The sequence below is a fragment of the Azospirillum brasilense genome, from assembly GCF_001315015.1.
Lineage (GTDB): Bacteria > Pseudomonadota > Alphaproteobacteria > Azospirillales > Azospirillaceae > Azospirillum > Azospirillum brasilense.
The window spans coordinates 265,344-321,539 of record NZ_CP012916.1 but is presented as its reverse complement, the minus strand read 5'-3'; the positions used below and the strand labels follow the sequence as shown (position 1 = coordinate 321,539).

Sequence of the window (56,196 nt, the reverse complement as noted above, 5' to 3'; positions counted from 1 at the left end):
TCCGTGCGCTGGCCGAGCATTTCAAGGAACGTGGGCGCAGCTTCATGGACCTGTCGGTCCTGCACGACAACGCCAACGCCATCGCGCTCTACGAGAAGCTGGGCTTCCGGCGGGTGCCGGTCTTCGCGCTGAAGACCAAGAACCCGATCAACGAGAAGCTGTTCGCCGGCCCGGCCGTGGAGGCCAGCCTCAACCCCTACGCCATGATCATCATCAACGAGGCCCGGCGCCGCGGCATCGGGGTGGAGGTGGTGGACGCGGAGTCCAACCTGTTCCGCCTCAGCTTCGGCGGGCGCAGCATCCTGTGCCGCGAAAGCCTCAGCGAGCTGACCTCGGCGGTGGCCCTGTTCCGCTGCGACGACAAGGCGGTGACCCGGCGCACGCTGCTGCGGGCCGGCCTGTCGGTGCCCGACCAGATGACCGCCGACGGCATGGACGACAACGCCGCCTTCCTGGAGCGCCACGGCAGCGTCGTGGTGAAGCCCGCCCGCGGCGAGCAGGGCCAGGGCATCACGGTGGACGTGCGCGACGCGGAGACGCTGTCCTGGGCGGTGTCCAAGGCGAAGAAGATCTGCGACACGGTCCTGCTGGAGCAGTTCGTGCAGGGCCAGGACGTGCGCATCCTGGTCATCGACTACCGCGTGGTCGCGGCCGCGGTGCGCCGCCCGGCGGAGATCGTCGGCACCGGCGAGCGGACGATCGCGCAGCTGATCGAGGCGCAGAGCCGCCGCCGCGCCGCCGCCACCGGCGGGGAAAGCCGCATTCCGATGGACGAGGAGACGGAACGTTGCGTGCGCGACGCCGGTTTCTCCATGGACTCGGTCCTTCCGGAGGGGCAGACGCTGGCCGTTCGCAAGACGGCCAACCTGCACACGGGCGGCACGCTGCACGACATCACCGACCGCCTGCACCACCGCGTGGTGGAGGCGGCGGTGGAGGCGGCGCGCGCGCTCGACATTCCGGTGGTCGGCCTGGATCTGCTGATCCCCGACCTGCTGGGGTCCGACTACGCGATCATCGAGGCGAACGAGCGGCCCGGTCTTGCCAACCACGAACCGCAGCCGACCGCCGAACGCTTCCTCGATCTTCTCTTCCCCTACTCCGCGGTCGATCCGCGGGCGTGACCGTTCAGGAGGTGGTATGGAGCAGGCAGCCTTGACGCGGACCGGAATCGTCCGTCCGGTCATCGACATGGACTATCTGACGGGCCTTCTCCGCCGCCTGCTGGAGATCCCGAGCCCGACCGGATACACCGACCAGATCGTGCATTTCTGCGGCGACGAGCTGCACCGTCTGGGCATCCCCTTCGAGCTGACCCGGCGCGGCGCGATCCGCGCCGATCTGGCGGGGCGGCAGTACAGCCCCGACCGCGCCGTGGTCGCCCATCTCGACACGCTGGGCGCCCAGGTGAAGATGCTGAAAGCCAACGGCCGGTTGGAGGTCGTGCCCATCGGCACCTGGTCGGCGCGCTTCGCCGAGGGGGCGCGCTGCACCGTCTACACCGACAAGGGCAGCTACCGCGGCACCATCCTGCCGCTGAAGGCGTCCGGCCACACCTTCAACGAGGAGATCGACACCCAGCCGGTGGCCTGGACCAATCTGGAGATCCGGGTGGACGCCCGCTGCGAAACCCTGGCGGAATTGCAGTTCCACGGCTTCAACGTCGGCGACTTCGTGGCCATCGACCCGCAGGCCGAGTTCGACGCCAGCGGCTTCATCAACTCCCGCCATCTCGACGACAAGGCGGGTGTGGCGGTGATCTTCGCCGCCGCCAAGGCGGTGCTGGACGCCAAGCTGCCGCTGCCGGTGGACTGCCACCTGCTGCTGACCATCTCCGAGGAGGTCGGCTCCGGCGCTTCCTCGGTCCTGCACAAGGACGTGGCGGAGATGGTGACCATCGACAACGGCACCACCGCCATGGGCCAGAACAGCCGCGAGTTCGGCGTGACCGTCGCCATGGCCGACAGCACCGGCCCCTTCGACTATCACCTGACGCACAAGCTGCTGTCGCTGTGTCAGCAGCATGAGATCGAGCACCAGCGCGACGTCTTCCGCTATTACCGCTGCGACAGCGCCGCCGCCATCGAGGCCGGCAACGACATCCGCACGGCGCTGGTCTGCTTCGGCATCGACAGCTCCCACGGCTACGAGCGCATCCACACGGACTCGCTGCGCTCTCTGGCCGAGTTGATCGCGCTCTACATGCAGAGCGACGTGGCGATTCCGCGCGACCGCGTCGGCATGGGCCCGATGGGCGCCTTCCCCTGGCAACCCACAACACCGGCGAAGGTCGAGGAATGACCCCATTCCTTCTCCCCTCCGCTCACGCGCAATCGACGTTTGCGCTGACGCGACAGGCGGACCTTCGGTCCGCCGAAAGCGGGGAGAAAGTCAGGATGAGGGGGCGCCGAAGGCGATCCGCGTCGCTGATCGATGGTTTTCCTCCGCCCTGCCGGGCGTAAATCCCCCTCACCCAAACCCTCTCCCCAGGGGGGAGAGGGCTTCACACCGCAAATCTCCTCACTCCCCCGCCGCCAATTCCGGCCGGGGCGGCCCCACGGGGTCGAGCGGGGTGACCGTCGGCGTCGTCTGTGGCAGCGGGCGGAAGCTGGCCTGCGCCTCGGCGGGCGGCGGCGGACGCATGCGCGTGCGCCACAGTCCGTAGAGCGTCGCCGAGCCCGCCCCCGCCGCGATGAAGCCGAACAGCGCCTCTGGTCCCGCGAAACCCATGGCGGCCGAGGCCAGCGGCGGGCCGATAATCGCCCCCACCGAGTTGGCGAGGATCAGTCCGCCGCTGACCGACACCACGTTGTTCGGCCCGGCATGGTCGTTGGTATGGGCGGCGCAGACCGGGTAGAGCGTGAAGGCCAGCCCGCCGAAGAACGGCGCCACCAGCAGCAGCGTTTCCTGCCGGCCGCTGCCGTCCGCCAGGATCATGCCGACACTCACCAGAGCCAGCGCCGCCGACAGGCCGATGATGACGGCGCGCCGGTCGAAGCGGTCGGACAGCCGCCCCAGCGGCCATTGCAGCGCCACCCCGCCCAGGATCAGGGTGCTCATGAACAGCGCCGTCCCCGACACCCCGAAGCCGGAGGCCGCGCCGAACACCGGGGCGAGGCCGTAGATGGAGCCGGTCACCGTCCCGCTGATGAAGACGCCGACCACGCCCAGCGGCGACGCCTTGTACAATCGCCGCAATCCGTAGGACTCGACGTTGGGCAAGGTCGGCGGTGTGGTGCGGGTCAGCGCCACCGGCACCAGGGCGAGCGTCAGCAGGATGGCGATCAGCATGAAGATGCGCACGCCCGCCGCGTCGTCCAGCTGCAACAGCTGCTGGCCCACCGCCGAGGCGGCGTAGAGCGTGACCATGTAGAGCGACAGGATCTGCCCGCGAGTCTCGTTGTTGGCGGTGCCGTTCAGCCAGCTCTCGATGCAGATGTAGAGGCCGGCCATGCAGAAGCCCTCGGCCAGCCGCAGCACGGTCCACAGCGGCACCGCGGCGAACAGGGCGTGCGACAGCGCCGCCGCCGACAGGACGGAGGCGAAGGCGGCGAAGGCGCGGATGTGGCCGACCCGCGTGATGACGCGGTGGGCGAACAGCGAGCCGCCGGTCAGCCCGGTGTAGAAGGCCGCGGTGATCAGGCCCACCGCGACCGCGCCAGATTCCGTGCCGGCCAGCCGCAGGCCGATGAGCGTGCTGAGCGCCCCGTTGCCCAGCATCAGGAATGCGACCCCGAGCAGGAGCGAAAGTACCGACCGTGCAACCTGCGGCATGTGTCCGACCACCCGTTCCTTTCATGAAAAACCGGCGCCGCAGCCCGGAGGCCACGGCGCCGGCCCTTGGATGGCACCCGCCGGATGGCGAATCAACCCTTGTAATTCGCGGATTCGGTGGCGTCCCAGCCATTCCACAGAAATGCAGAAGAGGTACCGCTGGGGGAGCAGCGATACCTCTTCCGGTTGAGCGCTTGATCGTCTCCGAGCGGCTTGCCCGGTGTCCGGCTATTCCGCCGGGGTGGCGATCAGCGTCTCAGGCAGGGTGTCCTTGCGGATGCGCAGGAGTTCCTTCCACTTCTTGAGGGCGGCGATCAGGATCACGAAGCCAAGCGACAGCATGATGATCGAGATGCCGGCGTTGAAGACGTTGTAGCCCTTGGCCAGCGGGTTCAGATAGACGTTGGTGATCATCCAGTAGCCGGCGTAGTTCACCGTCACGAACAGGTAGGCCAGCGGGACGAGGCAGGTCAGCATGTAGACCCGTTTCTGGCCCAGCCGCAGGATGATCGTGGCGCCGATGATCAGGCCGACCGAGGCCATGAGCTGGTTCGACACCCCGAACAGCGCCCACACCGAGTTGATGTCGCCCGACGTCAGCAGGTAGCCCCAGGCCACGCAGGCCAGCACGCTCGCGGCGATCGAACCGGGCACCCAGTCGAGACGCTTCAGCGGGGCATAGAGGTCGCCGCCCAGATCCTGGATCAGATAGCGGGCCACGCGGGTGCCGCTGTCCACCGCGGTCAGGATGAAGACCGCCTCGAACATCACGACGAACTGGAAGAAGTAGGAGGCCAGCGTGCCGAACCACGGGATGCGGGTGAAGATTTCCGTCATGCCGACGGCCAGGGTCACAGCGCCGCCGGTGCGGCCGTAGAGGTCGAGGCCGATTTCCTGGCTGAGCCGCGGCAGATCGACGACCTGCATGTTGAGGGCCTGGAAGGCGGCGGGCGAGGAGTTGATGGCGAAATAGTCGGCCGGGTGCAGGGAGGTGGCGGCGATCAGCGCCATGACGCCGACCACGCATTCGGCCAGCATGCCGCCGAAGGCCACGGTGCGGATGTCGCTCCATTTGTCGATCAGCTTCGGCGTGGTGCCCGAGCCGATGAAGGCGTGGAAGCCGGAGATGGCGCCGCAGGCGATGGTGATCGAGATGAACGGCCACACCGGGCCGGCCAGCACCGGGCCGCCGCCATGGATGAAGTCGGTGAGCGCGGGGAAGCGGATTTCCGGGTTGATGAAGACGACGCCGACGACGAGCGCGCCGAACACGCCGATCTTCATGAAGCTCGACAGGTAGCCGCGCGGAGTCAGCAGCATCCACACCGGCAGCGCCGTGGCGAAGAAGGCGTAGATCGGCAGGATCAGCGCGACCGTCTCGGCGTGCAGCGTCAGCCAGCTGCCCAGCACCGTGCCCTGGATGTAGGGGCCGGCGAAGACGGAGGCGGCGATGGCGGCGATGCCGACCTGGGTGGCGCCCTTGGACGAGCCGGTGATCTTCTCGTAGAGGCCCAGCGCCACGGCGATCGGGATCGTCATGAAGACCGCGAAGGCGCCCCAGGCGTTGCGCTCCAGCGCATGGACGACGACCATCGACAGGCCGGCCATGGTGATGGTGATGATGAACAGCATCGCCAGACCGGTGCACCAGCCGGCGACCGGGCCGAGTTCGGCCTTCGCGACCTCCGACAGGGACTGGCCCTTGTGCTTCATCGAGGCGAACAGCACGACCGTGTCGTGCACCGCGCCGCCGATGACGCAGCCGATCAGCAGCCACAGGAAGCTCGGCAGATAGCCGAACTGCGCGGCCAGCACGGGGCCGACCAGCGGGCCGGCGGCGGCGATCGCCGCGAAATGCTGGCCGGCGTTCACCCACTTCTTGGTGGGAACATAGTTTCGCCCGTCGGCCAGGATGTGGGACGGCGTCACCTCGGAATCATCGGCACGGAGCACCTTGCGCACAAAGAACACGCCGTAGAAGCGGTAGCAGAGGGCGAGGATGCAGAGTGTCGCGATCACAAATGTTAGGGCGTGATCCATGACAGCTCTCCTTGGAAGGAACTGCCGTCACGGTAGGCCGGGTTTCATCCTCCGTGTGGTGCCCTCCCCGGAGCGGCGCCATGGCGTGGCGAGCGGTCGGAAAGCGGGGGTGAGCGGTGGGGGCTGTCTTCCTAACCCTCTCCCCTCCGGGGAGAGGGTGGCCCGAAGGGCCGGTGAGGGGGTTGCGCATGGCGGTATGTCCGGCGCAAGCGCAACCCCCTCACCCTAACCCTCTCCCCAGAGGGGAGAGGGAACTTTTATGATTCACCCGATGCCCAGCCGCTCCTTCAGCGGGCCGAGGAAGCGGCGGCTGACCGGGATGCTCTGGCCGCCCAGCGTCTGGATTTCCGCCAGACCGTTGTCGATCAGGCGGATTTCCCGGATACGGTCGGGGTTGACCAGATATTGCCGGTGGCAGCGCACCAGCGGCGTGCGCTCCTGCAAGGTCAGCAGGGTCAACTCGGTGAAGCGCTCCTCGCCGTCGGCGCCGACGACGAAGACGCCGCTCGCCTTGGAGGCCACGCATTCCACCTCGTCCAGCTTCAGCAGGGAGATGCGGTTGTGGCCGGTGCAGGGGATCAGCCGCAGCGGGGCGGCGTCCTTCAGAACGGCGAGGTCCTGCGGCGCCCACTCGCGGCGCAGCCGTTGCAGCGTCTTGGCCAGCCGGGCCGGGTCCGCCGGCTTCAGCAGATAGTCGAAGGCGTGCTCCTCGAAGGCCTGGACGGCGTATTCGTCGTGGGCGGTCAGGAAGACGATGCGGGGCATCCGCTCCGGGTCGAGCATGCTCAGCATCTCCAGCCCGCTGACCCGCGGCATCTGGATGTCGAGGAAGACCACGTCGGGCGGCTGGCGGTTGATGGCGCCGATGGCCTCGATGGCGTTGGCGCATTCCCCGGCGACCTGAAGGTCGGGGAACTCCTCCAGAAGGCGCCGCAGTTCCTCGCGGGCCAGCGGCTCGTCGTCCACGATCAGGACGGTCATCATGGCGCGGTCTCCGCAACGGCAGGAATGTCCAGGGGAAGGCGCAGGGTGATGCGGGTGAAGACGTCCGCCTCGCAGGCGACGTCCACACCATAGCCGTTGCCAAAGCGGTTGCGGACGCGGCGGTCCACGATGGACATGCCCAGCCCGTCGCCACCCGCCTTCTCCTCGTAGAGGCCGGCGTTGTCCTCCACCGACAGCCGCAGGACCCCGCCCTCCCGCCGCGCCGCGATGCGGACATGGCCGGGGCCGAGGAGCTGCGAGGTGCCGTGCTTGATGGCGTTCTCGACCAACGGCTGGAGCAGGAAGGCCGGCAGCCGGGCGTGGCGCAGCGCGTCGGGCACGTCGATCTCCACCGACAGGCGCCCGGTGAAGCGCGCCAGCTCGATCTGGAGATAGGCGCTGACATGCTCCACCTCGTCGGCCACCGTGGCCTCCTGGCTGGGGCGCTTCAGGTTCTTGCGGAAGAAGACGGACAGGCTCTGCACGAGCTGGCGCGCCCGCTCCGGGTCGTTGCGGATGACCGCGGAGATGGTGTTCAGCGCGTTGAACAGGAAATGCGGGTTCACCTGCGCATGCAGCAGCTTGATCTCCGACTGGGCGAGCAGCGCCTTCTGCTGCTCGTAGCGCCCGGCGAGAATCTGGCTGGACAGCAGCCGGGCGATGCCCTCCCCCAGCGTGCGGTTGATGGTGGAGAACAGCTTGGTCTTCGGCTCGTACAGCTTCACGGTGCCGATCACCCGGTCGTCCTCTCCGACCAGCGGGATCACCAGCGAGGCGCCCAGCCGGCAGTTCGGGTGGATCGAGCATTTGTAGGAGACCAGATTGCCGTCGGCGTAAAGCACCTGGTTGTTGGCGATGGCCTGGTAGGTCTGGGGCGAGGTGATCGGTGTGCCCGGCAGATGGTGGTCGTCGCCGACGCCGATGAAGGCGAGCAGTTTCTCACGGTCGGTGATGGCGACGGCGCCGACGCCCGTCTCCTCGTAAATGATGCGGGCGACCCGCATGCTGTTCTCTTCGTTGAAGCCCTGGCGCAGCACGCCGTCGGCCCGCGCGGCGATCTTCAGCGCCTTGGCGGAGAAGGCGCTCGACTGCTTGTCGATCAAGGCGCGGCGGTCCATCAGGATGCGCATGAACAGCCCCGCCCCCAGCGTGTTGGCGACGATCATCGGCAGCGCCACCACCTCGACCAGATGGACCGCCGCCGGGAAGGGCTTGGCCACCAGCAGGATGATCAGCATCTGGGCGATTTCCGCCACGAGGGTGACGGCGCCGACGCGCAGCGGGTCGAACAGCGGCTCGATGCGGCCCTGGCGGACGAAGTGGCGGTGCACCAGACCGCCGATCAACCCCTCCGTCACCGTGGAGATGGCGCAGGCCACCGCCGACATGCCGCCCAGCGAGTAGCGGTGCAGCCCGCCGGTGAAGCCGACCGCCAGCCCCACCGACGGCCCGCCCAGGATGCCGCTCAGCACGGCCCCAATGGCGCGGGTGTTGGCGATGGAATCGTCGATCTGCAACCCGAAATAGGTCCCCATGACGCAGAACATGGAGAAGATGACGTAGCAGGCCAGCTTGTGCGGCCAGCGCACGGTGAGGTGCATCACCGGCAGGAACAGCGGCGTCCGGCTCAGCATGTAGGCGATGACCAGATACACGCACATCTGCTGGAGCAGCAGGAAGACGAGGCTGAGATGCTCGACGGTCATGGGGGCGGGCACGGGCAACGGGCGGCGGGATTGCCGGCCCGCAGGCTACCCCCGCCCGCCATGCCGCGGTATGATTCCAATCAATGGATGCGGCCGGAGTCCCCGGACCGCTTCGATGGGGCCTCAGGCAGCCAGCGCGGGGGCCTGCTGCACCGTGGCCGGCATGGTGCCGGTGTTGTTGGCGGGCGGCAGGCGCAGACGGCTCGCCAGCCCTTCCAAGGAGTCGTGCAGGCGGCGGCAGGGGGTGCCGTCCTCCCCCGGCTCGTAGATGCCGACGAAGGGCGCGCCCGGCTGGTTGGGGTCGAGATGCAGCTCGACGATGTGGGTGCGCGACGTGCAGCCGCGGACCAGCGGATCGGCGGGGATCACCGTCCAGCCGCGCCGCAGGCAGCGCTCGGCCAGCCCTTCCAGATAGAGCGAGGCGGACGGAACGCGCTTCAGCGCCTTCAACTCGGCGATGAGCTGGCGGACGTTGTCCACCTGCTCCAGGAACAGGCCGGCGGCGTGATGCGTGTCGCGGATCACGAGTTTCAGCATGGGTTGGAACCTCCTCTGTGCGCACGGCTCCGTCACCCGCGAAGGCACATCGGCGGCCTTCGCGGCGCCACGCCCGTTGGGCGGAAACCTGCGCGTTGTGCGTTTGGGTGGGAAGCGTCGGACGGGACGCGGTTCCGTTATTCGACCACGCCCAGATCCGTCGCGGTCAAATCGGGGTCGGGCCGTTCGGCCACCGTCACAGGCGGTTCGGACGCCGGTTTACGGTCGGGATAAAGCGCGGCCACCATCCGCTCCAACCGGTGCCGCAGCGAGCGGTTAGGCTGGTCGGAGGGCCGGGCTTCGACGCGCACGTTCACCACGCCGTCCTCGATCATGCCCAGTTCGCCGGCGGCCTTCCGGGACAGATCGATCACCCGCCCCTTCACGTAGGGGCCGCGGTCGTTGATCACGACCTCGACGCTGCGCCCGTTGTCGGCGTTGGTCACCGTCACCCGGCTGCCCAGGGGAAGCCGGCGGGACGCGGCGGTCAGCCGGTTCTGGCTGAATCGCTCCCCCGACGCCGTGGTCCGGCCGTGGAAGAAATCGGCGTAGTAGGACGCCTTCCCCTTGTGAACATAAACCGGTTCGATATCCGAAACGACCGGCGCTGCGTTTTCTTCAAAATCGGCAACCTGCAGCATTGAGTCCTGCGGCACTGGCGGGACGGAGGCAATCTGTGCACCAGTCGAGCAAGCCCCAACAGAAACAGCACAGATGGCGAGCGCAACACAGCCATACCGCACTCTTTTTCTCCCCCGTTGTTGTTCTGCGGCAACGGTCGCGGAATCTCTCGATCCTGTCAATCCGCCAATCCATACCTATGCTGTGACAGGATTGCGTCTTAATATTCTTTAACGATTTTACTTTGATCTTATCATGACAGGTGCGAGCCGGTTCATGCGTTTCATTTGCGGCGATTGAATTCTTATCCATTCTGGAAATCCCGCCAGACATCTTCAGCGTATAACCCGGCGTCACCGCCGGCCCGCGAATGCATGGAAGGAATTTCCCGGAACCTTCACAGGATACTGAAAATACGTTGGAAATTTTCCATTTCCCAACGCTGATGATGCCGTCTGATCCATTGAATGCGGACAAACGCCTCGTCATAAATATTGACTGATTGAAAGACGAGCTCCGATCGTTTTCACCAAACATCATCGAAATTCGGAACGAATTTAGCGAAACACCGGTCCACCCAAACGGAGTGCGCGGACATGAGTGAGTTTCGGATTCCCGGCCCTGGCGAAAATGGGGACGGGCTCGGCGATGATCGATCATCCCTCAATGATGTTTCGGGCTTCGATGACGTTCCAGGCCCGGCGATGGAAAAGGCCGGCTGGACGACGGGCGGCGTCGGCGACCCGCTGTTCGTCCGGGCGTTCGACAGCGGGCGCCGCTGGGGGGCACCGCCGGACGGTGCCGCGACGGCGCCCTACAGCCTGACCTACGGCTGGGTCGTGGATGCCGGCATCCGCTACGTGCCCGGCTTCCGCCCCCTCAACGACAGCCAGAAGGCCATGGCGGTGCAGGCGATGGGGGAGTGGAGCGCCGTCGCCAACCTTGCCTTCGTGGAAACGGCGGCGCCGATGACCGCCAACCTGCAATTCCACATGAGCCAGCTCGACGCCTTCGGCGCCTCCGGCATGGCCTACTACCCCAACCCGGCGGGTTCCTACATCTACCTTGACCCCGAATCGGCCGGTTACCGCACCTATGTGCACGAGATCGGCCACGCGCTGGGCCTGAAGCATCCCGGCGACTACAACGGCACGGGCAGCGGCACCCCGCCCTTCCTGCCGCCGGCCGAGGACAACCGAACCAACACGGTTATGTCCTATTACGGCGTCTGGCCCGGCGGGCTGGGCGTCTATGACGTCGCCGCGATCCAGCGCCTCTATGGCCCCAACCCCACCGTGCGCACCGGCGACGACCTGTATCTCCTGACGCCGGGTGCACCGGGGCGCTACCTCTGGGATGGCGGTGGCAACGACACCCTGTCCGCGGTGGGGTCGGATGTTCCCGTCACCATCGACCTGACGGGCGGCTGGGGATGGTTTTCCGCGCAGGCCCCGTCGATCCTGGCCCAGAACCAGTTTTTCGTCGGCTACGGCACCCGCATCGAGACCGTCATCGGAGGGACGGCGGGCGACCGGGTGACCGGCTCGGCCTTCGCCGACACGCTGATGGGCGCCGCCGGGGACGACACGCTGGCCGGCGGTGCGGGAAACGATCTTCTCGACGGCGGACCCGGCGGCGACACGGCGCTGTACGACTTCCCTTCCGCCAACGTCTTCGTGACCGTCGATCCGTTGGGAAGCGGAACGGATCTGACGGTCACAGGGGCCGGTGGCACCGACCGGCTCCGCGGCATCGAACGGCTGGTTTTTGCCGACCGCACGGTTACCCGGCAGGAGGCCGCGGCCGCCCTGCCCCGCGCCGCGCCGGACCAGCGCGCCATCGTTCAGGATGGCACCCTGAGTTACGAGGTGCGAATGGCCGCCTATTCCGGCCCGGTCGCCGGCCTGAAAAACCAATTCCTGGGAACGGCCGCCGGGGAGGCGGTCGTCGGCAGCGATCAGGGCGATTTCATGAATCTGCTCGACGGGAACGATGCCGCGCAGGGCGGCGGCGGAGACGATGTGCTGGACGGCGGCTCGGGCTCCAACTTCCTGACCGGCGGACCCGGCACGGACACCTTCAACGTCGATGGACGGGGCGAAGGCGTCACATGGTCCACCATCACCGATCTGCAACCGGCGGAATGGGCCGTGGCCTGGGGCTGGACGGACACCCTCTCCAAACTGAGCTGGGAGGATATGGCGGGCGCCGCCGGCTATCAGGGGGCCACCGCGCGAATCGACCTGGATGGCAATGGCGGCACCGACCTCAGCCTGACCTTCAGCGGACAGACCCCCGGCGGGTTGCTCGCCATGCCCGGACAGGTGGGGACCGACAGCTATCTTGCCTTCCGGATCGGCTGACCGCATTCCACCGTTCGAAAAAACGGCCGGATCGACTGCCGTGCAGCGCCGATCCTGGCGCATCCTCAGCGCAATCACCGAAACACGGAACGAGGAGGGCCCCACGACCATGAAGCAGGTGATGTTCGTCGAACTCGGCATGGGCGCCGATCTGCATGGGCAGGACGTAACCAAGGCCGCGGTGCGCGCCGTGCGCAACGCCATCGAGCGCAACTCCATGCCCGGCATGCGCGCGCTGGTCGATGGCGACACCAGCCGGATGCAGGTCCGCGTCCACCTCGCCGTCCCCGCGGACGCCGACCGCCTGGACCTGGAGGCTGTGCGGGCCGTCTTCCCCTACGGGCAGGTGTCGTTCAACGTGGTGTCCGGCGGCATGCTGGCGCCCAGCGGCATCTTCCTGGCCGACAAGAACGACCGCAACGAGATGATCTACATCGTCAACGCCGCGGTGGAAGTCGGGGTGTAAGGTTCGGCGTCTTGGCCGGATGCGGTTGCCCCCGCCCCTTTTTCGTGCCAGCGTCGGGGCATGAAGCGCGCTCTTCGAACCACCCTGATCGCCGTCGGCATCCTCGCCGGCGGCCTCGTCACCCTGACCGTGGGGGTGGTGGCCGCCCTGCCGGTGATCGCCGACCACATCCCCCTGGAACTGTCCCGAGTCGTGATGAGCGACGGGCGGCGGCAGGTGGAGATGCAGGGCATGGTCCATGTCGCCAAGCCGGATTTCTACAGCGGGATCGCCCGCCACATCGCACAGCGGCGGCAAGAAGGTTGGCTGGTCTTCTACGAGGAGGTCCGTCCCGACGATTCCTCCAACCCCGCCGGGGTGGCCGACGTGCTGCGCCGGCTGGGGGCGGACTGGAACCCGGACAGCAAGCAGCATCCCTACGAGATGATGGCGAGCCTGCTCGGCGACGGGCTGGTGCTTCAGGACAACCGCGCCCTGATCGGCCCGCCGGGACCGGACGCCCGCAACGTCGACGTCACCCTGTCGCAACTGCTGGCCGCCCTGCCCCCCGGCGATCCGGACGAGGCCGATCCGGAAACCATCGATCTGGCGCAGCTCCGGAACGAGTACGACACGCTGCCGGGCTGGGTGCAGCGGCGCGTCCAGGCCGCCATCCGCATCATGCTGGCGACCACCGCGTCGGGCTCCATGGTGCGCGACGCCCTGCCGCCCGCGCTGACCACCCTGCGCGAGGATAAGGTGGTGGCGGCCATCAAGGCCGAACCGGACCGCAACATCCTGATCCTCTACGGGCAGGTGCACATCGGGCATATCCAGACCATGCTGAAGGATGCCGACGCCCGGTGGCGGACGGTCTCCTTAAAGGCGATCCAGGCCTTCTGAACCGAGCGGGTCACCCGATGCGGATCACCAGATTTTGCGGGCCAGCTCCTCGCCGCGGGCGGTGAGTTCCTCGAAGCGGCGGCGGGCCACATCCTCGACGTTCCAGTCGCCGGGAGCGACGACGGCTTCGGCGGCGTCCGGACGGTCCGGCGCGCTGGGACGGTCGCCCGCCTCCCCGTGGAGACCGTAGATTTGGCCGTCACGCGCCTCGATCACGGCGTAGCAGCCGCCCCGCTCGACGAGCCGGAAACTGCCATGTTCCGATACGGTACGGACCTTGGGCATCGCAATCTTCCCTTGCGGTTCACATGTCACGCCGTGAACAACCGGCGTGCCGCCCATTTGTCGCATGGCAGCAATATAGCACTTTATGGGTGCAAATGAGAGTCGTTCGCACTATACAGGAAGGAAGTCAGCCGCAAAGAAGTTCGAACCGCCAATGTTCACAGCGCTTCACACCCGTTCCATCGCCGCGATGGCCGCCGCCGGCACCTTCCTGTCGAGCGGAGTTGGCTGGGCGCAGGGCACCCCCGCAACCAACGGCGGCGCTCCCGCGGCACCGGCCTCCACGGCAGCGCCCATGACGGCGCCTGTGACGGCGCCCGCCGCCGACGCTCTGGCCGCCCCGGACGCTGCGGCGGGAGCGGTCGAGCATCTGACCGCCGCGACGGCGACGCTGCCGCACGACCTGTCCCCCTGGGGCATGTTCATGGCGGCGAGCCCGGTGGTGCAGGCGGTGATGATCGGGTTGGCGCTGGCCTCGGTGGCGACCTGGACCATCTTCCTCGCCAAGTCGGTGGAGCTGTCGAAGGCCAAGCGCAAGGCGCGGGCCTCCCTGGCGGCGCTGGAGCAGGCGCGCTCGCTGACCCAGGCGGCCGAGAGCATCGGCTTCGAAAAGACCCCGGCCACCGCCTTCCTGCGCGCCGTGATCGCCGAGGCGCACCAGTCCGCCGACGCCCCCTCGCAAGAGGGTCTGAAGGAGCGCGCAGCCTCCCGCCTGGAGCGGATCGAGGCGGCGGAGGGGCGGCGTATGATGCGCGGCACCGGCATCCTCGCCAGCATCGGCTCCACGGCTCCCTTCGTCGGGCTGTTCGGCACGGTGTGGGGCATCATGGTCAGCTTCATCGGCATCGCCAAGTCGCAGACGACCAACCTCGCCGTGGTGGCGCCGGGCATCGCCGAAGCGCTGCTGGCGACGGCCATCGGCCTCGTCGCGGCCATCCCGGCGGTGGTGATCTACAACGGCTTCGCCCGCTCCATCGGCGGTTACCGCGCCCAGCTCGGCGACTCGTCGGCGGCGGTGCTGCGGCTGCTGAGCCGCGACATGGACCGCCGCGCCCTGCCGCGCGCCGTGTCCAAGGCGGCGGAGTAAGGCCATGGCGGCGCGTCTGGACGACGGCGACGATCTCACCGAGTCGCACGACATCAACGTCACGCCCTTCATCGACGTGATGCTCGTGCTGCTCATCATCTTCATGGTGGCGGCCCCGCTGGCGACGGTGGACGTGCCGGTGGACCTGCCGGCCTCGACCGCCCAGCCGCAGCCGCGGCCCGACAAGCCGCTGTTCCTGACCATCCAGGCGGACAACAGCCTGTCGGTGGGCGACACGCCGGTGGCGCGGGAAGCCCTGGCGGCGGCGCTGGACGGGGTGACGAACGGCGACAAGGGCGCGCGCGTCTTCTTGCGTGCCGACCGCAGCGTGGATTACGGCGCGCTGACCGAGGTGATGAACGCGTTGCGCGCCGCCGGCTATCTGAAGATCGCTCTGGTCGGGCTGGAAGGCGCGTCCGCGAAATGAGCGTGGCGACCTTCGATCCCAACGACCTTCCGGACGGCGAGGAGCGCACGGCACCTGCCCTGGCGCGCTGGGGCGGCAGTCTGGTGGTCGTGCTGGGCGCCCATGCGCTCATCGCGCTCGCCGCGCTGTCCTGGCATGTCGCGATGGAGGAAGCTCCGGCCGCGCCGCCTGCGGTGATGCTCGACCTACCGCCGATACCGGAAACGCCGGCCGCCGAGCCGCCGCCGACGCTGGAATCGATGCTTCCCGAACCGGAGCTGCCGCCCGAGCCCGTGATCGAGCCCGAACCGGAACCCGAGCCCATTCCCGAGATCGCCCCGGAGCCGCCCCCGCCCGTGCCGGCGGAGGTCGCCCTGCCGGAACCGCCGCCCAAGCCGAAGCCCAAGCCCAAGGAAGAGCCCAAGCCGAAGCCCAAGGCCGAACCGCCGAAGCCGCGTCCGCAGCCGCAGGCCCAGCCCAAGCCGGTGACCGAGGCCCCGGCCAACGCCGCCCCCGCCGCCGCCCCGCCCTCGGGCGCTCCGGCCCAGGCCGCGCCGGTGGTGCGCAACAGCAACGCATTGCCCACATGGCACGGCGCCGTGCTCGGCCATCTGGAACGTTACAAGCGCTACCCCCGCATCGCCCAGATGCGGCGCCAGCAGGGCGTTCCGCAGGTCCACATCACGCTCGACCGGCAAGGCCGCGTGCTGGCAGTACGGCTGCACAAGGGCTCTGGCTTCGAGGCGCTGGACGAGGAGACGATCGCCCTGGTCGAGCGCGCCTCCCCGCTCCCGGCCCCGCCGCCAGATGTGGCGCAGGACCGCATGGAGCTGGTGGTGCCGGTGCAGTACTTCCTGCGCTGAATTTGACCGCTCACGCATCGGTCACCTGGATGCGCATCACGGTATGTGCATCCACAGGCGCATGAGTTCCGGAACCGTGCGGATGTCGAGTTTGCTGAGAATGTTCGCCCGGTGGGTCTCCACCGTGCGAACGCCGATCCCGAGGCGGATCGCGATGGCTTTGTTGGCGCAACCCTCCACCATCAGCGCCGCGACATCCCGTTCGCGGGGGCTGAGCAGGGCCAGCTTCGCCAGGGCGGACTCCGCGGCGGAACGGTCCCGGCGCTGGTGGGCGTCGCGCTGCAAGGCCTCGTGGACGCGGCGCAGGAAGACGCCGTCGTCGAACGGCTTCTCCAGGAAATCGACCGCTCCGGACCGGAAGGCGGTGACGGCGGAACTCACCTCGCCATGGGCGGTGATGATGATGACCGGCAGGCCGCAGCCGCGCCGGGACAGCTCCTCCTGAAGCTCCAGCCCATCCATGAAGGGCATACGGAGGTCGGCCACCACGCAACCCGGCTGCTCCGGGCTGTAGCGGTGCAGGAACTCCAACGCGTTGACGAAGGTGCGCACGGACAGGCCGGCCACCTCGACCAGAACGGAGAGCGCGTCGCGGACCGCCTCGTCGTCGTCGATGATGAAGACGGTCGGTTCGCCGGTGGAGGTTTTATCGGTCTGGGTCATGGGACGGCCGGGTGTCTGAACGGGCTGCGGGCAGAAAGACCTGGAAAACGGAACCGGTCGGACCGGTGCGGCCGAGCCACAGCCTGCCGCCGTGGCTTTCGACGATCGAGCGGCAGATGGGCAGGCCGAGCCCCATGCCCGCCGGCTTCGTGGTGGCGAACGGCGAGTAGAGATGCTCAATCATGCCCGCTGACACGCCGGGACCGCTGTCCTCGACCTCGAAGGTCAGGCCGTCCGGCGGCGTGGCTTGGACACGCAGGACGACCTCGCGCAGCGGGCTGTCGGCCGCGGCGATGGCCTCGATGCTGTTGTGCACGAGGTTGAGGAGAACCTGCTCGATCTGGATGCGGTCGCACAGCACGAGGGGAAGCGGCTCGGCCATGTCCACCCGAAGCTGGACCCGGTTGTAGGCCGCGTCCCCGCGCACCAGGGTCAGCGTCTCGCGCAGGATCTCGCTGGCCGGTTCCGGCGCCAGTTGAAGCGACCCTTTGCTGAGGAAGGTGCGCAGCCCGCGGATGACCTCGCCTGCGCGTTCCGCCTGGATCACCGCCTTGTCGATGAGGTCGTGGGCGCGCGGCGGCGTGTCGTCGCCCTCCAGCAGGCGCTGGGCGGCCCGCGCGTAGCTGATGGCGGCCAGCAGCGGCTGGTTCAGCTCGTGGGCCAGGGCGGACGCCATCTCTCCAGTCACCGTGAGGCGGGAGAGATGGGCCAACTCGGCCTGGTGTTCGCGCAGCCGGGCCTCGACCTCGCGCCGCTCGCTGACGAGAGCGCCGAGGAACAGGGCGGTGATGGCCAGGGCCAGCATCAGCGTCTGGTGATAGACCACCGCGCCCAGGGGAAGGCCGATCGCCTGCAGCCCGGCGATCAAGCCGCTCTGGATGGCCAGGGCCGCCAGGACTGCGCCCGGCAGGCCGTGCGACACCGCCACCCAGACGAGGGGCAGGAACAGGACGTAGAACAGATTGAACTGACCGTCGCCGATGGGCAGGAAGACCAGCAGCAGGGCCGCGGCGATGGCGGCCGTCTGGGCGGCGGTGGGCGTGTTCGGCATGCTCCAGGCGGGCGTCTGGTCCGGCCGGTGCAGGAGGAGGACGAAGGGCGTGACCACGGCGATGCCGATGGCGTCGCCCAACCAGTATTGGAAGGCCAGCGTCGGCAGGTCGGCGGCGGGCAAGGCGCCGTCCAGGACGAACACGCCGACGAAGACGGGCGCCACGACGGCGGCGCTGAGGAAGGTGACGCCGACCAGCCAGCCGACATCGCGCACCCGGTTCAACGCCAGACCGATCCCCACCCGGTGGCGCAACACATGGGCTGCGGCCCCGTAGCCGGCGACGATGGCGAGATTCGAGAGCAGCAGCGAGGCGATCGAGGCGGGATGCCCCCGAACCACCAGATCGGCGAGGATCAGCGTGGCGTAGACCATCGGCAAGCCGCGCGCGCCGGTCCACAGCAGAAGCGCCATGTAGAGCCCGGCCGGCGGGTTCCACGGCGTGATGTTGAGGCTCGGGCGCGGGTGGATGAAGGTCAGCCAGTCGATGGGCAGATAGGCCGCCAGGAAGGCAAGGGACAGCAGGACCATGTCCCGGCCGGTCAGGATGGCCGGCGCTCCCGATGCACGGCTGGCGGATGGAAAAGGCATCTCAAAACAGTCTTTCGGGCTGCAAGGGCGGAACGGCGCGGGTGGACGAGGCACGGACTATACACGTCCCCCCGGCCCGTTCGCCCATCGCATGGACGCCCATGCGGTGGACGGGGAGCCCGGCGGGCCCCCGTCCCCGCGACGCACGGATCAGCCGACGAAGAACGGCTGCGTTCCGTGCGCGGCGATGGCGTTCGACAGCCGCTCCAGCGCGTGGGCGTAGGCCGCCGTGCGCATCGGGATGCGTCTGGCCGTGCCCATGTCCCAGACCCGGCGGCCCTCGGTCTCCATGATCACGCGAAGGCGCTCGTGAATCTCGTCGAGGCCCCAATAGTAGCCCTGGCGGTTCTGCACCCACTCGAAGTAGGACACCGTCACGCCGCCGGCGTTCGCCAGGATGTCGGGCAGGACGATGACGCCGGACTCGTTCAGGATGCGGTCGGCGTCCGGCGTGATCGGGCCGTTGGCGAGTTCCAGGACGACGCGGGCCTTGATGAGTCCGGCGTTGCCCTTGTGGATCTGATCCTCCAGCGCCGCGGGGACAAGGATCTCGCAATCGGTGCCCAGCAGCTCGTCGCTGGTCACCGCACGGGCGCCGTTTGCGGTGTAGGCGGTCACCGAGCCGCCGCGCTCCTTGGCCGTCTGCACGGCCTGCGGGTCCAGCCCGTCCTCGCAGACGATGGCGCCGCGGGAATCGGACAGGCCGACGATGCGGTAGCCGTCCGCGTGCAGCAGGCGGGCGATGTGGAAGCCGGCGTTGCCGTAACCCTGGATCACCACCCGGCGGGCCGATCCGGACAGGCGCAGATCCTCTTCCAGATGCTTGATGAGGTAGTAGCCGCCGCGCGCGGTCGCGTCGTCGCGCCCGAGCGAACCGCCGAGCGGCAGCGGCTTGCCGGTGATGACCGCCGGGCTCGGCTGGCGGACGATGGAGCTGTACTCGTCGGCCATCCACCCCATGATCATGGAGTTGGTGTAGACGTCCGGCGCCGGGATGTCGCGGTCGGGTCCGATCATGCCGGCGAAGGCCTGGACATAGGCCCGCGACAGACGCTCCAGCTCCGACTTGGACAGGCTGTGCGGATCGACCTTCACTGCGCCCTTGCCCCCGCCATAGGGCAGGTTCATCACCGCGCACTTGAAGGTCATCCAGAAGGCCAGCGTGGTCACTTCCTCCACGTTGGAACTCGGGTGGAAGCGGATGCCGCCCTTGGTCGGGCCGCGCGTGTCGTCGTAGCGGCACCGCCACGCCGGGAAGGAGCGCCGCGAACCGTCGTCCATGCGCACGGACAGGCGGACGCTCAGCGTCTCCTTGGCATATTTCAGTTTCTCGAGAACCTCGGAATCCACCTCGACGTGCTTGGCGGCTTCATCCAGGCGGCTCAGCGCCCCCGAAAGCAGATCGTCCATTCCTTTTCCCCATGGTTTCGGTCAGGAGCACCGAAGGTTGGCCGCATCTCCTTCCCGGAAGGTTCTGCTCACTTCCCCTTAGGCATATGACGGCCTTTTCTACTGGGGAATAACCCGGATCAAAATATCCGTATTACTACGGAAATCCCGTAACACGCTGCAAAACAACGATAAATTTTTTACAGGCCGATCTGCGCCTTGCGCTCCGTAATCATACGGATGGCCGCGGACAATGCCCGTGGGCGAGAGTTCATCCGGGATTTGAATCACGCCGCCGCGCAGTCGAGGACGCATCGATGACCGAGGGAACCGACCGGCCGCTGATCTGGATCGGACGCATGGAGTACGGCCGCCTGCTGCGGGCCATGGACCGGCTGGCCGTGCAGGCCCCGGAGGTCTCGGCGTTCCTGTCGCGGGAGTTGGAGCGGGCGATCGTCCGTCCGGAAGGCGACCTCCCGCGGACGATCGTGCGCATGGGCAGCCGGGTGCTGTTCCGCCGCGACGACGGCATGCCGCCCGAATGGGGTGAACTGGTCTACCCGGACCAATCGCCCAAGGACGACCAGATCACCGTCGCCTCGCCGCTGGGGGTGGCCTTGCTCGGTCTCCGGGAGGGGGCCCACATGCCGTACAGCGACGCGGACGGAATCACACGCCGGCTGATGATCGAGCGCATTCTCCCGGCCTGAGCCGCCTCCCCAGGAGCGAACCCGCGTCGCTCTTCATTTGCAAATGCGAATGAATCGCATTATTAGTGGAGCATGTTCCGCTCCACGGCCCCGCTTGGCTCCGGACGGAACCGGACACCCAACAGCCGAAGCCAATCGGGGGCGGAGACGATGTGTGAGCGTTGTCGGAAGACCGTGCCATCCTGCGTACTGGGACAGGCCAAGCGCCGGAAGCTGTGGACGATTCCCACGGAGTATCATTGCTCCATCGTGGGCACCTGCCTGTCGTCGGAGGACGTGGCGTGGCTGTGCCGGCGGCTGAAGCTGGTCCCCACGGCGGACGCCCGCCCCTACGACATCCACCGCTATTTCGTGGAGAAGGCCGCGGAGGACGGGCCGGAAGCCCGGCTGATGCACAAGCGGCTGGACGAGACCTTCGCCGTCGCGGTGAAGCGCTTTGCCCGCGAGACGACCGAAGAGGGCTGGATGGCCCTGTGGACCACCGCGGTGGCCTCGGGCGACGTCGCCGCCGCCTACTGGGGCGTGCTGAGCCACGGCGCCATGCCCGACGCCGTGCGGGTGCGCGCTTTCGCCGACGTGCACATGCTCTCCCACATCATGGGGGGTGAGAACCGGCGCCAATTGCGGGAGAACCGCGATCTGGTCCGGCGCTGCGAGGAGCTGACCGCCCGGCTGGCGAAGCAGGAACGCGCCGCCGGAGAACGCGTCGCCGAGAAGGATGCCCGTATTCGGGAGCTGGAGGCGCAGCTCGCCGCCCAGCGGGCCGCACCCGCGGTTCCGGAAACGCCCAACGCTCCGAAAACCCCGTCGGTCCGGGCGCCGGGCCAGGCGCGTCTGCTGCGCACCATGGACGCCCTGCACCGCCGCGTCGCCAGCGAGCGCATGCGCGCCCGCCACGCCGAGGCCGAAGTCGAGCGGCTGCGCCGCCTGCTCGACCCGCCGGCCGCGCAACTCCGCCGCACCGCCGCCGCCGGGACGAACGCCCCGACCGACCTCGGCGGGCGGGCCATCCTCTATGTGGGCGGACGGACCAAGAGCCTGCCCCACCTGCGGGCGGCGGTGGAGACCCGCAACGGCTGCCTGCTTCACCATGACGGCGGGTTCGAACAGACGACCCGCTGCCTGGAAGGGCTGGTCGAGCGCGCCGACGTGGTGGTCTGCCCGGTCGACTGCGTCAGCCACGACGCCTGCCTGCGGGTTAAGGGGCTGTGCCGCCGCATGGGCAAGCCCTTCGTTCCCATGCGCAGCGCCGGCGCCACCAGCTTCGCCCGCATCCTGCACAGCTTCGGTCAGGACGGCGCCGGGGAGGAGTCCGCCCACCACTGAGCAGCGTCAGGACATTCGGAGCGGTCAGGCGCTGCGGACGCCGGTGAGGAATTCGCCGACCTCGCCGGTCAGCCGCTCCGCCTGCTGCGACAGCTCCTGGGCCGCGCTCAGCACATGGGACGCCGCCGTACCGGTGTCGTTGGCCGCCTGCTGAACGCCGGCGATGTTGGACGCGACCTCCTGCGTGCCGACGGCCGCCTGCTGGACGTTGCGGGTGATCTCCTGGGTGGCGGCGCCCTGCTCTTCCACCGCGGCGGCGATGGCCGTGGCGATCTCGTTCACCTCGCCGATCACCCCGGCGATGTCCTGGATCGCCGCGACGGCGTCGCGCGTGACGGTCTGCACCTGGACGATCTGCGCCGCGATGTCGTCGGTCGCCTGGGCGGTCTGGCTCGCCAACGTCTTCACCTCATGCGCCACGACGGCGAAGCCCTTGCCGGCGTCGCCGGCGCGGGCGGCCTCGATGGTGGCGTTGAGCGCCAGCAGATTGGTCTGGCTGGAGATTGCCTGGATCAGCCCGACCACCTCGCCGATGCGCTGGGCGCAACCCGCCATCAGCCGCACCGTCTCGTCCGTCCGCCGGGCGTCCGCGACGGCCCGCGTCGTGATCGCCTGCGACTGGGCGGCGCGGTTGCCGATCTCCCGGATGGAGGCGGTGAGCTGTTCGGTTGCCGCCGCTACGGTCTGCACGTTGGTGGAGGCCTGTTCCGACGCCGCGGCCACGGCGAAGGACTGCTGGTTGGTCTGCTGAGCCGCCGTGGACATGGAGCCGGCGGTCGCCTCCATCTCCGTCGCGGCGGAGGACAGCGTGCCGACCAGCCCGCTCACCTTGGCTTCGAAGCCACGGGTCAGCCGGTCCAGCACGACCGCCCGCCGCTCGCGCGCCTCCAGCTCGCGCCGCTGCTCCGCCTCCAACCGCTCGCGTGCAACGGCGTGCTCCTGGAAGATTTCGACGGCCTGCGCCATGGCGCCGATCTCGTCACGGCGCCCGGTGCCGGGAATAGTCACCGCTAGGTCGCCGTCGGCCAGCCGCCGCATGGCCCCGGTCATTGCCGTCAGCGGTCGGACGACCCGCCGGATCACCAGCAGCGATCCCCCCACCCCCAGAAGCAAGCTGAGCGTGAAGACGGCGAGGCTGACGAGCAGGTCGGATCGCGCCTTCTCCGCGGTCCCCGCGACCGCCGCGTCGATGGCCGCACCCACCGTTCCGGCCAGTGTGAGGATGGAATCGATGCCCACCGTCGCCCGGCCCATCCATTCGTCGGAGGTCAGCGGGTAGCGGCCATCGGCACCGCCCTTCAGCACCTCCTGCCGGGTCTCGGCGAACGCTTGGAAATACGCGACCTCGACCCCATCGATGGCCCGCGCGAGGTCGGGCGTGATGTCCGGCCGGGTGCGCAGCGCGCGGATGCCATCCCACGCCTGTTCCAGCCGCCCGCGGGACTTCGCCAGGGCTTCGGCCTGATCGGGAGCGACCGGCCGGCTGCCGGCGACGAGGGCGCTGAACAGCGCGCGCTCCCGCCCGGCGTGTTCGGCCATGTCCGCCGCGTAGCCACGCAGCTGGACAAGTTGCAGCGTCTCCGGTTTCGGTGGAGGAGCGACCGCCTCCAGCAGCAGGCGCAGGGCGCCGACCCGTTCGATATGAGCGGTGATCGTGCCGCCGAAGCCCGACACCACGTCCGGCGTCCGCTCGCCGGCATCGCGGGCCAACGCCTCGTCCACCCCACGCCGATAGTTCCGGAAGGAGGCCAACGATGCCTCCACCTCGTTCAGTCGCGCACCATGCGGAACCATTTCAGGAATGGTGGGCAGTGCATCCAGCGCGGTGCGCAACGCAGCGTCGGCGGCATCGCGGCGCTGTTGCAGCCGGGCACGCCGTTCGGAAGGAATCGGAGTCGAGCCGTTCAGCGCTCCGTTGGTCGCGCCCCGTTCGAGGGCGAACTCGCCGGCGGCGGCGACCAAGCCGCCGGCCACCTGATTGACGTTCCGGTAGGCCGAAGCCGCCTCGACGCCGCGAAGGGCCGTGAACGCTGCGTCGCCCGCCATGAAAATTCCCAGGAGGGCAAGCCCACAGACAATCACCGGTAGAATGACCTTGATGGAAAATAATCGCACGATCCTGCCCTCGGAAACGGATAGCATTCATCCACTCATATCCAGGCGATGATACCTTTCCTTGATTTTGGTCAAAGGGACTGCAAACGCTTTGGCTAGGCGATCTTCTGAAGAAAATTCAAGATTTGGCTACAGGCATTGCGAATTTCCTTTTAGAAAATTTCCAAACGGCTTTCCGAAACGATCAGTTGACGCGCGGCTAAAGTTGCGAGGCACTGGTCCGCCCTGTGCTACAGTGCCGCCGGAAGGAGCCGTCATGCCGTCAGAACACCCGTCGCCCGAAGCCTCTCAACCCAGCCAGAATGCCCCCGAACCTCTCCTGAAGCTGGGCGACGCGCCCCGGCCGGCCGCCATGCCCGACAGTCTCGCAGCGGAGGTCGCGGGCTGGCGTTTCGTCCTGCGCAGCCCGGTGGCCCCCAGCTTCTATTCCAAGCCGGGAACACCGTGGCAGGCGCCGCCGGAGGGTTGCCTGCGAGCCAGCGACCGTTGGAATCTGGAGGGCGCCTTCCCCACCGACCAATCCGTCGAGAACGGCACGCAATGGGCTGTGGCACGCTTCGAGGGCGGCGTGTGGCGCGTGGAAAGCTGCGTTCCGGCCGCCCCACGCCCGGCGGTGCGCGACCTGCTGCGCCTGCGGGTGGAACGGCTGACCGCCGCCCGCCGCTGGACGCACGGTGACCTGGAACTTCTGCACAGCTTGCTGGACGGCGGAACGCAGGCAGAGGACACGCTGCTGGCTGGCGATGAGGGGCGGGCGCGCTCGCTGCGGTCGCTGAAGGCGCTGGGTCTCGCCGGAGCGGCCTCCGCGGACGACCCCGAGCTTCCCGACGAGGTGAAGACCCTGCTCGCGGATGGCGCGGGAAGCGTCGTCTGGCTTGATGTCGACGCACGGGAGATCGCGGACGGCATCCTGTCCTGGCACGCCAAGAAACAGGCGCGCGCAGCCGCGCGGGTGAGCCGGGGTGCCGAGGCGAAGCAGCGCGGCGACGACATCAAGGACGCACTCACCAAGGCGGTGCAACGGGCCTTCCCGCGCATTCCCAAGGAGGCCGCCGCCGCCGCCGCCGCCCGGCTGGCGCCCGGCGTGAAGAAGCTGGGCCGCATGCCGGCGCTTCAACCCATCGTTGACGCGGTCGCGGAAGTGCGGCTGGAGCGCTGGCGCCAAGCCGTGGCATCGGAGCCGGAGGTGGCCAAGCGCTTGGCCGCCATGGAGGCGCGCGGCGACGCGAACCGCGCGCTCAAGCGCTACCGCGACCAGCGGGCGGTCGAGCGCGCGGAGGCCGAGTTGAAGGAATGGCGCGGTGATCTCGGCCCCGTGCTGTCCCGCCGCCTGGGCTGGTGACGGCGGGAATGCCGGAGCGGCGTCAGCGGGCGCCGGGGAACCACTCGGTGTGGCTGTCGCCACTCCGGCCGTAATAGACGACCCGCCGGCCCAGGATGCTGACCGTCCAACCGGCGCAACCGGCACGCAGCACACGCTCGCAAAAGCCGCCGTAGCGGATCGTTCCGGCCTGAATGGCGCGGACGGCGGATTCCACGCTTTCCGCCGAGAAGTCCGTGGCCGGCGGCAGGGCGGCGGGCCGGGTTTCCACCCGCTCCGTCGTCCCGTCCGGGAAATAGTAGGTCGTCTCCGCCCGTACGAGGTCCGTGTGGTAACGCTCCACCCCCGCGACGGCCAGCGCCGCGACGACCTTGGGGAAGGTGATGCGCTCCTCGTCCGACGCGCGGCTGCACTCTTGCAGGATGGCTGTAATTTTGGAGTCCATGACGTTTTCTCCCTGCGAGCGTGAGCGTCGCGGTCAATCGATGGGAACGGAGCGCAGCCCCATCCGGCGGACGACGCCCTTCAATGTGTCCTCGACCCGCGCCCGTTCGGCGGGGTCCAGGTGCCCGAAGAACTCGGCGTCGTTGCGGTCCGCCAGGGCGGACAGGTCCGGCACCAGCGCCCGGCCTTCCGGGGTGAGAGCCAGCGTCTGGTAACGGCGGTCGTCAGGGTCGGCGGTCTGGGTCAGCAGCCCTTTGGCGGCGAGGCGGTCGGCCAGTTTCGAGATCGCACCCCGCGTCATGCCCAACCGGTCGGCGAGCAGGCTGGGCGCCATGCCGTCCTGGCCATAGAGGTCGCGCAACACGACCCATTCGGCGACGGTCACCCCTCGCCCCGCCAACTTCGCGGCAAAGGCATGGGACACATGGTTCGACACGAAGCGCAGCCAATAGCCGAGATGCGCGTCGAGCGGGCTGACGTTCGTTTCGGCCAACAGTTCCCCCTGTGGTTGCCTATAAACTGCACTGTATTGGTTTCCTAGTAAACTTATTAATCCTGCGACTGGTCACTGCGATCAAGCCACTTGGCGCCATGGTGTTCCGCATGGCGAGAACAGTGCGGTTCAGAATTGGAATGCACGGTCAGCAAGGAATCGACGGCTTGCTTGGTAATTTTCGTACCGCGGCCGTTCCATAAAAAAGCAAACACAACAGAGTCAATCCGTTCAGAATAGGGCAGTACATCCGGAGTTCAGGCTCATCCTGTAGGAGCGGCTGAACCGCGTCGACATCGGACGCGCGGTGAATGATGACCTCGGCCACATCACACGGGCCATCGCCGATTCCGCCGCGACCATCAGCGGCAATTTGGCCGGCATTGCCCGTGCCACCGAAAAATGCCGCGAAGTCGACTGGAAAGGTCAAGGCACTGACGCGCACCTTGGTGACCTGACGATCAACCGAAGGGGCGGAGCGGAGCCGGTCCCGAAGAACCGCGGCTGCACCGGCCACGGTGGTTCCAGATCACCGGCGAGGCGGGACAGCCTATGAGAATGGATGAATTTGAACCACTTAAAACGTTTTTTCAGACATATTTCCTATTTTCTACAACCATAAGATTTTCTTGCCGTACTGAACGAGATGAATATGATGGCTGTGTCTCGCCGTCATCAGCCGTCGATCCGGCGAGAGCAGTGTAAAACAACCGGGATGCGGCGTGGTCCAGGCCGTTGCAGCGCCGGATGATCGCTGCGCTTCATCCTTCCGCTTTGCTGAGGCAGCCCGTGATCCGCCTGACGCCGTTTCGTTCTTTGACGACCTTGTGGCTTGCCGGCCTGCTCAGCGTCTCGGCCCTGTCCGCCCGTGCGGACGAGATCTACCGGGTGCTCACCTGGAAGATGGCGCCATACGCGATGGTCGATGAACAGGGCAAGTTGACCGGCTTCGAGGTGGAGATCGCCCGCGCGCTCTGTGACACCATGGGCATCCGCTGCGAGATCACCGCCCTGCAATTTCCGGAAGTCCTGGATCTGCTTGACCGCAACGCCGCCGATTTTGCGGTTGCCAGCATCCTGAAGACGCCGGAGCGGACGAAGAAGTACCTTTTTACCGATCGCCACAAGCGCTCCAGCTCCAGCTACATCGGGCGGGCCGGCGAATGGACGGTGGGCATGGCGCCGGATCTGGCGGGGAAGCGCATCTCCGTCACCCGCGGGTCGAAACAGTACGACTATCTGACCGCCAGGAACATCGGCGGTACGGTCGTGATCTACGACGACCAGGCGGATGCGCTGCGCGCCGTTCTGGACGGACGGGTCGATCTGGCGCTGGCCCCGACCGCCGTCACCGTCCATCTGCTGACCAGCGCGGAAGGGGAAGCGCTGGAGGTCGTGGGCGACCCGTTGACCGAAAGCGGGCTGGGCGGCGAGTCGGCCATCGCCTTGCCCCTGGGGCGCGAGGAGTTGCGCGACCGCGTCAACATGGCCCTGCGCGCGATCCTCGCGGATGGGCGGTACGACGCCATCAGTTCCCGCTTCCTGCCCTTCCGGATGTACTGAGGCGGCGATGGGTATCCACATGGGCTTCGCCACCACTCAGGCCCTGTTGGCCGCCGCGGTCCTGCTGACTGGCTTGGCGCTTCCGCAGCCGATCCGGGCGGACGCACCGCCCCCGACCGACCGGCCGTTCCTGCGCGTCGTGGTCATCGACCACTCCCCACCGTTCAGCGACCGCGACGCCGCCGGCGCCCTGGTCGGCTTCAACATCGATTTCGGCCGCGAGCTGTGCCGCTCGCTGGGCGCGGTGTGCAGCTTCGACGCGGTCCCCTTCAAGCAGATCATCGAAGACGTCGCCGCGGGCCGCTTCGACATCGGTTTCGGCAACGTGCTGCGCACGCCCGACCGGGAGCAGCGGCTCCTGTTCTCGGTTCCCTATTGGCGGTCGAGCACCAGCCTGGTCGGGCGCCGGGGCATGCCGGAACTGAGCCTGGATGAGGCGATCCGCAGCCGGCGCATCGCCACCATCCGCGGCTCGCGGCAGCACGCGGCCTTGCTCCGTCTGGCCGAGGCCGACCCGACGCTGCACGCCAACCTGGTGCCCGTCCCAACACTCGACGACCTGTGGGACGCCATGCGCAACGGCCAATGCGACATGGCCATCGGCCCGACGCTGAACGTGGTGCACTTCCTGCTGTCCGACACCGGTGAGGGATTCGAGACCATTGGTACCCCGATGTCGGAGGACGGGCTGGGCGGGACCGTGCACATCGTCTTCCCTCCCGGTCAGCACGCGTTGAAGGCGGCGGTGGACCGAGCCCTGACTGTCTTGCGCAACGACGGCACCTACCAGCGGATCAACCGCAATTACTTCCCCTTCGACATCTACTGAACCGGAACCGGCCATGGCGTCCGCCCACGACCGCAGGCATCCCTGCGTACGGCTGCAACCGGCGATTCTCACCGGTGGCGCGATCCTGCTGGCGCTGATCGGCCTGCTCTTCCTCGGCATCGTCGGGGAGCAGGGCAAGATGGAGCGCCTGGCCGCCGACAGTCAGGATCGCATGGTGCCGCTGATTCTGGAACGCCAGCGCGCCGTCGTGAATCTGGAGCGGTTGAAGCAGTCGGGAGCGATCGTCCTTTCCGCCGACGACCCCCGCCGCCGCCGCGAGGCCCTGCTGGCCGCCCAAGCGCTGGCCTTCCACCCAACCTTCCAGTTCGATCCCTCCCTGAAGCGGCAGGTTACGGACGCCTACGCGGTCATCCGGCAGGTCTCCTCGGCAAAGGCGCGGCGGCTGGAGAGCGCCGCCACCGGAGATGCCGCTCCCCAATCCAAGGAGGAGAGCCTCACCGAGAAATGGGCGCAGACGCTGGTGGAACTGAACACGGTCGGTGACCGGCTGCTCGTCGACGTGACCGAACTGACGGCGGGACGTCTGGGCCAAATCCAGGAGCGCACCCGTCTGGTGTCCCAGGTCATCCAGTTCGCATTCGTCGCGGTGCTGGGAATATTCATCGCCGCGGGGCTGCTGATCCGCCGCCATGTGGTGCGGCCGCTGCTGTCCGCCGCCGACGGTCTGCGCCGCATCGGCGAAGGCGAGCGCGACATCCGGCTTCCCGGCGCCCGCACGCAGGAATTGGACAGCATCCTGAACGCCGTCGTCCGGTTGGGCACCCAGGCCGAGGAATTGCGCCTGACCCGTGACAGGGCGGAAGCGGCGTCCCAGGCGAAGGCCAGTTTCCTCGCCAACATGAGCCACGAGATCCGCACCCCGATGAATGCGGTGATCGGCCTGTCGCATCTGGCGCTGAAGACCGACCTGACGCCGCGCCAGCGCGACTATGTCCTCAAGATCAGCCAGTCCGGCCAGCATTTGCTGGGCATCATCAACGACATCCTGGATTTCTCGAAGATCGAGGCCGGGAAGCTGAGCGTCGAGCGCACCGGTTTCCATCTGGACAAGGTGCTGGGCACGCTCGCCGACCTGATCGCCGAGAAGGCCGCGGCCAAGGGACTGGAGCTGATCTTCGACGTCGCCCAGAACGTGCCGAGCGACCTGATCGGCGATCCGCTGCGCATCGGGCAGATCCTGGTCAACTATGCCAACAACGCGGTCAAATTCACCGAGCGCGGTGAAATCGCCATCATCGTCCGGCTGGAGGAGGAGGCCGGGAGCGACCTTCTGCTCCGCTTCGAGGTGCGCGACACCGGCATCGGCTTGAGCGATGAGCAGAGAAGTCAACTCTTCCAGAGCTTCCAGCAGGCCGACGCGTCGACCACCCGCAAGTACGGCGGAACCGGCCTCGGACTGGCGATCTCCAAGCGGCTGGCCGAGTTGATGGGCGGCGCGGTCGGGGTGGACAGCGCGCCGGGCCGCGGTTCCAGCTTTTGGTTCACCGCCCGGCTGGGCCGCGACAGGCCGCGCCGCGTGCTGCTGCCGCGGCCCGACCTGCGCGGCCTCCGCTGTCTGGTGGTGGACGACAACGAGAACGCCCGCGTGGTGCTGACCGACATGCTGTCGGCCATGTCCTTCACCGCCGAAGCCGTGGACTCCGGTCCGGCGGCCATCCAGGCGGCGCGGTATGCGGCGCGCGAGGGCCGGCCTTTCCGCGTCGTGCTGCTCGATTGGCAGATGCCCGGCATGGACGGGCTGGAAACTTCCTCCGGCATCGCCGCACTGGAACTGCCGCAGGCCCCCCATCACATCATGGTCACCTCCTATGGCCGGGAAGAGGTGCTGAGGGGGGCTGAGAACACGGCCATCGAAGAGGTGCTGTTCAAACCCGTCAACCCGTCGGCGCTGTTCGATGGGATCATGCGGGTCCTGGGTGCCGACGAGCAGCCCGCGGACGCCCTCCCGGTGCCGGCCGCCGCGCCCACCACCGACCTGTCGCGCCTGCGCGGCGCTCACATCCTGCTGGCTGAGGACAACGACCTGAACCAGCAGGTGGCCTGCGAGTTGCTGGGCGACGCCGGAATGGTGGTGGAAATCGCGGGAAACGGTGCCATCGCCGTCGACATGGTGCAGGCGGCTCACTACGACCTCGTGCTGATGGACATGCAGATGCCGGTCATGGACGGCGTCGCCGCGACCCTGGAAATCCGTCGGCTGGGCTTCGCCGACCTGCCCATCGTCGCCATGACCGCCAACGCCATGCAGGCCGACCGCGAGCGTTGCCTGGACGCGGGGATGAACGATTATCTGGCCAAGCCCATCGACCCGGATGCGCTGTGGCTCACCCTGCTGGCCTGGGTGACGCCCCGGCCTGGAATGGGCGCCGAGCTTCCGCCTCCCCTCCCCGCGCAGGCTGTGAAGGAGCCGGGCGACCTGCCCACCGGCGTTCCCGGGCTGGACATCGTCACCGGGCTGTCGCGCGTGCTCGGCAAGAAGCGCCTCTATCTCGACCTGTTGCGCAAGTTCACCTCCGGGCACCGCGGAGTGGTCGCCGCCATCCGTGGGGCGCTGGACGCTGGCGACCTCGCCGCGGCGGAACGCCATGCCCACACACTGAAGGGCACCGCCGGCAACATCGGCGCCCACCCCGTCCAGGACGCTGCCGCCGATTTGGAGGCCGTCATCCGCGACGCCCGACCACGTCTGGAGATCGATGCCCGGCTGGCCGCGTTGGAACCGCCGTTGGGCGCGCTCCTCGCCCATCTGGAGATGGCGCTGGCAGAGGAGGCCGCCGCGCCGTCCGGAACCGGGGCCGTCACGGTGGATGCGGACGAACTTCACGCCGTTTGCAATCGGCTCCGCCAGCTTCTGCTCGACAGCGACCCGGACGCGGAGGAGACGCTGACCGCGAACGCGGGCCTGCTGCAAGCCGCCTTCCCCAACCGCTTCAGTGCCATCGGCGATCAAATCCGCAACTTCGACTTCGACGAGGCCGCCGCCACGCTGGATGCGGCGGTGGCCGAACGCGGCGCGATCGCCCAAGCCTGAACAGACGCCGACTCCCCAATTCGGATCAACTCCATGAACATTGCATCGCCCGCACCGGCACCCGCCGTGCCAAAGGCCACGATCCTCATCGTGGACGACGCCCCGGATAACCTGAAGCTGCTGAGTGGCTTGCTGAAGGACAGCTACAAGGTCAAGGTCGCCAACAACGGGCGCAAGGCGCTGGAGATCGCCGCCGCGTCCCCGGCGCCCGACCTGATCCTGCTGGACGTGGTGATGCCGGAGATGGACGGCTATGAGGTCTGCGCCGCCTTGAAGGACGGACCGGGAACCCGGAACATCCCCGTAATCTTCCTGACGGGCCGGGCCGATGAGGTCGACCGGCAGCGCGGCTTCGCCATGGGGGCAGTGGATTACATCGCAAAGCCGATCGATCCCCCGGCGGTGCTGCGGCGGGTGGCCGCGCGCATCCCGGCGTCCTGACCACAGCCATCCACGCGGGCCGGCCTCAGGCCGGCGCTTCGGCCAGGGCCGACACGCGCCGCGGCATGCGGACGACGAAGGTGGCGCCGCCGCCGGACAGGCTTTCCACCTCGATGGTCCCCTGAAGCACCTGATGGACAAGGTTGAAGGCGATGTAGAGCCCCAGACCCGGAAACTCGATGCCCCGGCGGGTGGTGAAGAAGGGATCGAACAACTTGCTCAGATGCTCCGGGTCGATCCCTTTGCCGTCGTCGGACAGGCGCAGTTCCACCCAATCCTCCTCCCGCGGCGTGACCGACAGAATGACGCGCCCGCATTGGCCTGGGCGGAAGGCGTGGGCCACGGCGTTGCGGATCAGGATGGACAGCACCTCCGACAGTGGGCCGGGATGGCTGTCGATGGTCAGGCCGGCGGGACAGGACACGGTGAGGCTATGCCCGGCTTCGCGCAGATGAGGGTCCAGCCCGAACAGGGCGTCGGAGAGATAGTCCTTGAGATCGAACACCCGCCGTTCCGATCCGGCGCGGTCCACCACCACCTGCTTGAAGCTCTGGATCAGGTTGGCAGTGCGCACGATGTTGGTGGTGACCAGCAGCGTCCCTTCCCGCGCGTTCTCCAGGAAGCGGGCGAGGTCAGACTTGCGGATCGCCCCATTCTGGAATTGCGACGCCAGCGATTCGACCAGCCCGGAGAGATGGGAGACTGCGGTCAGCGCCACGCCGATCGGTGTGTTGATCTCGTGTGCGACGCCGGAGACTAGCAGGCCCAGCGCCGCCATCTTCTCCGTCTGGATCAGATGCTGCTGCGTCTCCTCCAGCCGGCTATGGGCGGCGCGCACCTCCTCGACGGTGGCCCGCAGCGAGTCGGCGGTAGCCTTCAAGGACAGGTGGTTCTTCACCCGCGCCAGGACGATGGGGGGGCTGATCGGCTTGCTGATGTAATCGACGGCGCCCAGGTCTAACCCGAACTTCTCGTCCTCGACGGAGGTGCGGGCGGTGAGGAAGATCACCGGAACGTCGCGGGTTCGCGGATCGGCCTTCAGGCGGCGGCACACCTCGTATCCGTCCATGCTCGGCATCATGACGTCGAGCAGGATCAGATCCGGCGGCTGGTCGGAGAAGGCGATGCGCAGCGCGGCATCGCCGTTGTTCACGGTCTTGACCGTATAAATGGATTTCAGATGGCTGCTCAGCAGCGAAAGGTTGTCGGCGGTGTCATCCACGATGAGGATCGTCGCCTTCGTCGGTGCTCCCATGTCCGCCCCTTCCTCTTGCGGCGGCAAGGGACGATCCGGCACTGCCCCCGATCAAGGACGCCGGCCACAACCAGTGCATCACCGGTCCGCAGAAACACCCTTGTCCGCCAAAGGGACATTACAACGCGATTTTTTATCGTCAAAGACAATTTATCGGTGCCGCTCGATCCTGATGCAGCCGTTTCAAATTATATTCTGCCAGAAAAACAACTGCATTTTAAGCATTGTCCGAAATTACCAAACGCCACCTCCTGTCATGGGAACCGGCCGGTGCTCAATGGCGTTTTCGTGTCCGCGTGCGGCGGCCGGGACGCGAAAAAGTGGTAGCCCGCCCCCACCCGTCAAACTGTCACAGACCACCCGTATAGTCCGTCCAACTTTGGAAATGCTTCGTGAATCCAGCTATGCCGATGCCAACACACACCCGTACGACACCCCCTCTTCCCATGCCCAAGCTGCATTACGCCTGCTGCGGGCGTCCGTTCACCCGCGCATCCGGCCGCGGCCCCGCCCCGCTCTACTGCTCGGCCGACTGCCGGACACAAATCCGCATCCGCCAGCGGGTGTGGTCGAGCCGGCCCGGCTACGCCGCGAGCGGCACGGCCAATCACCGGGACACCCATTTCGAGACGGCGCGCGCATCATGATGAAGCTGGTGATCCACGACCGCCACTCCGCCGCTGGGCTGATCCTGCCGGAGGTCGGCCATATGCGCGACGTCGTGCGCGCCCTGCGCGGGCTGGATACGGTGGACAGCGCGTCGGTGCTTCTGGAGGCCTTCGCGCGGCGCTGCCTGGAGGCCGGCGTGGTCTTCGATTCGACGGACCCGCTGACCGCCTGCTCCTTCTGCACCCATCTGGTGGAGGTGGAGGTCCATGCGGAGGACGGGGCGGCGCCCGTCCAGTTCGTCCGGCTTTACGACCGCGACGCCGACGGCATGCTCTGCCGCCGCCATCACGGCACCCTGCACGCGGTGGCCCGGCAGTTGCGGTGCGAGGACGGCGTGCCCTTCCCCACCCTGCCGGCCATCGCCGCCAATGCGGCAGCTTTCACCGCCGCGATCCCGCCGCGCCCGCTCTGACCAAGCGGACGCGGACGGAATCATCACTCGTTACGGCATGTGCCCGTTACGGCATGTATTGGCCGCCGTTGACGTCGAGAACCTGCCCGGTGATGTAGCCGCTGCAGGCGTGCGACGCGAAGAACAGGAAGGTCGGGGCGCACTCTTCCGGTCGGCCGAAGCGGCCCATCGGGAAGCCGGAGCCGATGCGGGCCTTGGTGTCCTCGTCCTTGTCGGCGTGGAAGGCCGTGTCGAACGTCCCCGGCGACACCATGTTGAAGCGGATGCCGTCCTTGGTGTGGAAAGCCACCCAGTTCTTCTGGATGTTGTGCAGCCACGCCTTGGCCGCGCCATAAAGGCCGGCGCCTGGACCGCCGCCGGTGTAGCCGGCGACCGAGCCGACCGAGATCACCGAAGAGGTGGTGCCGTTCTGCGCCGCCGCGGCCTTCAGGTGCGGCAGGGCGTGCTTGGTCACCATCAGCGCGGAGCGGGAGTTGAGGTCGGTCACCGCGTCGAAGAAGGCATCGTCGATCTCCGGCAGCGGCTTGCGCGCGACAAGACCGCCCGCGTTGTTGATGAGCACGTCGATGCCGCCGAAGCGCTCCACGAAGGCCTCGACCAGCGTGCCGCACGCCGCGCTGTCCGACACGTCGGCCTGGAGGAAGACGACCTCGCCGCCCAGCCCGTTCAGACGGGCCAGCGTGGCCTCCAGGTCCGCCGGAACGCGGCGGCCGTTCATGGCGACCTTGGCGCCGGCGCGGGCGAACGCCTCCACCGCCGCCAGGCCGATGCCCTGCGTGGAGCCGGTGATCAGAACGCGCTTGCCCTTCAGATCGTCAAACATTCCTTGCCTCTCGTGTCTTTGGTCTTGAAGTTCCCTCTCCCCTCCGGGGAGAGGGTTAGGGTGAGGGGGTTGCGCTTTTGCCGGACGTACCGTTACGCGCACCCCCCTCACCGGCCCTTCGGGCCACCCTCTCCCCAGAGGGGAGAGGGTTCAAACAGTCAAGCGGGGTTCCGGCAGGCCCTGGGCGCCGGGATAGAACATCAGGACGCGCCCGCCATGCGGGTCCTCGGCGAGGTCCGCAGGCCCGCGGCTGAGCGAGGTGACCAGCATCGTCCGCAGGTCCGGCCCGCCGAAGGCGCACATGGTCGGCTTGCGCATCGGCACCTCGATGCGGCGGTCAAGGTCGCCGTTCGGGGTGAAGCGCTTGATGCAGCCCTCGTCCAGGCAGCAGATCCAATAGCAGCCGTCGACGTCCACCGCGGCGCCGTCGGGACGCCCGACCATCGCCCGCATGTCGACGAAGGGGCGGCGGTTGGCGGCGGTGCCGGTGTCCGTGTCGTAGTCCCAGGCCCAGACCATCCGCACGTCGCGGTGGCTGTCGGACGCGTAGAGCGTGCGCCCGTCCGGGCTGAAGGCGGAGCCGTTGGGAATGATGTAGCCGCCGGTCCCGGTTTCGGTCAGCCCGTCGGCCCGCGTGAAGCGGTGCCACAGGCCGGAGGAGTCGCCCTTGCTAATGTCCATGACCATGCTGGACAGCCAGAACCGCCCCTGCCGGTCGCAGCGCCCGTCGTTGAAGCGCATGCCCTCCTTGGGGAAGCGGTGGGTGGCGAGGGTGGTGACCACCGCCTCCCCGCCCTCGCCCGGCAGATCGACGTCGAAGATTCCGGTCTCGCAGGCGCAGACCACCCCGCCGTCCGGACGCAGGACGAGGCTGCCGATCATCTCCGGCAGGGTCCAGCGGCGGTGGGCGCCGCTGGAGGGGTCGAGCCGGTGGATGGTCCGTGCCGGGATGTCGATCCAGGTCCACGAGTTCCGCTCGGCGTCCCAGACCGGATTCTCGCCGGTGCCGTTGCGCAGGTCGGGATCGAAGACGGCCTCCAGGCCAATGCTGGTCGAGGTCGTCATTCCGGGGTCCCCATGCGGCTGCTCCCGGCGGCCGGGTTGATCGTCGTCGGTCCGCCGGGCGAGCGTTGCGCCCACAGGCGGCGCAGCAGCGGGAGCATCAGCGTCAGGATCGCGATGGTCAGCAGGACCGCGGTGATCGGGCGGGTGTAGAGGAAGTCGTAGCTGCCGCCCGACAGCGACAGCGCACGGCGGAAGTTCGCCTCGGCCATCGGCCCCATGATGAGGGCGAGCACGACGGGCGAGGCCGGGAAGTCCCACTTCTGCATGAAGTAGCCGACGACGCCGGCCGCCAGCATGATCCAGATGTCGAACATGCTGTTGTTGATGGCGTAGGTGCCGACGATGCACAGCGCAAGGATGCACGGCGTCAGCACCGACTTCGGCATCTGCAGGATGCGCCCCATGAAACGCAGCGAGCCGAGGCCGACCACCAGCATGAAGACGTAGCAGACCAGCATGCCGGCAAACAGCGTGAAGACCAGATCGGCGTGGTCCTTGAACAGCAGCGGGCCGGGCTGCAGACCCTGAAGGGTCAGCGCGCCCAGCATCACGGCGGTCACCGCGTCGCCGGGGATGCCCAGCGTCAGCATGGTCAGCAGCGCGCCGCCCGTGCAGCCGTTGGCGCCGGACTCGCAGGCGGCGACGGCGCCCAGCTCGCCCTTGCCGTAATTCTCCGGCGTCTTGCTGAAACGCTTGGCTTCGTTGTAGGCGACGAAGGCGGCGATGTCGGCACCGGCGCCCGGGATCATGCCGATGATGATGCCGAGGCCCGAAGAGCGCGCGATGTTGCCCAGCTGGCGGCGGAACATGTGCCAGGGCGGAATGATGCGGTCCAGCGCCGCGGCCATGCCGGCGCGGACCTGCGGGTCCTCCAGCGACTTGAAGGCTTCGGCGGCGGCGAACAGGCCGATCATCACCGGGATGAAGGGCACGTTGAACAGCTCGGTGTAGCCGCCGGTGTAGCGCGGGAAGCCGCCCATCGGGTCGAGCCCGACGGTTGCCAGCAGCAGACCGAGGAAGCCGGAGATCAGGCCCTTGATGACCGACACGCCGGAGATGCTGGCGATGATCGACAGGCCGAAGACGGCGAGCGCGAAGGACTCCGACGCGCTGAATTCCAGGGCGAAGCGCGCCAGCACCGGGGCCAGGAAGATCAGCACGAACACGCTGGCCGTGCCGCCCAGGAAGGACGAGAAGGTGGCGGTGCCGAGCGCGATGCCGGCCTGCCCCTTCTTGGTCAGCTCGAAGCCGTCGATGGCGGTGGCGGCGGCGGCCGGGGTGCCGGGAATCTTGAGCAGGATGGCCGTGACCGACCCGCCGTAGATGCCGCCGAAGAAGACGCCGGAAATCATCAACAGGCCCGACAGCGGGTCCATGCCGAAGGTGAAGGGCAGCAGGATCGCCACGCCCATCGTCGCCGTCAGGCCGGGCAGCGCGCCGATGATGATGCCCAGCGTGACGCCGAACAGGGCGAGCAGCAGCGCCATGGGCTGGTTGAACAGCGCCTGCGCGCCGTGAAGAAGCATGTCGAGTTCGTACATCTCACCCCTCCGTCAGCGGAGTGTTGCGGCCGGTCGGATCGGTTCGGGTCATTCGAAAAGACTCCCGACCGGAAGCGGCACGCTGAGCGCCACGGCGAAGGCGGCGTAGATGAGCGCGGTCAGCACGGCGGCGATGGCGGCGTTCGCGATCAGGTTGCGCCGCCCCATCAGCCACATCAGGCCGAACAGATAGATGGGTGTCGCGATGGCGTAGCCGACGAACTCCATGGCGTACAGGCAGGCGGCGGTCGCGACGATGCCGATGGCCACCGTGCCGTAGCTGGCCTTGGGTTCGGCCTGCGCCGGATCGTCCGGGGGAGCGGCCGGCGCCCGAAGCGTGTTGAAGACCAGGATCGCGCAGAGCACCAGCAGGGCGACCGCGAAGATGATCGGGAAGCGTGCAGGGCCGACGTCGGTCTCCAGCATGGTCGGCGGGAAATCACCCGCGACGATGATGGCGGCCACAGCGACAGCCATGACGAGGACAGCGATGACCAGCGTGGCAAGGCGGTCCTGCGGGCGCAGGCCGATCTTGCCGCCCGGAGCGGGAGCGTTGCTCATGAATGAATCTCCTTCGGACGCCCGGCGGCCCGAAGGCCGCCGGGGACACGCCGGGGATGCGGCTTACGTGAAGCGGCTTGCTTGGATCGGCTTACTTGGACAGGCCGATCTGCTTCATCAGCACCTTGAACATCTCGGCGTCCTTCTCCATGGCCACCTTGTACTCCGGGCCGTCGAGATAAGCGTAGCTGAGGTTCATCTTGGTCAGCTGATCGCGGAAGCCCTGCTCCTCGACCGCCTTCTTGGAGGCGGCGCGCAGAGTCTCGACGATGTTCGCCGGGGTCTTCTTCGGAACGACGATGCCGCGCCAGGTGGCGACCGTCACGTCGATGCCCTTCTCCTTCAGCGTCGGGGCGTCGGGGAAGGCCTTGGAGCGCTGGTCGTCCATCACGGCCAGGATGCGCAGCGTGCCGGCGGCGATGTGGCTCGACACCTCAGCAGGGCTGACGCTGACCGCCTCGATGTGGTTGCCGAGAAGCGCGGTGACCGCCGGGTTGGCACCGTCGTACGGGATGTGGCTGAACTTCAGGCCCGACTTGGTCGCCAGAGCCTCGGCGGCGAGGTGCCAGATGGCGCCGGTGCCGGAGTTGCCGATGCGGACCTTGCCCGGGTTCTCCTTGGCGTAGGCCAGGAACTCCTCGATGGTCTTCCACGGCGCGTTGGCGTTGACCGTGATGGCGCTCGGCTCCGCGTTCAGGCGGGCGATCGGGGTGAAATCATCGGCCGTGAAGCGGGCGACGCCGAGGTTCGGCAGGGTGGTGATCTCCACGGTGCCCATGCCGATGCGGTAGCCGTCCGGACGGGCGGCCATGATCTCCGACAGGCCGACGGCGCCACCGCCACCGGTCTTGTTCACCACGCCGACCGACTGCGGCAGGTGGCGGTTCACGGCGTCCGCGTAGGCGCGGGCCACCAGATCGGTGCCGCCGCCGGCGGCGTACGGAACGATCAGCTCGATCGCCTTGGTCGGGTACTCGGCGGCCTGCACGGCGACCATCATCGTGGCGGAGGTCAGCGCGCCGACAACGGCGCCGGTGACGAAACGATAGCCCTTCATGAACGTTCTCCCTGGAAAATTGCTTGTGATGGTGAGGGGGGAGGAAATCCGCGGCGCGTTCTGCGACCGGCCGCGGATTGGTGCGCTGGTGCCGAGGGTTCGGTCAGCGCGGGTTGAGACGCCGCCACGCGGCGACAAAGGCGTCGGCCCGCTCGCCGACCTCGGCGGCGGACAGGCCCGGCGCGTAGAGCGCGGCCCCCAACCCGAAGCCGGCCACGCCGGCCTCCAGGAACGGCGCCATGGTGTCCGGAGCGATGCCGCCCACGGGCAGCAGACGGGTGCCGGCGGGCAGGATGGCGCGCATCGCCTTGATGATGCGCGGGCCGACCAGCTCCGCCGGGAAGATCTTCAGGGCGTCGGCCCCGGCTGACAGCGCTGCGAAAGCTTCCGTCGGAGTGGCGATTCCGGGCAGGCTGACCAACCCCGCGGCCTTGGCGGCGCGGATCACCGCGGTGTCGGCGTGCGGCATGACCACCAGATCGGCACCGATCTCCTTGAGCCGGGCCACCTGCTCCACCGCCAGGACTGTGCCGGCGCCGACCAGCGCGTCGCGCGGCAGCAGCCGGCGGACGGCGGCGATGCTCGTGAACGGATCGGGCGAGTTCAGCGGCACCTCGATCATGCGAAAGCCGCTGTCGTAGAGCGTCTGCGCGACACCCTCCGCCTCCGCGGGGGTCAGGCCGCGCAGGATGGCGACCAGCGGCAGGGCGGAAAAGGCGGCGTCGAAGCGGGCCTTGATGGAATCGTCGGACATATCGGTTACTCCCCCGCCGGCGCGATCAGGCCGGCGGCAACGGCGAACTGGAAGAGCCCACGCGGGGCGGTGTTCTCAAGCCGGTCGGTGGGCTCGACGCCCAGCAGCTCCAGGCCGCGCACGTAGCGGCGGCAGAGCGCGCCCTCGCCGATCAGCAGAAGCGGACGGCCCTCGTGCAGCTCGTTGCGCATGTGGCCGAGGCCGGAGACCAGCTCGTGGCCGATCAGCAGGCCGGACAGGTAATCCTTCAGAAGCTCCTCCGGCATGCGGCGGGTGATGCCAAGCGTGCGCGCGGCGAAGATCTGGTGCGTGAAGTCGCCCGGCCCGCCGGCCTGCGCCGCCCGCACGCCCTCGGCGAAGGCGGCGTCGGACTCGGCCTCCGCCGGGGCGGCGTCCGCCGGCATCAGCCGGCCGAGGATCGAGTGCTTGCACAGCACGGCGAAGGTCTCGCCGGTCATGTAGGTGGAGAAGCGGATCATGCGCCCGCCGACGATCTCCACCCATTTGGAATGGGTGCCGGGCAGCACCATGCAGGCGTCGCGGCCCCAGTCGGGACGGTCGGCCAGCACGCCGGCGATCTGGATCTCCTCGCCGCGCAGGATGTCCGGCGGACCGCTCGGCGGGTCGTAGAGGACGCCCGGCGCGATCAGGATGCGGGAGCCCGACGCGCTTTCCACCGGGATGGCCTGCGAGGCCAGGGTGGTCGTGTCGGCGGGGCAGCGGACATAGGGGGCCTCACGCCAGCCCTGGGCGCTGCCGACCATGCCGCCGGCCACCACCGGCAGCCCTGGATGGGCCGACAGCCAGTCGCCGCACAGGTCGGCGAAGGCCTGCTCGAAGCCGGCGATGCCCGGCATCGGCAGGTTCTGGATGCCGTGCGCGTTGGCGCGCTGGTCGAGCACCCGCCCGTCGCGGCCCATCAGGAAGCCGCGCAGGCTCGACGTTCCCCAGTCGAGGGCGATCAGCGATGCCCCGACGCCCGTTCGTCCCGTTTCCATCCCAAATCCTTTGAAATCGCGTCGGCGACCGCCCGGACCACGGGTCCAAGCTCCTCCATCCGTTCGTCCGGCATGTAGGGCACGGCGCTCGCCACGCTGATGGCAGCGACGACCTGGTTGCGGACGTCACGGATCGGCGCGCCGACGCAGCGGATGCCGATTTCGTTTTCTTCAAGGTCGAAGGACCAGCCGCGGTCCACATAAGCGGCCAGCCGGGATTCGAACTCTGGCCAGGGCGCCAGCGGGGGCCGCTCCGGCGCTGCTGCGGTCAGGCGGAGCGCTTGATCGTACAGCGCCGGCCAGCGCTCGCGCGGCAGGCCGAGGAGAAGCGCCTTGCCCAGCCCCGTGGAGGCCAGCGGCATGCGCAGGCCGATGCGCGACCGCATCTCCAGCCCGCGCGTGTTCGGAATCTTGTCGAGGTAGAAGACCTCCGCCCCCTCGACGACGCCGAGATGGACGGTGTCGCCGGTCTGGCGGGCCAGTTCCTCGATGTGCGGGCGGGCGATGGCGACCAGCGGGCGCTGCTCCAGCGCGCGCATGCCGAGCGCGATCAGCTTCGGCCCCAGCAGATAGCCCTTGTAGGGCACATGGTGCAGATAGCCGTCCTGGGTCAGGCTGTTGAGCATCCGGTGCGTGGTGCTGCGCGGCGTGCCCAGCCGGGCGGCGATGCCCTTCACGTCCCCGATCCCCGCCGCCACGCATTCCAGGAGGGCGAGGCCGCGCATCAGCGTCTGGGTTCCGGAGGCCTGCGGCTTCTCCGGCGACGCTTGTGCATCGAGCGGATTTGCTCCGATGCCGGCCATATCCTCCCTCCCGCGTTGTTGTCCGATATCTGGCATATCAGTTTCCACCACTTTATGAAGGCGTATGGAGTGTGTCAAATAAATAAATCACCGTCCATATAGTGAGACAATGACAGCGCAAGACAGCCTTGCCCCACGGTCCGGGCGGCCGTCTTGATCGGGGCGGCACCCCTGCCCATCTGTTCCCATGAGGCGACCGGGGCCGCGCATGGTGCGGGCCACACAGGGCGTCTTCCCGCGCCTTCGCAAAGGGCGGGAACCATAACGAACGGAGTGCCTGATGGACTTCGGTCTGTTCACTGACCGTGCGCGCGGCGTCATCCAGGCCGCGCAACTGGCGGCTCTCGCCGGACGCCACCAACAGCTCGTCCCCGAACATCTCGTGAAGGCCCTGGTCGAGGACGCCGACGGCGTGCCCGCCAAGCTGATCCGCGATGCCGGCGGCGACCCCGAGCTTCTGAAGACCGCCGCCGAGGAAACCCTCAACCGCCAGACCCGTGTGGATGGCGAAGGGCCGCACCCGATCTTCATGTCCCCCGCACTCGCCGGCGTTCTCCAGAACGCCGTCGAAACGGCGCGGGGTGCCGGCGACAAGTTCGTTTCCCCCGAACGGCTTCTCGAATCGCTGGCCGCGCAGGGCGGCAGCACCCGCGCGCTGTTCCACCGCGCCGGCGTCGATCCCGCGGTGCTGGTCGAGGGCGTCGAGTCGCTGAGCAAGAACCACCCTGCTGACCGGCAGGAGGATGCCCAGATGGGCGAGGCGCTCGCCAAGTACGCTCGCGATCTGACGGAAGAGGCGCGTCAGGGCCGTCTCGACCCGGTGATCGGGCGCGACGACGAGATCCGCCGCACCATCCAGGTCCTGGCCCGGCGCACCAAGAACAACCCCGTCCTGATCGGCGAGCCCGGCGTCGGCAAGACCGCCGTGGTGGAGGGTCTGGCCCAGCGGCTGGCCTCCGGCGACGTTCCGGAAGGGCTGAAGGACCGGCGCGTGCTGGCACTCGACCTCACCGCCTTGCTGGCCGGCGCCAAGTTCCGCGGCGACTTCGAGGAGCGGCTGAAGGCCGTTCTGGCCGAGGTGCAGCAGGCGGCGGGCCGCATCATCCTGTTCATCGACGAGCTGCACTCGCTGATCGGCGCCGGCCGCACGGACGGCGCGATGGACGCCGCCAACATGCTGAAGCCCGCGCTGGCGCGCGGCGAGCTGCGCTGCGTCGGCGCTACCACGCCGGACGAGTACCGCAAATACATCGAGAAGGACGCGGCGCTGGCCCGCCGCTTCCAGCCGGTGAACGTGGACGAGCCGTCCGACGAGGACGCCGTGTCGATCCTGCGCGGCATCAAGGGCAAGTACGAGGTGCACCACGGCGTGCGCATCGCCGACGCGGCGGTGGTCGCGGCGGTGCAGCTCTCCGCCCGCTACATCGCCGACCGCCGCCTGCCCGACAAGGCCATCGACCTCGTCGACGAGGCGGCCAGCCGCCTGCGCATGGCCATCGACAGCAAGCCGGAGGCGCTGGACGCCGTCGGACGCCGCGTCGCCCAGCTGAAGATCGAGCGCGAGGCCCTGAAGTCCGAGCCCGATGCCGCGTCCCAGGAACGGCTGCACAAGCTGGAGTCCGAACTCGCGGTGGACGAGGCGAAGCTGACCGCCATGGAGGAGGAGTGGCGCGTCGGCCAGTCCCGCCGCACCGAGGGCCGCCGCCTCAAGGAGGAGCTGGACCAGGCCCGCACCAAGCTGGAGCATGCGCAGCGCGACGGCGACTGGGCGAAAGCCGGCGAGTTGGCCTACGGCGTCGTTCCCGACCTGGAGAAGCGTCTGGCCGAGGCGGAATCCCGCGCCAACGCCGAGCGGGAGGAGGTAACGGCCAAGGACATCGCCGCCGTGGTCACCCGCTGGACCGGCATCCCGGTGGACCGCATGCTGGACAGCGAGCGGCAGCGGCTGAAGGGGATGGAGGACCGACTGGCGGAGCGCGTCGTCGGTCAGGCCGAGGCGGTGCGCGCCGTGTCCAAGGCGGTGCGCCGGGCGCGGGCCGGGTTGAAGGACCCGAACCGTCCGACCGGCTCCTTCCTGTTCCTCGGCCCGACCGGCGTCGGCAAGACGGAACTGGCCAAGGCCTTGGCCGCCTTTCTGTTCGACGACGAGACCGCGGTCACCCGCGTCGACATGTCGGAGTATATGGAGAAGCACTCCGTCGCCCGCATGATCGGCTCGCCTCCGGGCTATGTCGGGTATGACGACGGCGGCACGCTGGCCGAGAAGATCCGGCGCCGGCCCTATCAGGTCGTCCTGCTCGACGAGGTCGAGAAGGCCCACCCGGACGTGCTGAACGTGCTGCTCCAGGCGCTTGATGACGGGCGGCTGACCGATGGGCAGGGCCGCACGGCGGACTTCCGCCACGCGATCCTGATCATGACGTCGAACCTGGGGGCGGACGCCCTCACGGCGCTCGGCGAGGACGACAGCCTGGAGGGGGCGCGGATCGAGGTCATGGACGCGGTGCGCCGCGCCTTCCGGCCGGAGTTCCTGAACCGGCTGGACGACGTGCTGATCTTCCGCCGGCTGGGGCGCGAGCAGATGGCCTACATCGTGGACATCCAGCTCGCCCGCGTCGCCGACCGTCTGGCGGAGCGCGGCCTGTCGCTGACCGCCGACGACGCGGCCCGCGCCCGGCTCGCCGACCTCGGCTGGGACCCCGCCTTCGGCGCCCGTCCGTTGAAGCGGGCGGTGCAGAATCTGGTGGAGGACCCGATCGCCGAGCGGCTGCTCGACGGCGAGGTGGACGAGCGCTCGCCCCTGCACCTGTCGGCGCGGGACGGCCGCCTGACCTTGGACGGGGTGCCGGTCGAGGAGGACCGCGCCACCGGTTTCAAGGCCCCGGAGCGGCCGCCGCTGGGCTTCGCCCTGACCGGCGGCGGTGGGCGGAGCAGCGCCGCCGTCCACTGAGCGTGACGCGACACGGGAACCCCGGCCCGCAAGGGCCGGGGTTTTTCGCTGCGCGCATTCCCCACGGCATCAACGATCTCCGGCTGTCTGTGGTAAGCAGGGGAACGGTCGCGCCGTCATCGGCGCATCATGCGGAGAGTCGGGGAATGAGCGGACGGAACGGATACGGTGAAAACGCGACAGCCCTCACGGAACAGTACGAGAGCGTGGCCTTCGCCGATGTGCATCGCGATGTGCTCCACCTCTTTCCCTCCCGGCCGAGCCACATCCTCGACATCGGCGCGGGCACCGGACGGGACGCGGCCGCCCTCTCGCGGCTTGGTCATGATGTGACCGCCGTCGAACCGACGGTGGAGCTGCGCAGCGCGGGGATGCGCATCCACGCCGCAACGCCGATCCGGTGGATCGACGACAGCCTGCCGGAACTGGCCATGGTGCGGAGCGACGGCAGACGCTACGACGTCATCCTGCTCACCGCCGTGTGGATGCACCTCGACGAAGCCCAGCGCGGCATCGCCATGCCGCACATCGCGTCTCTCCTGAACCCGAACGGCCGGATCGTCATGTCCTTGCGGCACGGCCCGGTGCCGGCCGGGCGGACGATGTACGACGTCTCAGCCGCCGAAACCATCGAACTTGCCGCGTCCGTCGGCCTGCGCTGCATCCATCGGAATGACCGGGAGGATATGCTCGGCCGCGGCGACGTGTCCTGGAGCTTCCTCGGCTTGGAGGCGCGCTGACCGCCTTACAACCGCTGCCGCTCGGCCACCATCAGCCAGCGCGCCAGGGCGTAGAGGTTGATCGCCACATAGACCGCCGCCCCGACTACCCCCATGATGAGTCCGCCGAGCTGCTGGTCGGCGAGCGCCGACAGACCCCAGGGCGCCGTCGTCTCCAGATGGTAGACGAACAGCGGCTGCGGAGCGAAGATCAGCAGCGCCGCCAGGATGGCGAGATGGACCGAGGTGCCGAAGGCCGACAGCAGCCCCCTCCCCCGCATCGCCGCATCATCCGGTGCCAGCACCGTCCGCCACGCGGCGACCGCGCCGACGAGCAGGCTGGCGTGCATGACCCACAGCACCGCGTCGAAGCGCAGCGCCGCCATGTAGGGTCCCGGCAGGTGCCACACCCAAAGGAACAAGCCGAACAGTCCCCAGGCGATCTCCGGAACGGCCAAAGGTGACGCCAGGACCCGCGTCCAGCGGGGCCAGCGCACCATTCCCATCGGCCAGGACAGAACCAGCAGGGGCGCCGCCACCTGGATGGTCAGGAGATGCTGGACCACCCGTGCCGAGAACAGGGCGGAGGTCAGGTTGCACAGAGGCGACACGAAGGCGGCGAACAGCACCAGCCACCCCGCGGCGAAGCACCAGGGCTGGTGCCGCGCCATCCCCGCTCCGTGCCGCCGTACCACCACCGCGTATCCCGCGGCGGTCAGGGCGAAGACGGACAGCAGGACCGGGTCGCCGTTCCAGGCGCTCCAGAACCCTTCCGGCACCGGTGGGGCGCCGCAATAGGGAATGATCGAGGGCAGCGTTTCGGTGAGCACGGCTGGACCTCCCTTGGTCTACAGCCGTGTAAAACCGAGAATGGCGCTCGTGTTCCCGAATGACGGACGACCGAGCGGGGCTCAGGCCCGCTCGGCGGTTTCGATCAGGTCGGTGCGCCCGATGCGGCGCAGGGAGGCCTCCAGCCGCGTGTCGTCCTCGCGGATTTCCCGCAGGGTGTGCAGCGTGAACATCACATGAGCCTCCGCCGCCGCATGGGCGGCCTCGGCGTCGCCGGCCAGCACCGCGTCGACGATGGCCAGATGCTGCTCCAGCAGCAGGTCGCGCACGCCGGGTCGGGTGTAGAGCCGGTCGCGGTTGTAGAACACGTCGTTGCGCAGCATCTCCGACAGCGCGCCCATGATATGCAGCATCACCGTGTTGTGCGCCGCCTCGTAGAAGGCGAGGTGAAGCTGAGCGTCCACGTCGGCCTCTTCCGACGGGTCGTCCTTCCCATGGGCGTCGCGCATGCGCTGCGCCAGGGCGCGGATCGCCTGACGGTCGAGGTCGGTCGCCCGCTGCGCGGCCAGCTTGGCCGCCGCCGCCTCGATGGAAGTGCGGAACTCCAAATAATGGAAGGGCGCGTCCGGATCGGATTGCAGCAGCGCCGCCAGCGGGGCGGCGATGGGCGCCAGGAACTGCGCAATGTGCGTGCCGTTGCGCCCGGAGACGAGCAGCCCGCGCTCCTCCAGCTTCTCCAGGGCGTCGCGCAGCGACGGGCGCGAGACATCCAGCTTCAGCGCCAGATCGCGTTCCGGCAGCAGCTTCTCCCCCGGACGCAGCACGCCTTCGCGGATCAGCGTCTCCAGATGGTCGGCGATGGCGTCCGCCAATTTGGCCGGCTTGATCATTCCCTTGCCCTGCCCCTTGCCCTGCATCCGCAGAAATCCCACCCGATCCCGAAGGTTAGATATCGCCACGGCTTTCGCGCGTCCAGCCCCACCGCACCCCATGGCACCATTTCCCGATCGCAGCGCTACCGAAGAGGTCAGGTGGTAATACCACGGGCAAGAAAAAGTCTCTTGCTGCGCCGCCGGTAAATTGAATTTTCCCTATTGCCAACCATTGCGACCCAATGTATCCGTTCAGAGCCTTTGGTCATATGTTTTGACCGGAGCCCAACCCAAGAAAAAACTGATCTCCACGGTCGAACGGCCGTGGAATGACAGGCGGCGCGCGTCCGGATAAGACGCGCGGATCCGGGCTCCATTCATGGTCGCAGGCCAAAGCGCAGAACCGAGAATCTGCGGCATAGGTAGGAAACATGCAGCCCTGGACACAAGTCTACGATCCCGCGGGTAACCTTTGGCTTTCGGCACTTGTGGCCGCGTTGCCGATCATTTTCTTCTTCATTGCGCTGACCGTTCTGCGCTTGAAGGGCCACATCGCGGGCACCATCACCGTCGCCATTTCGCTGGCCGTCGCCATCCTGTTCTACAAGATGCCGGTCAGCATGGCGCTGGCGTCCGCCGGATACGGCTTCCTCTACGGCCTGTGGCCCATCGCCTGGATCATCGTGGCCGCCGTGTTCCTCTACAAGATCACGGTCAAGACCGGCCAGTTCGAGGTCATCCGCTCGTCGGTGGTGTCGATCACCGAGGACCAGCGGCTTCAGATGCTGATGGTCGGCTTCTCCTTCGGCGCCTTTCTGGAAGGTGCTGCGGGCTTCGGCGCGCCGGTCGCCATTACCGCGGCGCTGCTGGTCGGGCTGGGCTTCAACCCGCTCTACGCCGCCGGCCTCTGCCTGATCGCCAACACCGCCCCGGTGGCCTTCGGCGCCATGGGCATTCCGATCATCGTCGCCGGTCAGGTCACCTCGCTCGACCCGTTCCGGATCGGCGCCATGGCCGGCCGCCAGCTTCCGCTGCTCTCCGTCTTCGTGCCCTTCTGGATCATCATGATCATGGACGGCTGGAAGGGCGTGCGCGAGACCTGGCCCGCCATCCTGGTCGCCGGCGGCACCTTCGCCGTCACCCAGTACTTCACCGCCAACTTCATCGGGCCGGAGCTGCCGGACATCACCTCCGCGCTGGTCAGCCTCGTCAGCATCACCGTCTTCCTGAAGTTCTGGAAGCCCAAGGCGATCTTCCGCTTCCCCAACTCGCCGCTGCCCGCCGGTCCGGTGCCGCAGTCGGTCGGCGCCATGGCGTCGAGCGAGTTCAACGCCCAGCGCGGCTACAGCGCCGGCGAGATCGCCAAGGCTTGGTCGCCCTTCCTGATCCTGACCGTGATCGTCACGATCTGGAGCCTGAAGCCCTTCAAGGCCCTGTTCGCCAAGGGCGGCGCGCTGGCCGACACGGTGCTGTACTTCCCGGTCGCCGGGCTGGACAAGCTGGTGCTGAAGGCCGCGCCGATCGTCGCCTCGCCCAAGCCCATCGAGGCCGTCTACAAGCTCGACCTGCTGTCGGCCACCGGCACGGCCATCCTGATCTCCGCGATCATCACGATGGTCATGCTGAAGATGCGCCCGGCCGACGGCGTGAAGACCTTCGTCGAGACGGTCAGCGAGCTGAAGCGCCCGATCTACTCGATCGGCATGGTCCTGGCCTTCGCCTTCATCGCCAACTACTCGGGCCTGTCCTCGACCCTGGCGCTGCTGCTGGCCGGCACGGGCTTCCTGTTCCCGTTCTTCTCGCCGATCCTCGGTTGGCTGGGCGTGTTCCTGACCGGCTCCGACACGTCGAGCAACGCGCTGTTCTGCGGCCTGCAGGCCACCACGGCGCAGCAGGTGGGCGTGTCCGACGTGCTGATGGTCGCGGCCAACACGACCGGCGGCGTCACCGGCAAGATGATCTCCCCGCAGTCGATCGCCGTGGCCTGCGCCGCGGTGGGTCTGGTCGGCCGCGAGTCCGAGCTGTTTCGCTTCACCGTGAAGCACAGCCTGTTCTTCGTCGCGATCATCGGCGTCATCACGATGATCCAGGCCTACATCCTGCCCTGGATGATCCCGTAAGCGTCGAAGGCCGAACCCCCTTCTCCTCCCCCCGGGGAGAAGGGGCGTCATCCACTGCCGAGCTTAATTCCCTACGGCGCCGCTCGGCCTTCCATCCGGTCGGGTGGCGCCGCTTTCTTTGTGCGCCGTATTTTTTTATGCATTGCAGCAGCGCTGCGTTTGGTCAATTCATTTTACCATTGCGGCCACCCAGCAAATCGATTATCCGACTTACTGACTGTGGCACACAACAAGCCGTCCGTCTGACGGGCGGAAACAACCATCGCCCCAGCACCCGCAACCCGGACCGGCGATCACGGAGGAGTCGTCGCGCGGTCCCAGATCCGGAGGCCCCGAGAACCGATGCTGCCCGCGCCCTATGACCGCCTGCACGCGGCCCTCCGGGAGTTCATGCCGGACGAACGCCTCGTCACCGACCCGCTGCGCACGCTGGCCTACGGAACCGACGGCAGCTTCTACCGCCTGATTCCGAAGATCGTCGCCATCGTCGAGGCCGAGGGCGAGGTGGTGCGGCTGCTCAACCTCTGCCGGGAGCTGAAGACCCCGGTGACCTTCCGCGCCGCCGGCACCAGCCTGTCGGGCCAAGCGGTCACCGATTCCGTCCTGGTCCTGCTGGGCGACAGCTGGCGCGGCTGCACCATCCCGCCGGGTGCGGCGGCGGTGACCCTCCAGCCCGGCGTCATCGGGGCGGAGGCGAACCGCAAGCTGGCTCCCTTCGGGCGCAAGATCGGTCCGGACCCCGCCTCCATCGCCACCGCCAAGATCGGCGGCATTGCGGCGAACAACGCCAGCGGCATGTGCTGCGGCACCGCCCAGAACAGCTACCGCACGCTGGCCTCCATGCGGCTCGTGCTGGCCGACGGCACACTGCTCGACACCGGCGACGCCGCCAGCCGCGGCGCCTTCGCGGTCAGCCACGGCGCCCTGCTGGCCGGCCTGTCCAATCTGGCCGCCCGCACCCGCGCCGACGAGAAACTGGCGGAGCGCATCCGCAACAAGTTCCGCATCAAGAACACCACCGGCTACAGCCTCAACGCCCTGGTCGACTTCGAGGACCCCGTCGAGATCCTCCAGCACCTGATGATCGGGTCGGAGGGCACGCTCGGCTTCCTGTCCGAGATCACCTACAACACGGTGCCGGAGCACGCCCACAAGGCGAACGCCCTGCTGATGTACCCGGACATCGGGGAGGCCTGCCGCGCCGTCGCGCTGATGAAGCCGACGCCGGTTTCGGCGGTGGAGCTGATGGACCGCGCCTCGCTGCGCTCGGTCGAAGGCAAACCGGGCATGCCGGACTTCATCGGCGGGCTGGGGCCGGACGCCTCCGCCCTGCTGGTGGAGATCCGGGGGGAGGACGCGGCGGCGCTGGACGCCAACATCACCGCGGTCAGCGCGGTGATCGCCCAGACCCAGACCCTGTTCCCGGCGACCTTCACCGCCGACGCCAAGCTGGGCGAAAGCTACTGGAAGATCCGCAAGGGCTTGTTCCCGGCAGTCGGCGCCATGCGCAAGGTCGGCACCACGGTCATCATCGAGGACGTGGCCTACCCGCTCGACCGGCTGGCCGAGGCGACGGTCGAGCTTCAGGCGATGTTCCTGAAATTTGGCTACACCGAGGCGATCATCTTCGGCCACGCGCTTGAAGGGAACCTGCACTTCGTCTTCACCCAGGCCTTCGACACCGACGAGGAGGTGGACCGCTACCGCCGCTTCATGGACGCGGTGTGCGATCAGGTGGTGCGCAAGTACGACGGCTCGCTGAAGGCGGAGCACGGCACGGGCCGCAACATGGCCCCCTTCGTGGAGATGGAGTGGGGTCCGCAGGCCTACGGCCTGATGAAGGAGATCAAGGCGCTGCTCGACCCGCAGGGCCTGCTGAACCCCGGCGTCATTCTAAACGACGACCCAGAGGCGCATCTCAAGAATCTGAAGGCGATGCCGCCCGCCCACGCGCTGGTGGACACCTGCATCGAGTGCGGCTTCTGCGAGCCGACCTGCCCATCACACAAGATGACGCTCTCCCCCCGCCAGCGCATCGTCGGCTGGCGCGAGATTTCGCGCCTTGAGGCGACCGGCGCCGACGCGACGCGGCTCGGCGCTTTGCACGAGGCCTATGATTACCAGGGCATCGACACCTGCGCGGCCTGCGGTCTCTGTTCCACCGCTTGCCCGGTGGGAATCGAGACGGGGCTGCTCATCAAGGCGATCCGCGGCGACCGTCGCGGGGCGGTGGCCCAGGGCTTCGGCAACTACGTCGCCGGCCACACCGCCGGGGCCTTGTCGATCGCCCGCACCGGCCTGAAGCTGGCCGATCTGGCAAAGCGGACGCTGGGCGACGATACGGCGAACGGGCTGTTCGAGAAGCTGCGCACCGTCACCGGCCAGCGACTGCCGCATCTGCCGCGCGCCCTGCCCACGCCGACCAACTTCACGCCGCTGCCCCAGGCCAAGGCGCCCGCCGACGCGCCGGCCGTCGTCTATGTGCCGAGCTGCACCAGCCGCAGCATGGGGCCCGCCGCCAGCGACCCGGAGAAGACCCCGCTGCCGGTGAAGGTGGAGGCGCTGTTCCGGAAGGCCGGATACCGCGTCGCCTATCCGGAGCAGCTGTCCTCCCTGTGCTGCGGCATGCCGCTGGAGAGCAAGGGCCTCGCCGCCCAGGCCGACGCCAAGGCGGAGGAGATGGTCCGCGCCATCTGGGCGGCCAGCGCCGACGGCACGGCTCCGGTGGTGCTCGACACCAGCCCCTGCTCTTTCCGGCTGAAGAAGCATCTGAAGGATGCCGGACTCCAGGTCCTGGATCTGGTGGAGTTCATCCACGACCATCTGCTGGACCGGCTGAATTTCACCAGGCAGACGGAGCCGGTGGTTCTGCACCTGACCTGCTCCACCCGCCGCATGGGGTTGGATGCCAAGATGAAGGCGGTGGCCGCCGCCTGCGCCACCCAGGTGGTGGTGCCGGAGGATGTCGGCTGCTGCGGCTTCGCCGGCGACAAGGGCTTCACCACGCCGGAGCTGAACGCCCACGCCCTGCGCCACCTGTCCAAGGACATCCCCGCCGGGGCCAAGGCCGGCTATTCGAACAGCCGGACCTGCGAAATCGGCCTGTCCGACCACTCCGGCTTGCCGTACCGTTCCATCGTCTATCTGGTCGATGCCTGCTCGACGCCGAAGGCTTCCGCCACGGCCTCCGCACGCGCGTCGGAACCCGCGTTCTGAGGCGGGAGGGAGGAAAAATCATGACCCACGACGGCACCATAAGCCGGCCCGAGATCGAACGGCCTGAAAGCGTCTACTTCTTCGGCACCTGTCTGGTCGACCTCTTCTACCCCGAAGCCGGCATGGCCGGCATGGAGCTGCTGAAGCGGCAGGGCGTCCGCGTCGTCTTCCCGCAGGGGCAGAGCTGCTGCGGCCAGCCCGCCTACAACTCCGGCTATCGTGAGGAGGCGCTGAAGGTCGCCCGCGCGCAGCTCGACTATTTCCCTGGCGACTGGCCCATCGTCGTGCCATCGGGATCCTGCGCTGGCATGATGAGCAAGCACTGGCCCGACCTGTTCAAGGGTGAGCCGGACGAGGCCCGTGCCCGTCAGGTGGCGTCCCGCGTATGGGAGTTGACCCAGTTCCTCGTCCAGGTCCTCAAGGTGAAGTTCGAGGACCAGGGACCGCCGGTGAAGATCACGTGGCACGCCTCCTGCCACGCCCAGCGCGAAATGGGCGTGACCGACGAGCCGAAGGCCCTGCTGCGCCAGCTCGCCAACGTCGAGCTGGTCGAGTTGCAGCGGGAGAAGGAATGCTGCGGCTTTGGCGGCACCTTCGCCGTGCGCCATCCTGAGATCTCCGCGGCGATGGTGGGCGACAAAGTGGCGGACATCGAGAACACCGGGGCCAAGGCCGTGGTGTCCGGCGACTGCGGCTGCCTGATGAACATCTCCGGTGCGCTGGAAGGCGGCAAGAAGCCGGTCCGCGGCGTCCACATCGCCCAGTTCCTGAAGGAGCGCACCCATGGGTGAGACCAGCATCAACTTCGCCAAGGCCTCCAGCGCGGCGCTCCAGGACCAGCAGCTCCGCGGCAACTTCCGCCGGGCCATGGACGGGCTGATGTCCAAGCGCGCGGTGCAGTTCGCCGACACCGCCGAGTGGAACGGGGTGCGGACGCTCGGCGCCTCGGTCCGCCTGCGCGCCCTGTCCAAGCTGCCGGAACTGCTGGAGAAGCTGGAAGCCAACTGCACGAAGAACGGCATCCAGGTCCATTGGGCCTCCACCATCGACGAGGCCAACGCCATCGTCCTGTCCATCATGCAGCGCGTGAACGCCAAGCTGGTGGTCAAGGGCAAGTCGATGGTGTCGGAGGAGATGCACCTCAACGCCTTCCTGGAAAAGCACGGCATCGAGAGCCTGGAAAGCGACCTTGGCGAATACATCGTCCAGCTTGATGAGGCGATGCCCTCGCACATCATCATGCCGGCGATCCACATGAACACCAAGCAGATCGCCCATCTGTTCAAGCAGAAGATCAAAGAGGCGGAATACACCGAGGACGTGGCCCAGCTCACTGACCTCGCCCGCCGCGTCCTGCGCAAGAAGTTCGCGACCGCCGATGTTGGCATCTCCGGCGTCAACATGGCGGTGGCGGAGACGGGCACGCTCTGCCTGGTGGAGAACGAGGGCAACGGGCGCATGAGCACCACGGTGCCGCCCGTCCACATCGCCGTCATGGGCCTGGAAAAGGTCGTGGAGAAGCTGGAGGACGTGCCGCCGGTCATCAGCCTGCTGACCCGCTCCGCCACCGCCCAGCCGATCACCACCTACGTCAACATGATCTCCAGCCCCCGCAAGGAGGGCGAGAAGGACGGCCCGAACGAGATCCATCTGGTGATCCTCGACAACGGGCGGTCGGGCATCTACGCCGACGAGGAGCTGCGCAACACGCTGCGCTGCATCCGCTGCGGCGCCTGCATGAACCATTGCCCGGTCTACACCAAGGTCGGCGGCCACGCCTATCAGGCGCCCTACCCCGGCCCCATCGGCTCGATCCTGATGCCCCAGGTGGAAGGGCTGGAGAAGCGGGGCGAGCTGCCGCACGCCTGCACCATGTGCAACGCCTGCGTCGAGATCTGCCCGGTCAAGATTCCCATCGTCGAGATCATGGGCCGCCTGCGGTCGGAGGCCGTGCACCCCGGCGACGCGGTGCGGGGCGCCGGCTCGCACGCCAGCAAGGCGGAGGCGATGGTGTGGAAGGGCTGGTCAATGACCTACGCCTCGCCGCTCGCCTACCAGTTCGCCACGGCGCTGCTGGCCAAGCTGGGCAACGCCGCGCCGACCAGTCTGCCGCTGCTGAAGGAATGGACGAACGTGCGGGCCAAGCCGCGCTTCGCCAACCGCACGCTCCACGCCCTCGCCCGCGAGAAGGGGATTCCCGATGTCTGAGTCCAGAAACGCGATCCTGGGCAAGCTGCGCGCCGGGCGCGACGCCCATCCTCTGACCCCGCCGGAGTCCGACTTCGCCGTCCTGCGCAACAAGCGCTGGGACGGCGCCGAACGGCTGGAGCGCATCAAGCGCATGATGGAGGCCGTCCACACGGAGTTCCTGGAGACGACCGAGGCCGACTGGCCCGCCGACGTCCAGGCCTTCCTCAAGGCGCAGGGCACCCGTAACCTGCTGTTCGGCCCGGCGACCGAGGCCGGGGGGCGCCTGTCGGCCGAATGGGCGGAAGGCGGTCCGGAGCTGATCCCCTACGCTGACCGGGTCGAGACCTTCAAGGAGCGGCTGTTCGACGGCATCGACGCCGGCATCACCACGACGTTGGGCGCCATCGCCGACACCGGCAGCCTGATCGTCTGGCCGACGCCGGAGGAGCCGCGGCTGATGTCGCTGGTGCCGCACATGCACTTGGCGCTGCTGCGCGCCGACGCGCTGTACGACACCTTCTGGCAGGCGATGACCGAGAACCGCTGGGCCGACGGCATGCCGACCAACGCCTTGCTGATCTCCGGCCCGTCGAAGACGGCGGACATCGAGCAGACGCTGGCCTACGGCGTCCACGGGCCGAAGCGGCTGGTGGTGGTTATCATCCGGTAAGGGTGCGGAGAGCGCGTTTGACGTTCATAACCCTCTCCCCTCCGGGGAGAGGGAATTTACAGCCCCGCACGGGTGGCGGTGTGCCGCCGGGACGGGTATAGTGCGGGGTCTTGTTCGCCTCATGTTTTTCAGGACCCCACCGCCTTGGACCAGACCTCCGCTCCCACCCCCCAGTCCGCCACCATCGCCGAACGCGTGGCCAAGACCGGCATCGACGAGGCGATGATCGACGCCCTCGTCCGCACCTTCTACGGCAAGATCCGCGACGACGCCCTGCTCGGCCCGGTGTTCGGTGCGGCGATCACCGACTGGGAGCCGCATCTCCAGAAGATGATCGATTTCTGGTCATCGGTCGCCCTGCTGACCCACCGCTACGACGGGCGTCCCCTCCCCGCCCATGTCCGTTTCGACATCGGGCCGGCGCATTTCGAGCGCTGGCTGGAGTTGTTCCGCGAGACGACGGCCGAGGTCTGCACACCCGAGGCCGCCGCCTTCTTCGAGGACCGCGCGGCCAACATCGGGCGCAGCATCCAGATGGGGGTAGATTTCTTCCGCAAGCAGGCCGCCGCCGACGTTGGCGTTGCCCGCTGATCAGGCCCCGCGCACCGGCTTGCCCTTCACGCCCCAGCTGTCCGTGAAATCGCGCACGCCGGGGATGGTCATCATGTGGGCGTCCTTGACGTAGACGAACTGCTTGGGGCCAAGCTCGTACTCCGTCATGGTGATGCCC

50 protein-coding genes and 1 pseudogene (2 of these 51 running past the window's edge) are annotated in these 56,196 nt (G+C 68.0%); 25 read left to right on the top strand and 26 right to left on the bottom strand.

Annotation, left to right across the window (positions count from 1 at the left end; translation table 11 throughout):
• Positions 1-1,124 carry the 3' portion of an N-acetylglutaminylglutamine synthetase gene (gene ngg, locus AMK58_RS22915; RefSeq protein WP_035679489.1) on the top strand. 658 nt of this gene lie to the left of the window's left edge, so only the last 1,124 of its 1,782 coding nucleotides appear in the window; its start codon lies off the left edge, out of view; it ends in the stop codon at positions 1,122-1,124.
• 16 nt (positions 1,125-1,140) lie between these two features.
• Positions 1,141-2,301, top strand: a complete 1,161-nt coding sequence (locus AMK58_RS22910) for an osmoprotectant NAGGN system M42 family peptidase (RefSeq protein WP_051140675.1) — start codon at positions 1,141-1,143, stop codon at positions 2,299-2,301.
• A gap of 219 nt (positions 2,302-2,520) precedes the next feature.
• On the opposite strand, the gene AMK58_RS22905 is transcribed toward AMK58_RS22910, so the two are convergent.
• The 6 genes from AMK58_RS22905 to AMK58_RS22880 form a co-directional block, all read right to left on the bottom strand.
• Positions 2,521-3,774: an MFS transporter gene (locus AMK58_RS22905; RefSeq protein ID WP_035679490.1), complete on the bottom strand. Its 1,254-nt coding sequence runs from the start codon at positions 3,772-3,774 to the stop codon at positions 2,521-2,523.
• Between the two features lie 228 nt (positions 3,775-4,002).
• On the bottom strand, positions 4,003-5,814 hold the full coding sequence (locus tag AMK58_RS22900) for a carbon starvation CstA family protein (RefSeq protein ID WP_035679491.1): 1,812 nt from the start codon (positions 5,812-5,814) through the stop codon (positions 4,003-4,005).
• 264 nt (positions 5,815-6,078) lie between these two features.
• A complete protein-coding gene (btsR, locus tag AMK58_RS22895; RefSeq protein ID WP_035679493.1) occupies positions 6,079-6,798 on the bottom strand; it encodes a two-component system response regulator BtsR in 720 nt (239 codons plus the stop codon).
• Positions 6,795-8,504: a sensor histidine kinase gene (locus AMK58_RS22890; protein ID WP_035679495.1), complete on the bottom strand. Its 1,710-nt coding sequence runs from the start codon at positions 8,502-8,504 to the stop codon at positions 6,795-6,797. Before AMK58_RS22890 ends, btsR begins: the two co-directional genes overlap by 4 nt.
• 123 nt (positions 8,505-8,627) lie before the next feature.
• Entirely contained in the window at positions 8,628-9,041 is a 414-nt protein-coding gene (locus tag AMK58_RS22885) for a hypothetical protein (protein WP_035679496.1), read from the bottom strand.
• A gap of 137 nt (positions 9,042-9,178) precedes the next feature.
• Positions 9,179-9,682, bottom strand: a complete 504-nt coding sequence (locus tag AMK58_RS22880) for a septal ring lytic transglycosylase RlpA family protein (protein WP_051140676.1) — start codon at positions 9,680-9,682, stop codon at positions 9,179-9,181.
• 576 nt (positions 9,683-10,258) lie between these two features.
• Here AMK58_RS22880 and AMK58_RS22875 point away from each other — a divergent pair.
• The 3 genes from AMK58_RS22875 to AMK58_RS22865 all read left to right on the top strand — a co-directional run bounded on the left by AMK58_RS22875 (position 10,259) and on the right by AMK58_RS22865 (position 13,373).
• Positions 10,259-12,025 carry a reprolysin-like metallopeptidase gene (locus AMK58_RS22875; protein ID WP_079285578.1) on the top strand — a complete coding sequence of 589 codons (1,767 nt, stop codon included), beginning with the start codon at positions 10,259-10,261 and terminating at the stop codon, positions 12,023-12,025.
• Between the two features lie 109 nt (positions 12,026-12,134).
• Positions 12,135-12,491 carry a Lin0512 family protein gene (locus AMK58_RS22870; protein ID WP_014241764.1) on the top strand — a complete coding sequence of 119 codons (357 nt, stop codon included), beginning with the start codon at positions 12,135-12,137 and terminating at the stop codon, positions 12,489-12,491.
• Positions 12,492-12,551: 60 nt separating this feature from the next.
• A complete protein-coding gene (locus AMK58_RS22865) occupies positions 12,552-13,373 on the top strand; it encodes a hypothetical protein (RefSeq protein WP_035679499.1) in 822 nt (273 codons plus the stop codon).
• Positions 13,374-13,397: 24 nt separating this feature from the next.
• On the opposite strand, the gene AMK58_RS22860 is transcribed toward AMK58_RS22865, so the two are convergent.
• Positions 13,398-13,658: a hypothetical protein gene (locus AMK58_RS22860; RefSeq protein ID WP_035679500.1), complete on the bottom strand. Its 261-nt coding sequence runs from the start codon at positions 13,656-13,658 to the stop codon at positions 13,398-13,400.
• Positions 13,659-13,812: 154 nt separating this feature from the next.
• Here AMK58_RS22860 and exbB point away from each other — a divergent pair, with 154 nt between their 5' ends.
• From exbB to AMK58_RS22845, 3 genes are read left to right on the top strand one after another with little or no spacing between them, the layout of a single operon-like run.
• Entirely contained in the window at positions 13,813-14,745 is a 933-nt protein-coding gene (exbB, locus tag AMK58_RS22855; protein WP_051140677.1) for a tonB-system energizer ExbB, read from the top strand.
• Between the two features lie 4 nt (positions 14,746-14,749).
• Complete coding sequence (exbD, locus tag AMK58_RS22850) at positions 14,750-15,172, top strand: TonB system transport protein ExbD (protein WP_035679503.1); 423 nt, start codon at positions 14,750-14,752, stop codon at positions 15,170-15,172.
• Complete coding sequence (locus AMK58_RS22845; protein WP_051140678.1) at positions 15,169-16,014, top strand: energy transducer TonB; 846 nt, start codon at positions 15,169-15,171, stop codon at positions 16,012-16,014. Before exbD ends, AMK58_RS22845 begins: the two co-directional genes overlap by 4 nt.
• A 36-nt stretch (positions 16,015-16,050) precedes the next feature.
• Here AMK58_RS22845 and AMK58_RS22840 read toward each other — a convergent pair whose 3' ends face one another.
• From AMK58_RS22840 to AMK58_RS22830, 3 genes are all read right to left on the bottom strand, one after another.
• Positions 16,051-16,677, bottom strand: a complete 627-nt coding sequence (locus AMK58_RS22840; RefSeq protein WP_035679504.1) for a response regulator transcription factor — start codon at positions 16,675-16,677, stop codon at positions 16,051-16,053.
• Complete coding sequence (locus AMK58_RS22835; protein ID WP_236778343.1) at positions 16,661-18,319, bottom strand: ATP-binding protein; 1,659 nt, start codon at positions 18,317-18,319, stop codon at positions 16,661-16,663. Before AMK58_RS22835 ends, AMK58_RS22840 begins: the two co-directional genes overlap by 17 nt.
• A 150-nt stretch (positions 18,320-18,469) precedes the next feature.
• Positions 18,470-19,729, bottom strand: a complete 1,260-nt coding sequence (locus AMK58_RS22830; RefSeq protein ID WP_035679506.1) for a Glu/Leu/Phe/Val family dehydrogenase — start codon at positions 19,727-19,729, stop codon at positions 18,470-18,472.
• A 296-nt stretch (positions 19,730-20,025) separates the two neighbouring features.
• On the opposite strand from AMK58_RS22830, the gene AMK58_RS22825 reads away from it, so the two are divergent.
• Positions 20,026-20,418 carry a GreA/GreB family elongation factor gene (locus AMK58_RS22825; protein WP_051140680.1) on the top strand — a complete coding sequence of 131 codons (393 nt, stop codon included), beginning with the start codon at positions 20,026-20,028 and terminating at the stop codon, positions 20,416-20,418.
• Between the two features lie 174 nt (positions 20,419-20,592).
• The gene (locus tag AMK58_RS31495; protein WP_059399499.1) at positions 20,593-21,744 is read left to right on the top strand and encodes a DUF2325 domain-containing protein; all 1,152 of its coding nucleotides are present in this window, start codon (positions 20,593-20,595) and stop codon (positions 21,742-21,744) included.
• Positions 21,745-21,768: 24 nt separating this feature from the next.
• Here the strand turns inward: AMK58_RS31495 and AMK58_RS22815 are convergent, their stop codons facing one another.
• A complete protein-coding gene (locus AMK58_RS22815) occupies positions 21,769-23,790 on the bottom strand; it encodes a methyl-accepting chemotaxis protein (RefSeq protein WP_059399498.1) in 2,022 nt (673 codons plus the stop codon).
• Between the two features lie 325 nt (positions 23,791-24,115).
• Between AMK58_RS22815 and AMK58_RS22810 the strand changes: the two genes are divergently transcribed.
• On the top strand, positions 24,116-25,201 hold the full coding sequence (locus AMK58_RS22810; RefSeq protein WP_035679510.1) for a hypothetical protein: 1,086 nt from the start codon (positions 24,116-24,118) through the stop codon (positions 25,199-25,201).
• A 22-nt stretch (positions 25,202-25,223) separates the two neighbouring features.
• On the opposite strand, the gene AMK58_RS22805 is transcribed toward AMK58_RS22810, so the two are convergent.
• The 3 genes from AMK58_RS22805 to AMK58_RS30650 form a co-directional block, all read right to left on the bottom strand.
• Positions 25,224-25,625 carry a DUF1398 domain-containing protein gene (locus tag AMK58_RS22805; RefSeq protein WP_035679512.1) on the bottom strand — a complete coding sequence of 134 codons (402 nt, stop codon included), beginning with the start codon at positions 25,623-25,625 and terminating at the stop codon, positions 25,224-25,226.
• Between the two features lie 33 nt (positions 25,626-25,658).
• Positions 25,659-26,117, bottom strand: a complete 459-nt coding sequence (locus tag AMK58_RS22800; protein ID WP_035679514.1) for a MarR family winged helix-turn-helix transcriptional regulator — start codon at positions 26,115-26,117, stop codon at positions 25,659-25,661.
• A gap of 148 nt (positions 26,118-26,265) precedes the next feature.
• The gene (locus AMK58_RS30650) at positions 26,266-26,634 is read right to left on the bottom strand and encodes a hypothetical protein (RefSeq protein WP_137165246.1); all 369 of its coding nucleotides are present in this window, start codon (positions 26,632-26,634) and stop codon (positions 26,266-26,268) included.
• Positions 26,635-26,906: 272 nt separating this feature from the next.
• Between AMK58_RS30650 and AMK58_RS22795 the strand changes: the two genes are divergently transcribed.
• The 4 genes and pseudogenes from AMK58_RS22795 to AMK58_RS22780 form a co-directional block, all read left to right on the top strand.
• Positions 26,907-27,680, top strand: coding sequence for a substrate-binding periplasmic protein (locus AMK58_RS22795; RefSeq protein WP_079285579.1), 774 nt, complete (start codon positions 26,907-26,909; stop codon positions 27,678-27,680).
• Between the two features lie 7 nt (positions 27,681-27,687).
• Entirely contained in the window at positions 27,688-28,509 is an 822-nt protein-coding gene (locus AMK58_RS22790; RefSeq protein WP_236778342.1) for a substrate-binding periplasmic protein, read from the top strand.
• A gap of 13 nt (positions 28,510-28,522) precedes the next feature.
• A complete protein-coding gene (locus tag AMK58_RS22785; protein WP_059399495.1) occupies positions 28,523-31,561 on the top strand; it encodes a hybrid sensor histidine kinase/response regulator in 3,039 nt (1,012 codons plus the stop codon).
• A 33-nt stretch (positions 31,562-31,594) separates the two neighbouring features.
• Positions 31,595-31,990 (top strand): annotated as a pseudogene (locus AMK58_RS22780) (response regulator); the annotation flags it as partial.
• 37 nt (positions 31,991-32,027) lie between these two features.
• Here the strand turns inward: AMK58_RS22780 and AMK58_RS22775 are convergent.
• The gene (locus tag AMK58_RS22775) at positions 32,028-33,257 is read right to left on the bottom strand and encodes a sensor histidine kinase (protein ID WP_035679523.1); all 1,230 of its coding nucleotides are present in this window, start codon (positions 33,255-33,257) and stop codon (positions 32,028-32,030) included.
• Positions 33,258-33,703: 446 nt separating this feature from the next.
• Between AMK58_RS22775 and AMK58_RS29935 the strand changes: the two genes are divergently transcribed.
• The gene (locus AMK58_RS29935; RefSeq protein ID WP_079285576.1) at positions 33,704-33,904 is read left to right on the top strand and encodes a hypothetical protein; all 201 of its coding nucleotides are present in this window, start codon (positions 33,704-33,706) and stop codon (positions 33,902-33,904) included.
• Entirely contained in the window at positions 33,901-34,338 is a 438-nt protein-coding gene (locus tag AMK58_RS22770) for a hypothetical protein (protein WP_035679525.1), read from the top strand. Before AMK58_RS29935 ends, AMK58_RS22770 begins: the two co-directional genes overlap by 4 nt.
• Before the next feature lie 46 nt (positions 34,339-34,384).
• On the opposite strand, the gene AMK58_RS22765 is transcribed toward AMK58_RS22770, so the two are convergent.
• From AMK58_RS22765 to AMK58_RS22730, 8 genes are all read right to left on the bottom strand, one after another.
• A complete protein-coding gene (locus AMK58_RS22765) occupies positions 34,385-35,161 on the bottom strand; it encodes an SDR family NAD(P)-dependent oxidoreductase (RefSeq protein WP_035679527.1) in 777 nt (258 codons plus the stop codon).
• 150 nt (positions 35,162-35,311) lie between these two features.
• Positions 35,312-36,226 (bottom strand): SMP-30/gluconolactonase/LRE family protein, encoded by a 915-nt coding sequence (locus tag AMK58_RS22760; RefSeq protein ID WP_079285552.1) that lies wholly within the window; start codon positions 36,224-36,226, stop codon positions 35,312-35,314.
• Positions 36,223-37,767, bottom strand: a complete 1,545-nt coding sequence (locus AMK58_RS22755) for a tripartite tricarboxylate transporter permease (protein WP_035679529.1) — start codon at positions 37,765-37,767, stop codon at positions 36,223-36,225. The genes AMK58_RS22760 and AMK58_RS22755 overlap by 4 nt, the downstream gene beginning before the upstream one ends.
• A gap of 48 nt (positions 37,768-37,815) precedes the next feature.
• Positions 37,816-38,328 carry a tripartite tricarboxylate transporter TctB family protein gene (locus AMK58_RS22750; RefSeq protein ID WP_035679531.1) on the bottom strand — a complete coding sequence of 171 codons (513 nt, stop codon included), beginning with the start codon at positions 38,326-38,328 and terminating at the stop codon, positions 37,816-37,818.
• A 91-nt stretch (positions 38,329-38,419) separates the two neighbouring features.
• Positions 38,420-39,385 (bottom strand): Bug family tripartite tricarboxylate transporter substrate binding protein, encoded by a 966-nt coding sequence (locus tag AMK58_RS22745; RefSeq protein WP_059399493.1) that lies wholly within the window; start codon positions 39,383-39,385, stop codon positions 38,420-38,422.
• Between the two features lie 103 nt (positions 39,386-39,488).
• Entirely contained in the window at positions 39,489-40,139 is a 651-nt protein-coding gene (locus AMK58_RS22740; protein WP_035679533.1) for a 2-dehydro-3-deoxy-6-phosphogalactonate aldolase, read from the bottom strand.
• A gap of 5 nt (positions 40,140-40,144) precedes the next feature.
• Positions 40,145-41,137, bottom strand: coding sequence for a 2-dehydro-3-deoxygalactonokinase (locus AMK58_RS22735; protein WP_035679534.1), 993 nt, complete (start codon positions 41,135-41,137; stop codon positions 40,145-40,147).
• Positions 41,101-41,940, bottom strand: a complete 840-nt coding sequence (locus AMK58_RS22730; RefSeq protein ID WP_035679536.1) for an IclR family transcriptional regulator — start codon at positions 41,938-41,940, stop codon at positions 41,101-41,103. The genes AMK58_RS22735 and AMK58_RS22730 overlap by 37 nt, the downstream gene beginning before the upstream one ends.
• A gap of 280 nt (positions 41,941-42,220) precedes the next feature.
• Between AMK58_RS22730 and clpB the strand changes: the two genes are divergently transcribed.
• Both clpB and AMK58_RS22720 read left to right on the top strand, forming a co-directional pair.
• Positions 42,221-44,890: an ATP-dependent chaperone ClpB gene (gene clpB, locus AMK58_RS22725; protein ID WP_059399492.1), complete on the top strand. Its 2,670-nt coding sequence runs from the start codon at positions 42,221-42,223 to the stop codon at positions 44,888-44,890.
• Positions 44,891-45,036: 146 nt separating this feature from the next.
• Complete coding sequence (locus AMK58_RS22720) at positions 45,037-45,630, top strand: class I SAM-dependent methyltransferase (RefSeq protein WP_035679568.1); 594 nt, start codon at positions 45,037-45,039, stop codon at positions 45,628-45,630.
• A gap of 5 nt (positions 45,631-45,635) precedes the next feature.
• On the opposite strand, the gene AMK58_RS22715 is transcribed toward AMK58_RS22720, so the two are convergent.
• Both AMK58_RS22715 and AMK58_RS22710 read right to left on the bottom strand, forming a co-directional pair.
• The gene (locus AMK58_RS22715) at positions 45,636-46,439 is read right to left on the bottom strand and encodes a cytochrome c oxidase assembly protein (RefSeq protein WP_035679569.1); all 804 of its coding nucleotides are present in this window, start codon (positions 46,437-46,439) and stop codon (positions 45,636-45,638) included.
• An 81-nt stretch (positions 46,440-46,520) separates the two neighbouring features.
• The gene (locus AMK58_RS22710) at positions 46,521-47,315 is read right to left on the bottom strand and encodes an FCD domain-containing protein (RefSeq protein ID WP_104675431.1); all 795 of its coding nucleotides are present in this window, start codon (positions 47,313-47,315) and stop codon (positions 46,521-46,523) included.
• A 386-nt stretch (positions 47,316-47,701) separates the two neighbouring features.
• On the opposite strand from AMK58_RS22710, the gene lldP reads away from it, so the two are divergent.
• From lldP to AMK58_RS22680, 6 genes are all read left to right on the top strand, one after another.
• Entirely contained in the window at positions 47,702-49,390 is a 1,689-nt protein-coding gene (gene lldP, locus AMK58_RS22705) for an L-lactate permease (protein ID WP_035679570.1), read from the top strand.
• Positions 49,391-49,732: 342 nt separating this feature from the next.
• Positions 49,733-52,606, top strand: a complete 2,874-nt coding sequence (locus AMK58_RS22700) for an FAD-binding and (Fe-S)-binding domain-containing protein (RefSeq protein WP_035679571.1) — start codon at positions 49,733-49,735, stop codon at positions 52,604-52,606.
• Positions 52,607-52,626: 20 nt separating this feature from the next.
• Entirely contained in the window at positions 52,627-53,397 is a 771-nt protein-coding gene (locus tag AMK58_RS22695; protein ID WP_104675430.1) for a (Fe-S)-binding protein, read from the top strand.
• Positions 53,390-54,814 (top strand): LutB/LldF family L-lactate oxidation iron-sulfur protein, encoded by a 1,425-nt coding sequence (locus AMK58_RS22690; protein WP_035679573.1) that lies wholly within the window; start codon positions 53,390-53,392, stop codon positions 54,812-54,814. Before AMK58_RS22695 ends, AMK58_RS22690 begins: the two co-directional genes overlap by 8 nt.
• A complete protein-coding gene (locus AMK58_RS22685) occupies positions 54,807-55,466 on the top strand; it encodes a LutC/YkgG family protein (protein ID WP_035679574.1) in 660 nt (219 codons plus the stop codon). The genes AMK58_RS22690 and AMK58_RS22685 overlap by 8 nt, the downstream gene beginning before the upstream one ends.
• A 144-nt stretch (positions 55,467-55,610) precedes the next feature.
• Positions 55,611-56,057, top strand: a complete 447-nt coding sequence (locus tag AMK58_RS22680; RefSeq protein ID WP_035679576.1) for a group III truncated hemoglobin — start codon at positions 55,611-55,613, stop codon at positions 56,055-56,057.
• On the opposite strand, the gene AMK58_RS22675 is transcribed toward AMK58_RS22680, so the two are convergent.
• Positions 56,058-56,196, bottom strand: partial view of a type 2 periplasmic-binding domain-containing protein gene (locus AMK58_RS22675; protein WP_236778341.1) — the 3' end only. Its footprint extends 356 nt past the window's final position; the window shows 139 of its 495 coding nt (coding positions 357-495); the start codon falls outside the window, past its right edge — the gene reads right to left on this strand; the stop codon is at positions 56,058-56,060.

Bases quoted from the DNA above. Each gene is read 5' to 3' on its own strand.
- AMK58_RS22710 (WP_104675431.1), bottom strand. From the start codon at position 47,315: ATGCAGGGCAAGGGGCAGGGCAAGGGAATGATCAAGCCGGCCAAATTG.
- AMK58_RS22790 (WP_236778342.1), top strand. From the start codon at position 27,688: ATGGGTATCCACATGGGCTTCGCCACCACTCAGGCCCTGTTGGCCGCC.
- AMK58_RS22785 (WP_059399495.1), top strand. From the start codon at position 28,523: ATGGCGTCCGCCCACGACCGCAGGCATCCCTGCGTACGGCTGCAACCG.
- AMK58_RS22815 (WP_059399498.1), bottom strand. From the start codon at position 23,790: ATGGCGGGCGACGCAGCGTTCACGGCCCTTCGCGGCGTCGAGGCGGCT.
- AMK58_RS22910 (WP_051140675.1), top strand. From the start codon at position 1,141: ATGGAGCAGGCAGCCTTGACGCGGACCGGAATCGTCCGTCCGGTCATC.
- AMK58_RS22865 (WP_035679499.1), top strand. From the start codon at position 12,552: ATGAAGCGCGCTCTTCGAACCACCCTGATCGCCGTCGGCATCCTCGCC.
- lldP (WP_035679570.1), top strand. From the start codon at position 47,702: ATGCAGCCCTGGACACAAGTCTACGATCCCGCGGGTAACCTTTGGCTT.
- AMK58_RS22700 (WP_035679571.1), top strand. From the start codon at position 49,733: ATGCTGCCCGCGCCCTATGACCGCCTGCACGCGGCCCTCCGGGAGTTC.
- AMK58_RS22720 (WP_035679568.1), top strand. From the start codon at position 45,037: ATGAGCGGACGGAACGGATACGGTGAAAACGCGACAGCCCTCACGGAA.
- AMK58_RS22825 (WP_051140680.1), top strand. From the start codon at position 20,026: ATGACCGAGGGAACCGACCGGCCGCTGATCTGGATCGGACGCATGGAG.
- AMK58_RS22690 (WP_035679573.1), top strand. From the start codon at position 53,390: ATGGGTGAGACCAGCATCAACTTCGCCAAGGCCTCCAGCGCGGCGCTC.
- AMK58_RS22685 (WP_035679574.1), top strand. From the start codon at position 54,807: ATGTCTGAGTCCAGAAACGCGATCCTGGGCAAGCTGCGCGCCGGGCGC.
- AMK58_RS22830 (WP_035679506.1), bottom strand. From the start codon at position 19,729: ATGGACGATCTGCTTTCGGGGGCGCTGAGCCGCCTGGATGAAGCCGCC.
- AMK58_RS22695 (WP_104675430.1), top strand. From the start codon at position 52,627: ATGACCCACGACGGCACCATAAGCCGGCCCGAGATCGAACGGCCTGAA.
- AMK58_RS22870 (WP_014241764.1), top strand. From the start codon at position 12,135: ATGAAGCAGGTGATGTTCGTCGAACTCGGCATGGGCGCCGATCTGCAT.
- exbB (WP_051140677.1), top strand. From the start codon at position 13,813: ATGTTCACAGCGCTTCACACCCGTTCCATCGCCGCGATGGCCGCCGCC.
- AMK58_RS22730 (WP_035679536.1), bottom strand. From the start codon at position 41,940: ATGGCCGGCATCGGAGCAAATCCGCTCGATGCACAAGCGTCGCCGGAG.
- AMK58_RS22845 (WP_051140678.1), top strand. From the start codon at position 15,169: ATGAGCGTGGCGACCTTCGATCCCAACGACCTTCCGGACGGCGAGGAG.
- AMK58_RS22840 (WP_035679504.1), bottom strand. From the start codon at position 16,677: ATGACCCAGACCGATAAAACCTCCACCGGCGAACCGACCGTCTTCATC.
- AMK58_RS22835 (WP_236778343.1), bottom strand. From the start codon at position 18,319: ATGCCTTTTCCATCCGCCAGCCGTGCATCGGGAGCGCCGGCCATCCTG.
- AMK58_RS22885 (WP_035679496.1), bottom strand. From the start codon at position 9,041: ATGCTGAAACTCGTGATCCGCGACACGCATCACGCCGCCGGCCTGTTC.
- AMK58_RS22805 (WP_035679512.1), bottom strand. From the start codon at position 25,625: ATGGACTCCAAAATTACAGCCATCCTGCAAGAGTGCAGCCGCGCGTCG.
- AMK58_RS22860 (WP_035679500.1), bottom strand. From the start codon at position 13,658: ATGCCCAAGGTCCGTACCGTATCGGAACATGGCAGTTTCCGGCTCGTC.
- AMK58_RS22760 (WP_079285552.1), bottom strand. From the start codon at position 36,226: ATGACGACCTCGACCAGCATTGGCCTGGAGGCCGTCTTCGATCCCGAC.
- btsR (WP_035679493.1), bottom strand. From the start codon at position 6,798: ATGATGACCGTCCTGATCGTGGACGACGAGCCGCTGGCCCGCGAGGAA.
- AMK58_RS22810 (WP_035679510.1), top strand. From the start codon at position 24,116: ATGCCGTCAGAACACCCGTCGCCCGAAGCCTCTCAACCCAGCCAGAAT.
- clpB (WP_059399492.1), top strand. From the start codon at position 42,221: ATGGACTTCGGTCTGTTCACTGACCGTGCGCGCGGCGTCATCCAGGCC.
- AMK58_RS22900 (WP_035679491.1), bottom strand. From the start codon at position 5,814: ATGGATCACGCCCTAACATTTGTGATCGCGACACTCTGCATCCTCGCC.
- exbD (WP_035679503.1), top strand. From the start codon at position 14,750: ATGGCGGCGCGTCTGGACGACGGCGACGATCTCACCGAGTCGCACGAC.
- AMK58_RS22740 (WP_035679533.1), bottom strand. From the start codon at position 40,139: ATGTCCGACGATTCCATCAAGGCCCGCTTCGACGCCGCCTTTTCCGCC.
- AMK58_RS22765 (WP_035679527.1), bottom strand. From the start codon at position 35,161: ATGTTTGACGATCTGAAGGGCAAGCGCGTTCTGATCACCGGCTCCACG.
- AMK58_RS22775 (WP_035679523.1), bottom strand. From the start codon at position 33,257: ATGGGAGCACCGACGAAGGCGACGATCCTCATCGTGGATGACACCGCC.
- AMK58_RS22750 (WP_035679531.1), bottom strand. From the start codon at position 38,328: ATGAGCAACGCTCCCGCTCCGGGCGGCAAGATCGGCCTGCGCCCGCAG.
- AMK58_RS22890 (WP_035679495.1), bottom strand. From the start codon at position 8,504: ATGACCGTCGAGCATCTCAGCCTCGTCTTCCTGCTGCTCCAGCAGATG.
- AMK58_RS22735 (WP_035679534.1), bottom strand. From the start codon at position 41,137: ATGGAAACGGGACGAACGGGCGTCGGGGCATCGCTGATCGCCCTCGAC.
- AMK58_RS22745 (WP_059399493.1), bottom strand. From the start codon at position 39,385: ATGAAGGGCTATCGTTTCGTCACCGGCGCCGTTGTCGGCGCGCTGACC.
- AMK58_RS22755 (WP_035679529.1), bottom strand. From the start codon at position 37,767: ATGTACGAACTCGACATGCTTCTTCACGGCGCGCAGGCGCTGTTCAAC.
- AMK58_RS29935 (WP_079285576.1), top strand. From the start codon at position 33,704: ATGCCCAAGCTGCATTACGCCTGCTGCGGGCGTCCGTTCACCCGCGCA.
- AMK58_RS22875 (WP_079285578.1), top strand. From the start codon at position 10,259: ATGAGTGAGTTTCGGATTCCCGGCCCTGGCGAAAATGGGGACGGGCTC.
- AMK58_RS22880 (WP_051140676.1), bottom strand. From the start codon at position 9,682: ATGCTGCAGGTTGCCGATTTTGAAGAAAACGCAGCGCCGGTCGTTTCG.
- AMK58_RS22905 (WP_035679490.1), bottom strand. From the start codon at position 3,774: ATGCCGCAGGTTGCACGGTCGGTACTTTCGCTCCTGCTCGGGGTCGCA.
- AMK58_RS22770 (WP_035679525.1), top strand. From the start codon at position 33,901: ATGATGAAGCTGGTGATCCACGACCGCCACTCCGCCGCTGGGCTGATC.